Genomic DNA, 57671 nt, shown 5'->3' on the forward strand with positions numbered 1-57671 from the left:
AGCTATACGATAATGCCGGTTTCTCCATGCCCCAAATCCTTAAGTTATTATGCTAAGCGAAGAATAACACATACTATTTTATGCGTCAATATGGATTTTTTTAATTTAATATAAAAAGTTAGTATGCTTAATTTTTTACTGCGTAATCATCCGCTCGCGCCACATGGGCTGGGATGGAGGCTGGGAACAACCGGTTTGATGAAATGAAACACACCGGGAATATAGGATTGGCGGGCGATTGCTATCCTTAGTCTGTGTCAACTCAAGTGCTGAAACGCTTGTCTGGCCAGGAAGGCTTATTTGCCGATGGAAGTCGAGTGGTTTAGAATAAGTTAGTATACATTCTATTATAAAGTGCGTTATAATTGGACATATGTCCAATAAGAGGAGAGCTTACATGAGCAAGAAAGATACGATATTGCCAAAGTATCAGCTGGTAAAGGATTATGTGCTTTTACAAATAGAGAAAAATGAGCTCGGCAAGGATGATCGAATTCCGAGCGAATCAGAGTTTTCCAAACTGCTCGGTGTTAGCTCGATTACGGTGCGAAAAGCGTTGACGGAGCTGGTCAATGAAGGGGTCATTTATCGGGTGAGGGGAAAAGGAAGCTTTGTCGCGAATCAGGAGGCTTCTGTCAATAAAACGTCCAATTACGTTACCTTTATTATTTCCGGCAACGAAATGTATGACAGTTCCTATATGCAGATCATTAAAGGAGTTCAGTCCTTCTTGAACCAGCAGGGCTGCAAGCTCATTATTGAATTTGTGGAAAATGATGTTGAGCAGGAACGGGAACTCATTCTGAAACTGATTCAATCGGAGAACCGGGGGCTGCTTATTTATTCAGCCAACCCCGACGCGGCAAAAGAGTATCTCAACGAAATTCGCAAAAAATCAATACCTTTTGTCATGCTCGACCGCTTTCCGTCCGGATATCCGGTCAACTGTATTACATGCAACAACCATGACGGCGCATATGCAGCCGTTGAGTATCTGATTGCCCAAGGCCACCGGAATATCGGATTTGCCGCTTATGATTTTCATCTGAGTACGGAGAACGAACGGTACAACGGGTACCGCAATGCCATGGTAAACGCCTCACGTACTCCAGATGACGATATTTTATATCTTCAGCGGGATCTGGACTATTCCAAGCTGTTGAGTCAAATTCAAAAAGGAGAGCTTACCGCTCTCTTTTGCGTGAACGACAGACGGGCTCTCGAAGTGATTGAGCAGCTTACGCTGCAAGGCATCAAAATACCGGAGCAAATATCCATCATGGGCTTCGATGACATTGAAAGCTCCAAATTCGCCAAAGTTTCTTTGAGCACCGTCAAGCAGCATTTCGACGTGCTTGGTTATGAAGGGACAAAACTTCTGTTCGAGAGCATCAACAATACCTCGCAAGGTTACAAGAAAGTATTACTGTCTACCAATCTTGTCATTCGAAAATCGATCAGTACAATTTAACGCCACCGATAACCTCATTTCAGCTTTCGAATCCATTAAGCCGGCAGCCTTCGAGCGGTTTTATGGAGCTGGTTCACCGGTCCGCATCGACGGCAAACCGCTCCACAATACTGTCCTCAAACCGATGTGGCAATTCAACCTTGCCTCCGTATTCAGCAGTATGGTAGATGGCCATAATGACTTGATACGACAGCATCGCATGAGCCAAATCGCAGATGTGACCGGCTTGCGGATTCGCCACGTATCCGGGAATGGAATTGACATAATCGATCAAAGCATCCATGTAACTGTCTTCCCAACTCGACTTTTCGATCGTATGCTCGCCCGTTATGTAATTTCTCACTTCCAGCGATTGATTAAGCGCGATCTTCAGGTGCCCTTCTGTGCCGTATACATCCACTCCGATATGATAGAACGGGTTCGTTTCACCTTTGAGCGATCGCGCGAATGCGCCGCATTCAATCGTAGCCCGCACGCCGTTGGCAAACAAAATCGAGGCCATCGCCTCGTCCGGCGCGACGATTGAAGAGCTGTCCTTGCCCTCATACGGACCGGTTTGTCCCATCACCCAGCGGACGGGACTAAAATCATTAAAGTACATTACCATATCAATCAGATGCGAGCCTTGCTCCATTATGTTGACCTTGGTGGAAGCGCGAATAAACTCGATCTCTCCGATCGCGCCATCACGCAGCAATTGCTGCGCCTTGCGCCATGCCGGCAAATATTTATGCTGATGATTGACCAGCACCATCTTGCCGTATGTATTGCAAAGTTCCTCGATTTCATAGGCTTCCGACGGGGTTAGCGCCAGCGGCTTCTCGATATTGATCAGCTTAACGCCAGGAAATCGCACGGCCACCTTTATCAATTCCAGACGAGCGTCGGCGCTGCTGACAATGTCTACAATATCGGGGCTCGTCTCTTGCAGCAATTTGGCCAAATCCAACGAACGGGTTGCAATCTGATAGCGATCAGCCAGTTTATTCAATCTCTCTGTATTCGAGTGTCCGCAAATCCCGACAAGTTCGATACTGTCGCTTGCTTGATATGCCTTGGCATGCGCATCGGCCCAGCCTTTCGTTCCGACAAGTACGACTTTCAATTTCATTGTTGTTTCCCCTCGCGTCAGCCTGAATGGAGTTATTCCACTCAGGCTGGATTTGATTTGCGCAAGTCACGACGAATCAGTCAATCATTCCTAGCGCTCGCAACATTCTGATGAACACGACCGCTGCTGGTGCGCGAATCGCTTCCCCATTCGTCAGCTCCCGAACTTTCGCAATGCCTTCCTCTGACCTGAATTGCTTCAGGTCTTTCCGCGCCTTTGAATGCGACGGCCCCGCCTTCTTCCAACGCGCCTACCATTCGGCGAACGAGCCGTCGTCGTAAGCCAGTCTCGGCGTATCCCAATCGCCGCCGTAGCCGCGTTCGATCAACGCTTCCTCGTTGATCTCGATGCCGAGGCCCGAGCCTTGCGGCACGGCGATATTGCCGCCCTCGACCACAAACGGCCGTTTCAGATAGCCTTCGCCGAGGTCCCACTTCTCCGCCAAGGACGGATGCTCCTGGATGAGGAAATTCGGCGTACAGGCGTCGAGCTGGAGACATGAAGCGAGCGAGATCGGCCCGAGCGGGTTGTGCGGAGCCACGCTTGCATAATGCATCTCGGCCATCGCCGCGATTTTGCGGCCCTCGAAGATGCCGCCGGCATGGCACAGATCCGGCTGGACAATGGCGACGGCGCCTTTCTCCAGCACCTCGCGGAAGCCCCAGCGGGTGAACAGCCGCTCGCCGGTGGCGATCGGAATGCTCGTCGACTGCGCGACGCGCAGCAGCGCATCCACGTTCTCCGGCAGGCACGGTTCCTCGATGAACATCGGGTAATACGGCTCCAGGGCGGCCGCAAGCCGGATTGACATCGCCGGGCTGACGCGCCCATGGAAATCAATGGCGATGTCGAGCCTGCTGCCGGCTGCTTCACGGATGGCCGCGAACTTATTCGCCACGTTCTCCACGAACGCCAGCGTGTCGATCTGCCGCACCGGCGCGTCGACGCCGATCTTGATCGCGGTGAAGCCCGCTTCCATTCGCTTCTTCGCGTTCGCCGCGATCTCGTCCGGCGTCGCCCCGCCGCAGTGGCTGTACATGCGGATGGTCTCGCGTACTTTGCCGCCGAGCATTTCGTAGACGGGCATGTTGTAGAACTTGCCCTTAATATCCCACAGCGCCTGCTCGATGCCGCTTATTGCGCTTACCAGCACCGGGCCGCCGCGGTAAAAAGTGCCCCGGTACATGATCTGCCAATGGTGCTCGATGCGCAGCGGATCTTGGCCGATCAAGTAGCGCTTCAGCTCTTCCACCGCGGTCGCGACGGTAAGCGCACGGCCTTCGACGATCGGTTCTCCCCACCCGCTTATCCCTTCGTCGGTCTCGATCTTCAGAAACAACCAGCGCGGTTTCACATGGTATAGCTTCATATCGGTGATTTTCATAACGATTCGTCTCCTCCTGCGTTTCACTTGGATTCGTCCTGCGTCGCCTGCCGTCATCCGTTTACCAATCACATATGCCGCATTCCCGGACGCTTTCGCTTCCGCCTAGCCTTTATCCGCCCATACCGGCAGCAGAGCGCCGCCGTCCATGTATACCGTAGTGCCCGTCATATAGCCCGCCTTGTCGGAAGCGAGGTACACGGCCGCCTCGCCGACCTCGTCCGTCGTGGCGAAGCGGCCGAGCGGAATACGCGAGGCCACGCCGGCAATGCGCGCGCGCACCTGCTCATCCTTCGGTTCGCCGAGCAGGGTGTAGCCCGGCGCGATGCCGACGACGCGGATACCGTAGCCGGCCAGGTCGAGCGCCATGTTCTTCGTCAGCTTGTTGACCGCCGCCTTCGCCGCGGCGTACACCGTCGCGTTCGACCACGTGCCTTCCGCATGGTTGGAGCTGATATGGATGAGCGCGCCTTTCGTCCCCTGCTCCGCCATGATGCGCGCCGCCCGCTGCGAACAGAAGTAGAGCCCCTTCAAATCCGTGTTCATCACTTCGTCGTACAGCTCCGGCGTAGTCTCCAGAAACGGCTGCATCCGCGTAATGCCGGAATTCGCCACGCTCACGTCCAATCGGCCGAACGCCGCGCGCATACCGTCGTACAACGCGTCCACGCCTTCGATCGTCGAGATATCCGCCTGTACCGATTCGGCGCGCACGCCGATGGCCCGAATTTCCTGCACGACGGCCTCCGCCTTCTCCGCGCTGCGGTTGTAATTCACGCAGACGTCATACCCAGCTCTCGCAAATGCCAGCGCGATGCCTCTGCCGATGCCTCTGCCGGAGCCCGTAACCAATGCTACTTTGCGTTCCATATTCTATCCCTCGCTTCCTTGCGCTGTCGGCCGCCACCGCAGCCACAACCGCTGTTATCCTTTCAGACCCGTAAACGACACGCCTTTCTCGATCAGCTTCTGGCAGGAAATAATAATGATCATAAGCGGGATGGTGGCGATGACGAGACTGGACATAATGACGTTCGCTCCCATGCTCTGCCGGTTCTGAAAATCGTTCAGCGCGACTGTGAATGTCCACACCTGCGGCGATTTCGCCACGACTAGCGGCCACAGGAATTCGTTCCATACGGCGATGAACGTCATGACCGAAACGACCGTGAAGATCGGCGTGGACATCGGAATGATGATCCGCCAGAAAATATGAACCTCCGAGGCCCCGTCGATTCTCCCCGCCTGAATGAGCTCGCCCGGCAGCTGCTCGAAGAACCCCTTGAACAGGAAGATGACGATCCCCCACGCGGTATGCGGCAAAATAATGCCCCACAGCGTGTTAACTAAATGCAGCTTATCCATCGTCAAGTAAAGCGGAACGAGGATCGCCAGCTCCGGAATCATGATTGTCGCGACGAAGAAAAGCGTGAGCCAGCCGCCAATGCGCCTGCGCACGAGATGAGCCAGCGCATAGCCCGCCATGCCGCCGATCAGCAGCTGGGACACGATCGTCGCGCCCGTCACGATCACGCTGTTCAGCAGGAAGTGCTGGAAGCCGTAAGCGTTGTCATCGCCGCTTGCCATCTGCCAGAGCACGATGTAATTATCGAACAGCCGCTTCCAGTCCCCTGACTCTGAAATCGTTTGCAATTCTCCTTTGACGACCTTGGATTCCGAGATCAGCCGCTGGACCGTGCTCGCCGTCTCCGGCAGCTCGGCCGGGACCGCCGTTGCGCCGTGATACTCGGCTCCGCCGGATCCGAGCATGCGGAATTCAGTCAGGCCCCGCTCGCGGATTTGCGGCAGCTTGATCCGCATCGTCGCGTCCGTGGCCAGCTGGGTCGGCACGATTTGCGGCCGTCCGATCGTGAAGTTGTACGCAGGCATGTATGCTATATATACGACATGGCCATCCTTGATTCCTGTCACGCGCATGGAGCCGATCGCTTCGTTTTGCATTTTTTTCCACGTGAACCAGATCGCCTCCATGGCGTCCAATTCGAGCTCTTCCGGCTTCTGCAGCTTCGTGCCGTCGTAATTCAAGGTAATGTTGACGGACTTGGGCACCTTCGGGACCCAGGTCGGCGGAAACTTGTAAATGGAGATGTTGTCCTTCATCGACGAGCTGATCATCCACAATAACGGAATGACGGAGACGATGATGAAAAACGCGGCGACCGAATAGGAAACGATTTTGACGGATAAAGCGCCGCGCTCCCTTATGCGTTTGTTCCGTGCAGCCATGGCTGGCTCCTTCCCGGCAGGTTCAGAGTCATTCCCTGCCCGACATTTTGATTTGTGCGTACGTAATGAGCGCGATGATGAAGAACATCACGAAGGAGACGGCGCCCGCCACCCCGAAGCGGAACTCCTTGAAGGAGCTGTCGAAGACGAGCATGGACAGCGTTCGCGTGCTGTTCGCCGGCCCGCCGCCGGTCATGATGTACATCGGGTCGAACGTCAGGAACACGCCGGAGATGAACGCCACGAACTGGATGCCGATGACGAATTTCAAGCTCGGGAAGACGATGGCGGACATCCGCTTCCAAGGTCCGGCGCCGTCGATTTTAGCCGCTTCGATGTTCTCCGCCGGGATGCCCTTGAGCGCCGAGTAATAGATCAGCATGCCGAGCCCGGTGCCGAACACGCCGGGAAACACGATCGCCCATTTGGCCATGTGCGGGTCATTCAACCAGCCGTAAGGACCAAGCCCGACGAAGTGCAGCAGGTAATTCAGCAACCCGTAATCCGGGTTGTACAGCCACTTCCACAGCAGGTAGCCGGCGACCGCCGGAACCGCCGTCGGCAGCAGGTACAGGACGCGGATCGTCTTGTTCGCCGTCGTGACTTCGTTCAGCAGAATCGCCTGCATGATCGGAATCCAGAACGTCAGGATGAAATAAATGCCGAAGAAGGCGAACGTGTTCTTGAGCGCGTTCCAGAATTCGGTCGACTGGATCAGGTACGCATAGTTGTCGAGCAAGACGAAGCGCCCCGGGGGATCGATGACCTTGTAGTCGAAGAAGCTCATGTAGATCGCTTGAAACAATGGATAATATTTGAAAATCAAAAAGGCGAGCACCGCCGGGGTCAGGAAAAATATCGGCGTCCAGGCGATCTTGAGGCGGAAGCCGGGCTTCGCTCGCAACGGCGTCCCCGGCTGCTGCAGGGCTGTTTTCATTCTCGTCCGCATCCTTTCGCGTGAAATTGGTGAGCGGAGCCCTCTGCGGCTGCCTGCCCGCTTCAAGTCTCCGCTCCGGTATTTATTTCTTCACGGATGCGTTGTACGCATCGACGACTTCCTTCTGCGCGGCCGCCTGCGCTTCCGCGAGCAGCGCCATCGGATCCGATTTCTCGTCGGTCAGCGCCTTCTGGACTGCTTTCACCACGTACGGCGTCAAGCGTTCCTTCAGGAAGTACTCCAGGTGGGTGTTGGCCGCCGCCTTATTGACGTTGTCGATCAGCTCCTGCGAGACGTTCTCCGCGAAATCCGCCGGGTTCACGTCGCTGCGGACCGACAGCAGGTTCGGGAATATGCCGTTGTCGGACTGGAATTGCAGGTATTTCTCGAGCACTTCCTTGGAATTAATGTAGGTGATGTACTTCCAGGCCGCGTCCTGTTTCTCCTTGGACGTCTTCGGATTGATGATCCAGTACGCGCCGCCGATCTGGCTAGGGCCTTGGCCGGACGGACCGACCGGATACGGCGCAAAGCCGACGTCCGCGAGATCCATGCCGTTCGCAGCGTAATCCCCGAAGCCGCTGGACGCACCGTTCGACATCGCCGCGCGTCCCTGGAAGATATCGTTCATGTTGTCCTGGTAGCTCTGCAGCACGTTGTTCTGTACGATTTTGTGCTTCCACTTCAGATCCTTGTAGAATTGCAGCGCCGTAACGGACGGCTCTTCCGTGAAGGCGAGCGTCACCGTGCCGTCGTCGTTCAGATGCGTCAGGTCGCCGCCCGCCTGCCAGACGTAATACTCGAACCACCAGTCCGCCCATTCCATGCCCAGCAGCGTGATGCCGTACTGTTTCTTGGCGGTGTCCGTGAGCTTGATGCCGTCCGCGACCAGTTCGTCCCAATTTGCCGGCGGCTTATTGGGATCGAGCCCCGCGGCCGTGAACATCTTCTTGTTGTAGAACAGGCCCGTCGCGTACATGTCATGCGGAATGCCGTACACTTTGCCGTCGATCGTGCCGGCCGTCATCGAAGAAGGAATGAATTGATCCTTATCCGCATATCCGTCCCAATAAGGCGTCAGATCGAGCGCCAGGCCTTGGCCGACCCAGTCTCCGATGATCGGGAAATGCGCCGATTGATAGGCATCCGGGCCGTTGCCGCCGACCATCGACGTCACGAACACCTCGCGGTCGTTTGTGCCTTGCGGCATCGTCTCGTGCGTGACCTTGATGTTCGGATTCGCCGCTTCGAAGCCGGCCTGGATTTCTTCCCATACCGGTTTGTTCGGATCCTCGTTCTGCGGCTGGTCCCATACCTTGATCTCGACCGTGCCGCCGGCATTACCGGCGCCCGCGTTCGCCGTTCCTTCGTTCGCCGCCGCGTTCGTGCCTGCATCCGCATTGGCAGCCGCCGCGCCGTTGTTGCCGTCCACGCTGCCTGTGTCCGTGTTAGAGCCGCCGCTATTGCCTCCGCAGGCTGTAACCGTTAGCGATAATGACAGGATGATTGCCGCGAACACCCATCTTCCATACCGACTTTTGTTCTTCACAGTTAGCTGCCTCCCTTATGGTAATCATTCACAAATCAAGTGTATAATTTGATGAGAGCGCTTTCTATATAATTTTGTAACCTCTCTTTAGCAATATTCTAAGCTCTTCCGTCCGCTGCTTTGCCGCCGACAGGAATAGCCTCCCGCCTGTCGAATACCAACCCTTACCCGCAACCTGTCTATGAAGGAGGTTGATCGCCTGGATCATCGATGGCTGAGATTGGGAAGGCCGCGCACCGTTCAATTCCGCAGCAAGCTGATTCTCTCTTTCTTCGTCGTCATCGGCTTGACCGCGCTCATCATGGGCTACTCCTACTACCGGATCATGCAGAGCGAGCTGCAGGCCTCCACCCTGGACGGTCTGGAGAAGATGACGGAGCAGACCGCCGACACCTTGAAACTGCACTTCAAGACCATCAGCAATATCGGCTACAGTTATTTCAGCGACACCTCCCTGCAGAAATTCCTGAGCGGCGGGCTGCCGGACTTCGACGACCAGCAATATTACCGCAACAAGCTGGAAGGGCAGAAGCTGCAAAATCCGCTCATTGCCTTCATCAAGATCGCCAGTCCGCGCGGCGATGAATACTCCAGCTATTACTACTACAATTCCGGGGTCAGGGAGCTGTTCGAGCAAGACCAGGAGCGGCTCTTCGAGCAGGCAAAACAGCTGGACGGCTACCCGCTCTGGACGGCTTCCATCACGAAGATCAATACCTCGCGAACGCCCGTGCAAACGATCAGCTACGTCCAGCAGCTCAAGCGGATTACCTCCAACTCGCAAACACCGATCGGCTACATCAAAATCGACATGGATCCCGCCATTATCGAAAAGGCATTCATCGGACTAAGCAACGACGACGGCAGCGCCTACTATATCGTCGACCGCCAGGGACGGGTTATTTTCGCCAAAGATCACGAGCTGATCGACGCGTCCATCGCCGACTCTCCGCTCTTCGCCGGTTACCGCGCCCATCCGGTCCCGGACCGATACGTCGACTACCGGTTCAAAAGCGGCAGCCAAATGAACATCGGCTTCTACCGCGCGCTCGGCTACGGCGATTGGCTGGTCATCGGCAGCGTGCCGCTCGACCGCATTGTGAACAAGGTGAACGCGTTCCGCAATCTGCTCGTCCTGATTGCGCTCGCCAGCTTTCTTGCGGCGATGCTAATCGGTTCCGCGATCGCCGCGGGCTTCACGAAGCCGCTGAAGGAGCTCAACAAGCGGATGAAGCAGGTCGAGAAAGGCGATTTTCAAGCGTTCATCGACGTGCGGGGCACGGATGAGCTCTCCACCATTCAGCACAGCTTCAACAAGATGACGTACGAAATCCGCTCGCTTATCCATAAAGTGTACGAGACGGAGCTGCTGAAGAAGGAAGCGGAGATCAAGGCGCTGCAATCGCAGATCAACCCGCATTTTCTGTTCAATACGCTCAGCACGATCGACAGCATCTCTTCGATCGACGGCGACGAACGCATCTCGTATATTTGCCTCGCGCTCGGGGGCATGCTCCGCTATAACCTGAACGGCGGCGGGCTCGCCACGGTCCGGGAAGAGGTCGCGCATCTGAATCAATATTTGTCCATCTACCAAATCCGCTTCGGCGGGCTGTTCGTCTACGAGATCGACGTGGAGCCGGGCATTGAGGAGCTGATCGTGCCGAAGTTTCTCGTGCAGCCGCTCGTCGAGAACGCCGTCATTCACGGTCTGGAGCAGAAGGTCGGGCCCAAATTCGTGCGGGTGGCGCTGACCAGCCTGGACGAAGCGACGCTTCGGATCGACGTTTATGACAACGGCGTCGGCATGGATCCGGCCATAATCGAGCTGCTGCGCCGCAAGCTGACCGATTCCCCGGACATCGTATCGCGGCAGTCCTCCGCGCGGACGATGATTGGTCTGGCCAATGTGTTCAAGCGCGTTCAGATGTATTTCGAAAGCGATCCGCAGGTGATCATCGATAGCAAGCCGGGGGCGGGAACGCGAATCTCGTTCCGGCTGCCCAAGCGAACAGGAGGAGGACATCCCGATGAAGGTCATGATCGTTGAAGACGAACCCCTGCTGCGGCAGGGCCTTATCCGCAAAATCGATTGGGAGACGCTCGGCCTGCAGCTGGCGGGCGAAGCGGGCGACGGCTTCGAGGCGCTGTCCAAGCTGGCGGGCTGCCAGCCGGATATCGTGCTGACGGACGTGCGGATGCCTGGCATGGACGGTTTGCAGTTCATCGAGCAGGCGCGGACGCAGAGCCCACGCTTGAAATTTGTCATCATCAGCGGCTTCAATGAATTCGAATACGTGCGCACGGCGCTCCAATACAATGTCAAGGACTATCTGCTCAAACCGATCGACAAGGATAAGCTGCACGGTTTGTTGGGCGACTTGTGCAAGGAGCTCCGCGAAGAACAAAAGGACGCGGCGGATCTGACGCAGCTTCACGAGCTGGGAGCCTGGATCCGGCAGAGCCATCTGCAGCCGCTGGACTTCCAATTGACCCACCTCATCTCGGAGGCGGATGCAAGATGGGACGGTCTCCCGCCCGCGATGCCGGCCTGCCGGAGCTTCGCCGCGGCTGTCGTGCGGATCCGCGGCGGAGCGGACAGCCGATTCGGCCCCGACGAAGGAACGCTGGCCAGGTTCGCCGTTCAGAACGTGCTGGGGAATACGCTGCTCCCGCTCGCGAATATCTCCTCCGTCATCTTCAAGCACGCTTATCATAAAGAAGAGATCGTCGCCCTTCTCGGCTCCGAAGCCGCCTTCTCCCTTAAGCCGCTCGCGGAAGCGCTGACCGGGACCGCGGCATGGATCTCGCGCCATCTCGGCTTGACCGTGTCCATCGGCATCAGCGGGACGAAGGAAGAGCTGACACAGCTCCGGTTCGCGTATACCGAGGCACGCAAAGCGCTTCAGTACCAGCTGCTGCTGGGAAGCGGCAGCGTTTGCGCCGAAGCCGGAACGGAAGCGGGCCTGCAAGCCGCGGACGCCAGCCCGCGGCTGATGGACGAGGCCGAGCGCGTCATGCCGGCCATGCTGGATGAGGGCGCGTACCGTGACTTCCATGCGTATGCCGGCGGACTCTTCCGCCGTCTCGCGGAGTCGCCGGATGCCCGCTACGACCAGCTGGAATTCGTCTATGCGGAGGTCATGCGCATGCTGCGCAAGCACGCGGCGAAGCAAGGCACGGCCTTGCCGGGCGCATCGGCGGGCTCGCCTGCCGCCTCTCTGGAGCTGCTCTCCGGCTGGTGCGAGATTACTGCAGTGATCGACCGGCAGCTGAAGCATTTGGAGAGCATCGCCGGAAGCGGAACCGACCGTTCGTGCGACGATATCATCGCGCACGTGAAGCGGCATATCGAGGAGCATTACGCGGAGGAGCTTTCGCTTCAGTGGGTGGCGGAGACGTATTTCATCCACCCGAATTATTTCTCCAAGCGGTTCAAGCTCGTCGTCGGCATCTGCTTCAGCGATTACGTCACGCGAATCCGCATGAACCGCGCCCGGGAGCTGCTTCGCACGACGACCTTGAAGATCGCACGGATATCCCAACTGGTGGGCTATGAGGACCAGAATTACTTCTGCAACGTCTTCAAGAAAACCGCTGGCGTCAGTCCGTCCGCCTACCGCGGCTGACAAGCGCCGGAAGGAGAAAGAGCTCTGTCCCCTTCCGGGACGGAGCTCTCTTGGTATCCTCTTATTCAGCCAAATCAAGACTGGCATGTTATCGTAATGCCTCTTGATGATTTGCCATAACAAACAACATGCAGCATATCGGATCCGCGGAAAATCTGTTCTTTCATGGTAGTACAGTATGAACCGACCTTAAAGACAGGAGACTGCTTTCCATCAGAAGATAATTCGCACTCCTAAACGCATCAGGCTCTAGAGGGCTGCTTCCTTCAATTTTATTAAAGTGCACCTGCATCTCTTGCCGAATAGTACGAAGGGTAAATCGGTCGATAATGCAATTCGTCTCTTATACGCGTTGTATCGACGATCATGTCCCATGGATCAAACTCCTGCTGCAGCGCTTCCGACGAAACTTTTGTGTAATTAAAAACTTATCTTATCAACGAAATCAAAAACGATAGAGGACACAAAAAGCGGTAGTCAGAAGAAAAACTAAAATCAAATAAAAGACCGTGTTTCTTCTCAAAGTAGAAAGTGAAAACCGGATGCCTGGGCATAATGAGCAGCCGTTAAGCCCACCAAAATGCCCATTATGAAAAACCACGGCTCATAAACCAAAAAAACCCATAGAACCATTCTGTAGACATCGAGTTCAACAAAGCCAGGGAAGTAATCAAGGGTAATGATACTTGTCAAATTAAGGGCCCTTGTTATGATTCCAGCGGTTCCGTGAGCAATTAAAAAAGCAGTACAGAATAGGGTAGGGATTAAAATAATGAGCCGGTGGATCTTTCTACCTCCAACGAACGGGATCCAATTCGGAACGACCCTTCCCCAAGGCTTTATGAGTGCAATCAAGATGAATCCACAGACCATGATGATGAGGCCAGCGATGTAGCTTGCCATGTAAAGCGATTCAGGATCTTTGGGTGGACTTGAAATACCTATCGATCCACCTGCCGCTTGATAGAAGCGAACGAAAACGGCATACAGTACAGCCCAGACGCAACCAGCGTAACCTGGCCATACAGATGTTTTTGTAAATCGTTCAAAGGCATTCAATCTTTGCATAAATTTTTGATCCTCCATTTAGAGTTCTCCGCAGTGCAAGCACCGGTCGCGTCTTCGGTAGTAGTAAGCAATGGATGCTCCTGCTAAACCAACCCCCCAGAAAATAAAGAGAAATCCCGGCCCCGATGCCCCCCAGTTCGCGAGAAAATCCTGGTTATCGAAGGAACCGTTCACGATGGCTTGTATGGTATAAAACCACATTCCAACTCCGGCTATGGTGATTAAAATCGAAATAATCATGGCAGGAATAACCGCCGTCAGCGGGTGAACCCTCTTACCGGCTTTAAATGGAAACCAACGGGGATAAATTTCACCCCATCGAGAGATCAGCCCATGCATCAGGATTGCTCCGGTGAAATCCAAAGCGACCAATACCCAGGCTTGCCACGGTAAATGATAATAGCGAATCCCGTCATAGCTAAGTCCGAATCCTTCAAATAATCCTTCAATCGGATATCCGAGAGGAATGCCAAAGTTCCACGCAAAGCGGGTCAAACCATAAGGTAAAGCAGCAATGATAGCGATCCATGCTAATCGCTTGCACCATTTCATCGCAATCGCCATTCTCGTCGTATGGTCAATACCAGGTTTCCGACCGCAGTTCGAACAAGCATGATTTATTTTCCGTCTATATGAGAGCAGCGATGCTCCCCATAACAATCCGCCTATTACACAGATGACTTGGTTCCATACTTGCCAATCGACTAAACCATAGTAAAGCATGAAAGCATAGGCGAAATTTTGCAACAAACGAATGTCGGGGATCACAAAAAGTAGAATGATGCACATAAAGGCCCCGAATGTGACAGGGATGGAACGGGAAATCCGCTTCCCCCATGACTGCACCATTGCCAGTGCCACCACCGCGCCTGACAATCCAAGAAAAGCTATAATAGGCGCCGTTACCTCTGGCGTTATTCCGACTAGCATCGACATCGTTTCCCCGGCCATAGCCCTAGCATCATTAACTCCAAAGGGAAAACCAGCTCCTCCAAACGTCCAGAACAATCCGAGCGCCCCATACATTAAGGACCAGGCGGCGGCTGCATACGCAACCCAAGCGGGCCACCTCCTCCACCAACGCAGGCTTTTGTCTGCAGTGTCAGCGCTATAACCTTGTGGATTGTGCGAAAGTTGTCCTCCCATAGTATTCATCACTTTATCACTCACCTTGACCACAATGCTTACAGCGGCCGCGTCTACGGTAGTAGTAGGCGAGCGTCGCGGCACCCAATGCAAGCCCCCACAATGGCCAAAGAAGGGATGGCGCAAAAGTGCCGATGTTTCCTGGAGCAAAAGCACCCAAGAGAAATCCTCGCCACATCATCAAACCAGCCTCTAAAGTAAGTACAGACATAATGGAAGCAGGAATGATGGCAAGTGCGGGTGGAACTTTTTTGCCGGATAGGCCCAGCGTCCAGCATGGAAAGACTTCCCCCCAATGCCGAATAAGTCCGTATGTGAGAACTGAGCCTCCTATTTCAATAAGACCCAGAGCAGCTCCAAACCACCAAATACCGGGGAATTCCCCATTCATGCTGTGAAGAAATTCACTGCTGACCAGCAGTGGAATATCAAATGCCCAAGCAATTCTTGTTATTGAATACACCATAGGGATGAAGACAGCAATCAGCGTGACCCATCTGCCCCACCTGGCTGCGGCTGCCGGCTCTGTCCATCCGGCAACGCCTTTTTCCGTTCTTCCGCAATTTTCACAAGCGAAATGGACTCGCCTCTGGTATGCAATGGTGGTTAATACCCATAGAAATCCCCCGATGATGCAGAGAAACTGGTTGAGTATACTCCAGTTTATAATACTGAATTTAAGAAGGAAGACGTAGGCAACACTGGCGAGTGTACGATAATCAGGGACGACTAGAAGAAGCAATATCGCTAAGAGCCAAGCAAAGGCCGAAAGAGTCAGTCGAAGACTCCCTGCATGTCGCCGGCGCGCCAAAGTCATCATTAAGCTAACCACTGCACCCAATAAGCCCATAGCTGCAATAACTGGAGCCGCTGTTTCCGCGTGTACAAAACCGAGTGCCGAGTACTCAGGATTGGGGTCATGACCATGGCCAAACGGAAATCCTTCTCCTCCCAATGTCCAAAAAACACCTAGCAGACCATAAAGTAGTGACCAGACAGCCGCTGCATACCCGATCCACTGCGGCCAATGCGACAGCCTGAGTGATCTGGTCGAAATTTGGTGTTGAGCAGTAGAATGCATAATAAAAAACCTCCTGTTTTGCTTTGCGGTACCCTTGAAAGAATGAGCCGACAAAGATCGGTCTGATGTCTTTCATTATAGGGATCGCAAGTAAACACGAGGTAGACGGAAACACAACTCCAACTTAATTCCCCGCTAAGGGCAGCTTAATCGAAATCGAAGTTCCTTTATTGATCTGGCTCATCACGCTCATTTTTCCACCATGCGCTTCGATAAGCTGTTTGGCAATGGATAATCCCAATCCCGATCGTCCTTGAGACGATGTAGCGTTTTCCCCTTTTGACAGCGAATCGTTTATACCGATACCGTTATCCACTACATCAATTTCCGCAATCTGATCGCCACCACGCTTAATGTGAACCTCGATTTCGGTTCCTTCCGGATTATGGACAATCGCATTAACAAGCAGATTTCGCAGAGATCTCATTAGCAGCTTCGAGTCGCAAGATACGACAAGCCCTAACGTCTCCGACGAATCCAGCATAAGAGAATAGCCGGACGCCCAAGGTGCACTGCTGACATCAGCCAATGTTCTGCGTACAAGCTCAATGAGATCTACTTCGTTCAATTTAATCGGAATTTGCGTATGGATATTTTCATTCAGATCTTGGACAAGCTCCTGGAGGTGTGCGGCCTTCTGCCCGATAACAGACTGAAACTCCTTCTGTTCCGCTTCACTCCACTGGTACCCCGGATTAAGCAGCATTGCGGAATACCCGGAAATGTAAGTTAGCGGCGTTTTCAAGTCATGGGATATGCCCTGAATCCATTCTTGTTTAACTTGCTCCGACTTAAGTTTGTCCTGATGATTTTCTTTAAGTGTATTTGTAAGTAACAGCAGGTGATCATACAGTTCTTTATAGAGCGCATAAGGCCGTTTAAGGGTGTCCTTTTTCCGGGAGTGGATGGCAATCCAGCTTTCGGGCACCTCATAATTCCCGTTAGCCAGTTGCCTGATCCATACGATCATCCCGTAAATCGGTTTTCCTAAGTACCACCCGATAAGCAGTAACGTGAACAGGAAGAAAAAGCCGGCCACCCCTAATCCATACAATTCCAAACCAACAGAATTTTTAGCATTTGGCCAAAGAAGCTCTAAAGTCACGAACAAGACTAACTGTACGCTTAGGGAAAAAATAACAACTACCAATAATAGCAGCAGTGCAATTCGAATCATGAAACTCATAGCTTTTTCCTATCGACAGGGGCAACGAGCTTGTAACCGATCCCTCTTAGCGTCACGAGAATTTGAGGATCCGATGGGTCTTTTTCAATCTTCTTCCGTAGTCTGGAGATGTGGATAACGACCGTCTTCTCATCCCCTTGCACCATCGAGCCCCATACTTGCTCGTAAAGCTGTTGCACAGTAAATACGCGGTTAGGATGCTTGCAGAAATACTGCAACAGTTCAAATTCCTTGGCTGGACACGGCACGTCTATCCCATCCACGATAAGCTCTCCGGTCGTTGGATTTACAGTAAAAATATCGTGTTCGTATACCTCTTCAGCGTGATTTGGTTCCGCTGAAGAATAAACTGATATTCTTCGAAGTTGAGCATGTATACGGGCTGCAAGCTCCATCGGGTTGAAAGGCTTTGTTAAATAATCATCGCCGCCAAGGATCAAGCCCTGCAGCTTATCCAGGTCACTTGAACGTGCAGTAAGAAATAGGATTGGAGCATGCGTAATTTTACGCAACTCCGTGCATAGGGCAAAACCATCCATATCCGGGAGCATGACATCCAGCACGATTAGTTTATATTGAGCGCGGCAAACAGCCTGTAGAGCTTCAGCCGCCGTGAGTGCTTTGGTGATAAACGCAAAACCCTCTTTGCGAAGCAGACTCTCCAGCATATCCAGAAGGCCTTCCTCGTCATCGATTAGCAATATCCTCTCTTCTCTCAAAATGCAAATCTCCTTTGCATAGAAATATTACTATACGAAACGTGTGCCGCATTACGACGTGCCTAGCCGTCAGTAGTTGTACCATCGCCTCATTCACGAGATCGTGTGTGCTCAGACTGTTAGCTGCCTTCCAAACTTTGATGCAATAGGAGAGCAATTGTTGCGCTAACCTGCCAGTCTCAAGCAGTTTAATTTCCGTACTATCGTGAGCGGTTAGCGCCAACATAAGCCTATTTCTACTAGCCTAATATGTGACCTTCAAAGTTTAAATTTACGAAGGAATATCTCTTGATTTGACGAATATTGTCTTTAGGAGGCGATTCGTATGTTTGCTGTGGGCCAGGAATTATACCTAGAAATTGATCTAAAGAAGGCAATGTTTGCGCAGCTACCGGTCCAGGTTAAATACGACGATTCTGGCGAGATCGCCGATTACGGTGGCCCGATCGAGGAGCTGACCGCCGATGCCGTCAATATCAATGGTATGTACAACACAAAAGCTGCATGCCGGTTCTATGTTCGGTAAGTGGCACTCTATATTTGCTAACTGCATTAGGCTGACGGATTCATTGCCGGCAGCCTTTTAATTGAGCTCTAGTGCCCTTTAGCAAAGTAATAAAAACGGCTGCCTAAGCAGCCATACTTGTCACTTGCCTTTATGTGTTCTTGATTAAATCCGCAATCAAAAGCTGACATTATCAATATCGAGCTCCTCAGCTCTGACTTTCCTGCCACTTAGACCCTGAGACCCTGATATATCTGCTTTTAGCAGAGACAATGGTTCCACCTTTAAGCTCATTCTCATATCCCCCTTCGAATAATAAATTGATCTGTATTTGTCACTTCAACATACACCCATCATTTTCCTTTATTATCCACGCGCAGCGAAGACCGCTTTTAATGCTATGGCAGTCTCCACCTTGCGATTTCATTCACATTGATTGCCGCAGAGATGCCGGTATCTTTCCTGAACAAATCCGCTCATTACTGCAAGGAAATTTTGGAATGGTCGACAATAAGCGCCATCCCTCGCGGCTCGTTTGCGTTAAACTTGATCTGGCTTATAGACGCGGAGGGGGAATCGATGTTGAACAAGTACGACGTAATCATGATTGGCTGCGGCCACAACGCGCTGATCGCGGCCGCTTATTTGACGCAAGCGGGGAGAAGCGTCTTAATGCTGGAGAAGAATGACCGCCCAGGTGGATTTTTGCGTACGGAAGAACTGACGTTGCCCGGCTTCAAGCATGACGTCTACGCCGCAGCCCACCCACTGTTCCTGAGCGGCCCCGCTTATGCAGACTTCAGGGAAGCGCTCCAGGCGCGAGGACTGCGTTACGTGAACACGGAACTTCCAACCGGCGTCTCGATGGAGAACGGCGAGACGGCCGTCTTCTCACGCTCGAGCAAAGACTTGGCCGTTGAGGCTGAGCGTCTGGCCCCCGGTGACGGCGCTGTGCTAGGACGTATGTTCGAGGCATTTGCACCGTATGCGGGGAACGTTTTTGAGTTGTTTAACCTAGACTTATCTGGTCAGCAAGCTTCAGAGATTATCCGGAAGTTGCTATATGACCAACGAAATGGGGGCAAAGGCTATTCGGCGTTCGCCGCTTCCCTATTTTCCACCGCCCGCAATGCGGTGAGCGATTTCCGGTCTCCAGTCATGCGCGCCATGCTGGCGTCTTGGGTCACGCATCTGGGCCGCACACCGGACGAAGTCGGTAGCGGTATCTGGGTGCCGCTCACAGCGATGGCGCTTATGGGCGGCGGGATGCCTATTCCCGAAGGAGGCAGCGAGATGCTTGCACAGGCATTGACTCGATTAGTGCAGGATCAGGGTGGCACGATCGTAACCGGTACACGAGTTGAGCGGATCATTGTCAAAAACGGCAAAGCCGTCGCCGTGCGCACAGCGGAAGGAGACGAATACCACGCGAAGCATACTGTCGTCGCCTCCACCGGCCCGGACCAGTTGTACCTGTCGCTCTTGGCGGATGAGCAAATTAGCCCCGACATACGCGGCCAAGCAAAGCGATACCGCTATGGAAGAGGTTGCGTTCAGATCCATCTGGCGCTGAGCGAAGCGCCGAAGTGGCCCGATCCGCGGTTTGCCAGAGTCGGCCAGCCCCATCTGACCGATGGGCTCGACGGCTTCACCCAAGCCATCGCGCAAGGGTTTGCCGATCTTCTGCCGGCCAAGCCGACCTTTACGGTCGATTGCTCTACCAATCTCGATCCCAGCCGAGCGCCGGTCGGCAAAGCGATCATGCGGCTCCAAGTCCTTGAGGTGCCTTGCCGCCCCCGCGGCGATGCTGCCGGTCAGATTGACGTCGGCGATGGCACGTGGACGCAAGAATTGACCGAACGATTCGCTGAGCGCGTGATCGCCATAGTAGGCAAACATATTCCGAACATTCCGGGCGCTATCATCGGCAAGTCCGTCGTCACGCCTGACACCCTTGCCCGTTTCAACCCGAATTCCGGCCCCGGTGATCCCTATGGCGGATCGCGCGACTTCGCGCAAAGCTACTTGTTCAGCCCGCTGCCTTCCCAGCCGGGCCACCGGACGGAGATCACGAATCTTTACATGCTGGGCGCTGCCACTTGGCCAGGACACGGCATCAACGGCGGATCGGGCTACATCGTGGCGCAGCAACTTCTATCTCTCGATCAATAGTGAATATACTACTCGTTATTGAGCTCCCTCGATACGATTAAGTTTTCTCACGAATGCTCGCTTATTCGCAGGATTTCACCCTTGATAGATATGTATGAAGGACGCTCGGGTGACCACTTCATAGACCTGGACAACATGGAGGCGTGAGGAAATAGAGGGGGAGACTATTCCCCCCATGTTCTTCCATATCCTGCACGTATTCTCCACGCCGTCCCTGGAGGTTCTCACTCCCATGCCTCAACGGGTCGATGCCCTTTCATTCCTTCGTTACGCCTATCCAAGGGGTGGAGGCCGGTCTTGCTATCGTTACGGGTCGGTGCCCTTTGGTTCAATGTATCCGGTACGCCGTGCTTTCTTTGAAATCCCGCGAATAAGCCAAAATTCGTGCAACGAAACGGTAGGTATCGATTAAGCTGCTAGCTGGATTGGCATGGTTTTAGGAGGGTTGTAGGCTTCGCCGCTGCGAGCCATTCCAACTAATATTCTCGCTAACTTGCCACACAACTTCATAATGGACCTCATTTTCTTCATCTTCTTCACCTGCACATTGTAGGCATGCATCGCTTTAAACTCCGGATTGTTCGCAACTAAACTCATCGTCATCATGAAGATGAAACGTCGGAGTCGGGATCGTCCTCGTTTACTAATCTTCATTTGTCCGGTCCATTTGCCTGAACTTGCTTCTGCGAGGTTGAGACCGGCATGTCGCAGTAAGGCATTCCCGTGAACAAAGCCACTTAAATCCCCCGCCTCGCCTAGAATACCAGCCAGTGAAATGGCGCTGATCCCTTTGACAGCAAGCATAAATTTCGCAAATGGAATCCGTTCTAAAACGGCAACAATCTCCGTCTCTACCGTTTCTAGCTGCAGGCAAGCAAGATCGTACTCATCGAGAAGCTGCTTCAAGTGAAGCTTGTAGGCATGCAAGGCCTGCTTAGAACCCACAGAACGGCTAGCAAGAGCGATAAGGGTTCGGGCTTTTCGCTCACCAGCATGCCGTTTCATGAGTGATTTCCAACCTTGTATGACATCTCGGGGCTGTAAGGTACACATGTCATCGGGCGTTGGAAAAAGACGAAGTGTGGCCAATGAACCGGTGCACATGATGTTCGTGAAGACTTGCCGCAGCTCCGGGAAAACCACGTCGACCCAGCGATGAATTTGGTTCTTCGCACTCACGAGTCTCTTCACGACAAAGTCGCGATTGGAGAGAAAGACACGTCGTTCTTCAAAGGCTGCTGGTGTTGTACGAGTGAAGGAGTAGTATCCGTTTTTGACCATGTCGGCGATGACCAGAGCATCCTTTTTATCGCTCTTTGAGGGCGTGTTGTCGCGGTTTTCTTTGTTCTTCTTTACAAGATGCGGATTGACGAGAACAACCTCAAACTGACGTTCGGCAAGCCACTTGGATACGTTAAGCCAGTAGTGTCCGGTAGGCTCCATGCCAACAATGGCCGCCGTTAAAGCATGGGCAGATTGTAGCGTCTGGATCCACCGAAGAAGATTGTGAAAACCTTCCTCATCATTCGAGAAGGATAGGGGATTACCAAGCACAATACCTCGAAAGTTCACAGCTCGTGCGACATGCGTTTGCTGGGCGATGTCAATCCCAACGACTAGATGTTGGGCCGTCATTTTTTCAAGGAGTTGATTTTGTTTGTCCTGCGATTTAAACTTCATAGTAGAGCGTCCTCCTGGATGATGGGATTTAAAGGGCTATGACCCGTTGCGTACTCCCATCGTACCGAGGCGCTCGTTTTTTTGCAAAGCAGTAATTTAATGCTCTACAGGAATGCTATCGTGCCCAGTTAGCTCAAGCTTAGTGGACGGGTAAAGGAGCAGTGCCAATGATCGGTCCCGCGGCAACGTTGTTTATGAAGTTTCGCTTCTTATTATAACTGTATTGATAATTGGTTTGGCGGGTTAAATGAAGGTGGGGGGAATTGGAGAATTTCTTCGTTAGATAAAGGATAAAAAATAGCTTCAACTCAAAGAACACGATAGTTTAGGTAGTGTATCACGGCACCTGCTCCTCCACTATCGTGCCAGTTAGCTCAGTGTTTATTAATTAACCCATAAGCAAATATTAAAATTCCAATGATTAAGAAAAACAAAACAAAAAAGTTATCATTGAAACTCGGGTATTCTGGTTTGAAATTAGTATTTGTACCATGTGACGCGTAACCAGCCACAATAAACGAATTAGAAATATTAGCCATACATCTTTCAATAGTATAGATTAATCCACTTGAAATCATAAATATTGCCCCCAATACCTTGTATGGATGATTGATCACATATTCCAGCTCCTTATTCCATATTTATAATATTCTCCCTATTCAAAATAAGCCCATTAACATCGAGGAACCTCTGGGGTCGTAAGGGTTCCAAGAAAATATAAATTGAAGCCAATAGGACAAAAATCACGAAAATGATATAATTGGGTACTTCTTTATAAGCCAAGAAACCTATATATTTCCAAATTTACAATGAACTACTTGCAATTGTAACATATACAGAACCAAACGGCTGCATAAAAAGCACTGTCGCGAGAGGTACTGCCGATGCCGGAGGAGACAAAGATGAAATCATACAGGGGCGAGAAGCCACCGCTTAAATGAGCATCATGAACTTCACGATGGTTCCCCAGAAGCGCTGACCGCCATTCAGACGCGACGCGCTAACCAAAATACGGATAATCGTCCCTACCACCGCATCCCCCTGGTATAAAAACAACAAGTCATGCATGAAAAAAAAGCAGCGGCAGACATGGACGAAAAAAGGTCCTAGATTGCCGTTTCCCAGTTAGCTCAATAAATAATGACTTGTCAGGATGTGTTTATTCCGCTTTACCAAACACTTAATCTTATTCGAAAATCTTTATCTGATGTAATGTAAGTTAAGTAAACTAAATATAATTCCTTAGCATTCAAATATAAACTTTCTAAGATATCTGGAACTTTACAGTAAACAGTCCATCTATAGTACAATCTGCTGGAAATAACGAAATCAACGTAAATTGCGGACCCCCGTTGACATCATCGCCCAAATATGCGGCACACTCGTCGGGAGTGTGTTATCCACCGAGATGAATCCTTTTTCCGTAACGGCTACGCCAGCTTTCTCCAGCGCGAGCGACTCCATATTCGGCTTCCTGCCGGCCGCGACCAGCGTGGCGTCAACCTCGATACGACCGTTTCCGCCATTCTCCTCTGTCACGGTAATAACGGTTGCGTCTTCCCGATCTTGGGATTGTAACCTCCCCTCTATTTCCTCACGCCCTCATGTTGTCCGGGTCTACCCGAGGGTTCTCTTACTATCTTTCTGTATTTCTGGCAAGGGTGAAATCCTGCGAATAAGCAAGCATTCGTGAGAAAAGTAAATCGCACCGAGGGAGTTTAACGTTCATAATGTTTTTATCCCAATATTCCGGTCCTTCGTACTACTTCGGAAGAGCCACATCCCGCCGCGTGTATGCGCCATTAAGCAAAGGCGAGTAAGCCAGGATCGAAAAATCCTCATGGTTCTTACAATAGCTTAACAGCTCTTCATTCGCACTGACCTGTATACCAAAGTCCGCTTCCGGATCAGGATGAAGATACGTATGACGTTGTTGGATGCAGGAATATGCTGCCCAGTTATGGGAACGGCTGATCCTTATGACCTCTTGTACCCGGGAAATCCGATAATTGCTGCAATCGAACGCCCTGACCTTCCTGGCCAGCACCCGTTGCAATCGATCCAAGTTTCTCGCCTTTCTCCGTCGTCGCCGTGTTCTTCTCTTTAGTAGTGGTAGCCATCCCAACTTCCTCCCTGTATTTGCATGCTAAAAAGCCACGGAAAATTGAAAAAAACATACTTGTCGTAAGTTTAATCCATTCTCCGTGGCAGTTATGTGCCCAAATTTGATTGTTGTCCGTTTCCGGATGCTCCTTCACGTACCGAAAATAAGACGGCTGTGAAAATTTGCGTTCTTCGTAATGTACTTATTTTAGCATTATTATCCAGTCCGCTTCAAGCGAAATGGACGAAAAGAAAGGGCCGGTGGGATTCCATCGGCCCTCTTCTTACACGCCGGAAAACGCGTCTGTGCCTTAATGCATTGCATTTGGCTTTGCCCAGGGTGCTAGGTCCCTGCCTCCAGCCTATTCCGACATTCTGGCTCAATCCGAACAAATCGCCGCTCGGCATGTCTCGTCAGCGGAAGCGAGCCCTCCGGACCCGCCGCTTGGGTTTGCAGGTTGCAGCTTGCCGGAACTTCTTGCCCCATGATATACGTTAATGCGTCTCTCAGCGCTTATCCCACCTCACGCGTCACGTTATTTCCAGCAAACGATGGTCTCGCCGGATAACGCATCCGACTGCGGACCACACAAGAACATGACGATATTGGACATATCCTCCGGCTGGGCGATCTGCTGTAAACGCGAGCGATCCTCTTGGCCAGAGACGGTACGGGTAGCGAGGAATCGGGCCGTATATGTCGGCGCCGGGGAAATACAATTGACGTTGACGTCGAACGGGCGAAGCTGCTCTGCTAAGCTGCGGGTGTATTGGGAAATGCCCATCTTCGCCGCGGCGTAAATAATGCCTTCCCTCACCGGGATGTGCCCGGCGACCGAACCCACATTGACGATTTTACCGGAACGGCGCTCACGCATATGCAGGCCAGCGAACTTACATGCATACATCGTTGACAGCAGATTGCGTTCTACGACCGAGCGGATGTCTTCCACAGAGATATCGAGCGCGTCGTTCGGGTCCGGGCGAGGCGTATGCCGGCCGATATCGCCGCCGGCGTTATTGATTAAAATATCGAGCGATCCGAGCGCCTCAATCGATTGCTTGATCAACGCCTTCACCTGCTCCGAATCGGACAGCTCCGCCGCGAGGAAACGGCTCTTAACGCCATATTCCGCAGCAATCTCCGCCGCCACGGCGCTGCCCGATACCGCCTCGTTAAAGCGAGCGGCGGCCTCCTCATTTACATCATGAATAATGACGTTAGCGCCTGCACGAGCTAAGTCCATCGCGTATTGCTTACCAAGGCCTCTGCTGGAACCGGTTACAAGAGCGTTTTTACCACGTAAGTCCATTGTCGCCATCGGAATCACCTCATGGATAATTTGAATTGCAGCCTATTCAGAATAGCGCTTTCGCAAGTTCGATAAGTACGCTAGGCCCGCATCAAGCTCTTCAAGCTCGTAAGCGGCGATCTCCTCCGCCGATGCGCCCTTCTCGAACGGCGTGCGCCAATCGCCTTTCATTCTCGCATGATCCTCGACGAACCTGAGCAGGCGAGTTAATTGCAGCGCCGTCCGTTGCGGGTATTCCGTCCAGAAGTCTTCCATCAGCACGCGGACATGCCGTGCTTCCAGGGCGCCGTGTTCGATCGACATCGTAACCTGCGGATTCGCTGCTTGAAAAATCCGAAGCAGTTCGGGGAAATCAATCACCCCTTGTCCGAGCGGCTTCCGTACGAGCCGGTACCCTTCCTCGGACGTGTATATAGCATATTCTTTGAGATGCACATTTTTCACGCACGGAGCTACTCGTCGGAAAAAATCAGTCGGCTCTTCAGCTGTAGCCAGTGGATTGCCTGTGTCCAGCGTGATCCCAAACTTCTCCGAACCGATCGTTTCGCACAGCCAGAGCAGCTCCTCGGACGCGAGGTCCTGGTGGTTCTCAACAGCCAAATTCGCGCCGGCCGGGTTAGCCGATTCCATGACTTCCTGGAACGAATGTAAAATCGATTGGAGGAACCGCTTCCAGTCACCAGCCATATGCCTGCGGTCGCCGCCGAACCTGGCTCCGCCGACGACCGTTCGTACCGTCAGTGCCCCGATCCGGTCGGCCACCTGCAGCGCTTCCTTCAGTGCCGCGGGTTCGAAGCCACCTGCACCTACATTGATAAATAGCCCCCGCTCGCGCGCATAGTCGGCTGCCTCGTCGGCATCGCTATGCTTCAACACATCAAGGGGGATTTCTCCGCCCTGCAGCCCGTATGCTTCCGCCGATTGCAGCAGCTCCTTGGCCGTAATGCGCGGCCGGCCAGCCGCTGGGGCAATGCCCATCGCATAGACTGTTCCATTTGCCGTTAGCCCGAACCTCATTCAATACACCTCCCCTAATGATTCCTTATTCTGAAGTCCAACCCCCGTCAATGACGAGTGACGACCCGGTCATAAAGTTGGATAGCTCTGACGCCAAATAAACGATGAGTCCGTTTAGCTCCCCCGGCTTCCCCCAGCGCTTGAGCGGCAAGTGATTCAGGAAAAATTGGTTCGCTTCCGGATTGTTGATGACGACCTGGTTCATCTCCGTAGCAAACGGTCCCGGACAGATGGCGTTTGCAGTAATGTTATGCTCGGCCCACTCAAGCGCCATTACCTTCGTCAGCTGGATCAATCCGCCCTTGCTGGAGCAGTAAGCAGACCGTTCCGCGAGTGCAACTTGGCCGAGCATTGAGGCGATGTTAATAATGCGGCCGAACTTTTGTTTGATCATGTGCGGTACGACTGCCTTGGTACACAGGAATGGCGCCTTTAGATTAGTCGTTTGCACCAAATCCCAGCTAGCTTCGTCGAAATCGAGAATCGGCTTGCGAACGTTGACGCCGGCATTGTTGATCAAGATATCCAATCGTCCGAAGGTGCCGATCACTTGGTCCACCATCGCCTGAATTTGCTCATAATCGGTCACATCGACAGCAACCCCCAGCGTGTCTCGTCCCGTTTCCTTACGGATCAGTTCCGCACTTTCCTGCGCCTTCCGCTTGTCACGGCTAGTGACGGCGACACTCGCTCCGGCATTCGCCAACGCCCGGGCGAATTCCAGCCCCAATCCCTGGCTTCCGCCTGTAATAAGTGCAACCTTGCCGTCCAGCTTGAAATTAGTCATCGTTGGTATATCCTCCATTATTCATGATTGAATTTCATCGCGGGGTAACCTATAATTCTGCGTTCGGATATTGTGATTACACCGGTCCAGGCTCTTTCTCGTTCAGATAACTGACCAATACCATCTCGAAAGCAATCTGCTGTCGGCTTTAACACCAAGAGCGTGCAAATGGGCACATTTGCCGCAGCCGATAAAGGCCACACGATACGGTTGGTTCATTCTCAACCCCTCTTTTTATCAACACAATGCTGTGGCGGAAACGTACACAAATCGCTCGAACCGTGCTAAAACATGGCTCTTCTGCGTCGGGTGCCGATCGTATAGATAGTCGATAAAATAACCCGGGTGTTCCGAATTTCCTGCGAACATATCATAATGAAGCGGAATGACGGTATCGAAGCCGACTGCGACCGAGAGCTCTGCCGCTTCCCGATAATTCATGTTGCCTACGATATTCTTTGCATTGCGGAACGGGTCGCGCCCGTTGATCGGTACCATACCGAGGTCTATCGATTCAGCCTGCAACGCTTCGATCAATCCGGGATATACAGTAGTGTCTCCAGCGTGGTACATCGTAACGCCGTTGAGTTCCACAACATAGCCTACGAATCGGTGATCCAGCTCATCGTCGTATTCCAACTCTTCATGGGCTGAGGGCAGCGGTTTGACCCGGAATCCCGGCCCATTCCACCACTCATTCGTTCGCGCCGAGATCAGCTTCTCCGGTCGAACCCCGAATTGCAGCATCGATTCCCGGCAATATCCCGGCGCCATATAAACCGGGTCTTCGTGGGCCTCCGCTAAAGCGGTAATGGTGTCCGGATCCATATGATCCATATGGTCATGGGTAACTAAAACATAATTCGCGTTCGTCATTTGCCCCGGCTCAAGCGGCGGCTCAAATGCCCGATACACCGATGGAGTCAAATACGGATCGATGTAAATGACCGTATCTCCCCCCTTGACCGCGACGCTGCACTGGCCGAGAAACCAAATAGCGAGCATACCGAACGGTACACGGGTATCGTCGATCTCTCGGATTAGCGCTTCCCCTATACGTTTGTGTGGTTTGTCCGTCATAAGCCGATCCCCCCGTTGATGTGCAGCTCTGTGCCGGTTACTTGGCTTGATTCATCAGACAATAAGAAGACGGTTCCATACCCCATATCTTCAGGTGTTTGCATGCGGCCAGAAGGAATATGCGACGACGCCTTCTTCTGCAAATCGTCCGGGCTTATGCCCATGTTCTGATGAAGTTCAATTTCCCCCTCTGAGGCAACCCAGCCGACGGTAACCCAGTTCGAACGTATATGCTTGCTTCCATAATGGGCTGCGATGTGGCGGTTTAACGTGAGCACTGCTCCTTTGGAACAAGAGTAAGCAGCCAATTCTTTTCCGCCTTTATAGCCGTTCGTCGAGCCCATATGGACGATGGAACCACCGCCGGTTTTCAGCATCGACTGAATCGCGTACATTGAACAGAAGAAAGCGCCTTTCATATTAACGGCAAAAATCGAATCAAACATTTCCTCGGATGTATCCACCATCGAGCCTCGCGGGAAAATGCCGGCGTTGTTTACAAGACCGTCGATTCTGCCAAACCTGTTAATCGTTTCATCGATCAGCTGCTTGCACGCCGCTTCTTTGCTGATGTCCCCTTTGACAAACAACGCCTCTGCGTTATCGACATCCTTTATTTCCTGTACAACTTTGGCACCGTCTTTTTCATTCCTTCCCCCCACCACAACCGACGCACCCTCTTTGGCGCACATCAAAGCGATTCCCTTCCCGATACCCTTCGTTCCACCTGTTATGACGACCACCTTGCCGTTAAGCCTGCTTCCCATGCCGATCCCGCCTTCCAGCGCATTCGCTCCATTTATTCGCTGTTTTATCCGCTTGTCATGCCTCGATGAGATACGTTTTCACAATCGAATCCAATTCGAACTTCGCCAACTCCAAAGCGCTCTTGGCCTCGAAGTCTTCAATAAACAGTTCCAGCGACAAATATCCTCTATACCCGCTTTCGTACAGTCTCATATTGTTTTCATTCATCTAACATCCGATATGGATACCCACCGCCCTGTCTGAGCCGATTTCTCCACGGCTTCCAGCACCATTTGGTTGTTAAGGCCGTCCTCGAAATTAGGCGTCGGATTTTTACCGTTGGCAATGCCGTTCATCAGTTCCGAGATCAGATTTATAAACGTATGCTCATAGCCGATAATATGGGCTGGCGGCCAATACGCTCCTGCAAAAGGATGGACTTCCTCCTGGCAATTAATGGAGCGGAACCCCTGCGTTCCGGTCTCATCATCTGCGGAATAAAATTGCAGGGTGTTCATCTGCTCCATATCCCAACGGATCGAACCCTTCGTGCCGTTGATTTCGAAGCGGTTTCCGTTGCGGTTGCCGCCGGCAAAGCGCGTAGCTTCAAAAACCCCGACAGCTCCGTTTTCGAAGCGGGCCATAAATATAGACGCATCGTCTACATCGACTTTCCCGAGAGCTCCGCCCTTCACACTGGCGCTTAAGCCGCCGCTCATTTCTCCGATCGGACGTTCCTTGATAAAGGTTTCCATCATTCCGTTCACTTCCTTAAACTCGCCTACCAGAAAACGGGCAAGATCAAGCGAATGAGCGGCAAGATCCCCGAGCGCGCCGGTACCGCAAACTTCTTTTTTCAAACGCCATACCAACGGGAAGTTCGGGTCTATAATCCAGTCCTGCAAGTAATTCGCTCTAATATGATAGATGCTGCCGAGTTTTCCTTCGTCGATCAGCTTCTTCGCATATTGAACGGCGGGTACAAAGCGATAGTTATGGCAAATCATGTGAATAACCCCGGCTTTGTTGACCGCCTCCAGCATTTTTTGGGCTTGCTCCACGCTCATCGCAAGCGGCTTCTCGCAGAGGATATGTTTGCCTGCTTGAGCAGCGGCAATGGCAATTTCCGCATGAGCGTTATTCGGGGCACCGATATCGATCAAATCAATATCGTCTCGTTCGATCAGCTTGCGCCAATCGGTTTCGTACGATGCCCAACCCAGCTTCTGAGCAGCCGCCTTCACAGCTCCCTCGTTGCGTCCGCAAATCGCCTGCATCACCGGAATGCCGTCGCTGTCAAAAAAGAATGGCACGTCCCTGTATGCGTGGGAATGGGCCTTGCCCATGAATTTATAGCCAATCATGCCAATCCGGATTTGTTTTTTGCTCATCGTCATATGTCCTCCTTGAGTTTCTTCTTCACAGAAGCCCACTGAGCTTGGGGAACCACATCAACAACCGCTTTTATTGTCATCTTGCCAAAATCGATAGCCGGTACATCCTCGAAGGACAACCGGTTCGTCTGGAGCATGCCCAGCATGCCTGGATAATGGCTCTCGATGTCGCGAAGACGATGGATGGCAGCCGTAAAATCGCGATACGACGCATTGACGGAGCCAATGATACACTTATTTTTGATGACCATTTCCTGATACGTCAAATCGCTCGGCAAATCCAGTCGGCCGCTGCCGGGAGTAATGCCGAGAAGCGCGAGGATTCCGTTATTGTTCACCAGTGGGATCGCCTCGTAACCGAGAGGCGCATGCCCGGTGCATTCCCAAACCATATCAAAGCTTATGCCCAATTGTTTCGAGTATGCGGTTAAACCGGACAAGAATGCGTCTTCGGCGGAGGATTCAGCTTCCCGGTAATGTGCTCCGATGCGGCGAATGATGTCCGCGTTCATGCTTGCAGAGTCAGATTTGGACCAAACGTACGTGTCAAGGCCGAGCACTCTGCATGTCAACGCCGCCAAAATGCCCAAAGGCCCGGAACCTAAAATAAGCACCGTCCGGGGCTGCCATATCATGCGCTGCTGAATCTTTAAGGTTTGCGTATATACTTTTTCCACGATGCTTTGCGGTTCGACAAAAACCCCGTACGGCAGGCACTCATCAGGAACTTTAACAACATATTTTGAATGCTCCGCTACATACTCGCACAGATAGCCGTCCGCACCTGTTATCCCCCGTTCCGTGTAACTGCCGGTTTGGCAAAAGTCTTGCTGAGCGTTGCGGCAATTGACGCACGCTTCTTCACCGCAAGGTCTCCTTACAAGAGCCGTAACCAGATCGCCGCGGGATAGTCCGGACTCGGATCCGGCTTCCTCGATAACGCCCAACAGCTCGTGACCGATTACCATTTCCGATCTGCCTTCGGGGTATCTGGCAAAGTTGTCTACGATGATCTCCCGGTCCGTTCCGTCGAGTCCGACGCAAAGCACCCGAATCAAAACGTCCTGCGGACCAGTCAAATCCGGCTTCGGGATATCCGCCAACGACACTGTCGCCTGACTCTCTCCGCCGCTGATCGTAATCGCTTTCAAAATCATCACTCCCTTAATCCGAATGCCATCCCTTTATCCGTCTGCAAATCTCTGTAATGTTGCCAAAAAGACTGCCGTCTGGCAGCCTGAATGACATGGAGCGTTTGTTTTATTTGGGCCTTAAAAAGGAAGCGCTCACAAAACCGCTTAAAGACATTATCCTCCTCCCGTTGCTTTAGGTTCTATTTAAATTGTAACAGCACCTTCATCATATTATTGGGATAGCTCATTGTAAAGAAATGTATTTCATGTTTCATTGCTGTTATTCAAAACGAGTCTGAAGATGAACAACGCGATCCAAATTCAGCTGTCATTGTATATCGTTCGTTGGACAATCTCATCCTTTGACGGAACCGATCAAGGCGCCTTTCACAAAATGCTTTTGCAAAAACGGATAGACGATCAAAATTGGAATTGTGGATACCATAATTGCAGCCATGCGAATCGTAAATACATTTACCTGGTTTTGAAAGCCGATGGAAAGTCCCGACTGCCCGGCCGCAGCGCTCGTGTTGCTGATTAAATCATTGAGCACCAGCTGCAGCTGCCACATATTCTTTTCCGTCATATAAAGGAGGGAGCTGAAGAAATCATTCCAGTACCCGACGGCGATAAACAAGGAGATGGTCGCAATAACGGCATTGGACAGCGGGAGCACGATACGGAAAAATACAGTCAAATCGCCCGCCCCATCGATCTTGGCCGCCTCCTCCAGCTCATCCGGTATGCCGCGGAAGAAGCTCAGCATGACAAAAATGTTCCATGCCCCCATTGCATTTGGCAGAATCAGCGCCCAGTAGGAATCGATCATGCCCAGCCCTTTGACCAGAAGATATGTGGGGATCAGCCCGCCACTGAACAGCATCGTGAACAGAATGAGCAGCGCAAAGGTCTTCTGCCCGCGCAGCCGCTTTCTGGAGAGGGCATAAGCCGTCGTCGCGGTGAATAACGTCCCGATCAGCACGCCGCCCAAGGTCGAGATAACCGTCACCTGAAAGCCGGTCAGCAGCGATATATTTTGCAATACCGCCTTGTAAGCGTATAACGAGAAGCCTTCAGGCTTCAGAAAAAGTCCGCCGCCCATTGTCTTTTCCGGTTCGCTTAACGAGCCCATGACGATATACCAAAACGGGTAGATCATCGCAACCATCAGCAAAATAAAAAACATATAATTCAGCACATGGAACAACCGTTCACCCTTCGATAATCCAATCAAGTCCCCACCTCCTACCAGAGCCCGTCTTGTCCGAATTTCTTCACGATTTTATTGGCCGATACGATTAAGATCATCGCAATCAAAGACTTAAATACGCCAGCCGCGGTTGCATAGCTGTAATTGGCGTCGGCAATCCCCACCCTGTAGACGTAAGTATCGATAATGTCGCCGACATCGTATACGAGCGGGCTGTACAGCAGGAAGATTTGCTGAAATCCAGCTTCCAGAATGTTGGCCAAACTGAGGATAACGAGAATGATAATAACAGGCCGAATCGCCGGAAGCGTCACATGCCACATCTGCTTCGCTTTATTCGCCCCGTCCATTCGTGAGGCCTCGTACAGCTCCGGGTTTACTCCCGACATGGCCGCCAGATAAATGATCGTTCCCCATCCTACTTCCTTGTACAGATCGCTCACCACGAGAATGGAACGGAAGTAATCCACATTGATGAGAAAATCGATCGGCTTTCCGCCGGCGCCTTTGATTATATAATTGACCAGGCCATCGACCGGGTTCAGGAAGGTAATGAGGATGCCGGAGAAAATGACCCACGACACAAAATGGGGCAAATAAATAATCGATTGCGTTATCCGTTTAAAGACCATATTCTTTAATTCATTGAGCAGCAGGGAAAGGATGATGGGAACGGAAAAGCCCGCCGCCAGCTTATACACACTGATCACCAGCGTATTGCGCAATATCTCGTAGAAATCTGGCGAGTGGAATAACTTGTTGAATTGCCCGAAACCGACCCATTCACTGCCCTTTATTCCGTTATAAATATTGTAATCCTGAAAGGCGATGACGATGCCGTACATCGGGGCGTAGCGAAAGACAAAAATCAGAAGCATGCCGGGCAATAACAGCAGATACAAGTACCTGTCGCGCAAAATGTCCTTCCACAATTTCCGTTGACTGGAAGAACCCGTATTTGTCCGGGCCAAGGTTTTTGCAGAGGTTTTCATTCGGACACCTCATCTCTTCTTGAAATGGAAGAGAAGCTCCGGCCCGGAGCTTACTCTTCACCTTTTTGCCATTAAACTTTATGCAGCGACTTACTTATAAGGTGTGATGTTTTCCTCGTACCATTTGTCATACTTGGCGTATTCTTCTTCCTGGGCACTATAAAGCGAGTTCGCTTCTTCATCCACTGCTTTACCGCCAAGCTGCTGATATTGGCTTACAAATTTGTCGAATGCATCGATGCCGAGCTTGCCTGTAATGATGCCCCAGAACGTCTCGTCGCGGGCTTTTTCGATATCCGTGGAGTATTTGTCCCATTGCGGACGGTTCGTCGCTTTGAATACAGCGATCTTGTCGCGCATCGGCTGGGACGTTTTAAATTTGTATTCGAACATTTCGGTTACTTCGGGCAGATTGGAAAGGTTGGACGCGTCCTTGCGCGTGATTACCCAGGAGAAATTGTCGAGTCCAAGCTTGTTGGCTTCGTCTGGCGTAACTGTTCTGTTATACATGCCGTTGTCCATTGTATAATGCTCGCCTTCCTTGCCGAACCGTAGCAAGGAGTTGACCTCCGGCGAAGCAATGACATTGAGCACCTGCACCGCGTCGTCGGCGGAGCCCGTGTCGGTCACGACCAGGTAGCACCAGCCTCTTGGGGCAGACGGAATGTCGGATTTGAATCCGTCCGGTCCCGCCACCGGATCGATTGCCATATATTCGCCGCCCGGGTTGCTTTGTTTAAAATTGATGGTTGCATTGCTTGACGGATTGAAGTTGGCGACCCAACGGTAGAACGCCCCGACCTTGCCAGAAGCATAAATTTCATCGACTTTTTCGTTTGTAATGTTCGCGGCACTGGCCATTCGGGGGTCAATAACGCCTTCTCCATACAGTTGGGCAATCTGCTGCAGAGCCGTTTTGACCTGCGGCATAGTGGCGCCGTATTTGATCGATCCGTCATCCTGTTTGATGAACGCATCGGGATCCACCCCGTATGCGTAGAAGAACGGAGCGAGACTGCGGAAAAAGTAATCACCCGACAAGCCGTACGTATCCTTTTTGCCGTTGCCGTCCGGGTCATCGTTCGTAAAGGCTCGGAGGGTGTTAACGAATTCATCAAGCGTTTTCGGCACCTCAAGCCCTAATTTATCCAACCAATCCTTGCGAATGATAGTGGTCATGGTGCCGGCTTCTGCGACATCTCCGGGAATTTGATACAATTTACCGCTGGAATCCCAATGATAAAACAACGTATCCTTGGTATAGTAATCAATAATTTCCTTGCCGTATTTCTGCAGCGATGGAGTAAGGTCCTGAACGATGCCCGCCTGGACCCACTTCGTATATTCCTTCGTATCGCCGGTCCATAGTATATTCGGTCGGGTGTTCTTGGCGCTCATCAGTAAGTTGATCTTCGTATCTACCTCTGAAGCCGGCAGGAAGATCGGATCGATCGTCACCTGTCTGCCGAGTTTATCCGTCAGCTGCTCCTCTAAAGTCTTCTCAGCCCACGAATCCGGCGTCTTCGGGCCGCCATTCAGCGTAATGCTGAGCTCAAGCGCCTTCTTTGGCGCGGCGGTATTGGCTGTCTCGTTGTTCGCTGGCGCATTGTTTCCGCTGTTTGCGCCGTTCGAGCAAGCGGCGCCAAGCAGCATCATGCCGGCCAGCGTCAGCCCCAGCCATTTCGTTTTGATTTGTTTCTTCATCTTCAATCCCTCCTCAATGTTCAATGGTTGACCAAATTGTAATCGCCTCCAAAATGTCCGATAAGTGAACCCGATTAGTCCGGAAATATATGGTCAAAGCCTGCTTTGGTCCGCTTCAGAAGCTCCTCAGGATCACCTGCGGGCAGCTCTGGAGTCAGCACCTCTTGTGCTACCGACCCGTCATAACCGGTCTTCTTCAGTGCGGTGAGGAAGCCTTTCAAGTCTATTACGCCTTCACCTGTGTATAGGCGGTCGTTGTCTCTCAGCTCCTCAACCGGCAAATCTTTGGCATCGTTGATGTGAACATGTACAATTTGTTCTGCCTTCAACTGCTCCAGTTGGGACGGTTTAAATCCGGTCGTATGGCAGTGATAAGAATCAACCAGCAGTCCGACATTGGGGAGGCCAATTGCGGCGGCCATATCGAGCGTTTCCTCCACTGTCCAAATAAATGGATTCTTCCTGGACGTGCGTGCATGGTGAGCCCCAACGAATTCCAGACCAAACCGCAGCCCATATGCATCCAGAATTTCTGCACAGACACGAAGCCGATAGATGGCCTGCGCCATAAAGCGGGCGGACGGATTATCTGTGGAAGGCAGAATGTATGTGACACAGCGAGTACAGTTGAGCGCAGCCGCTGCCGCTGCTGACTCGGCGAGAGCAGGCAGCGTTTGCCTGAATTCTGCGTCTGTGCTGCGCCAATCAACCGGGAGACCGATCGCGCCGATCACAATGCCGGTTTCGGCAAGCAAGCTTGCCGCGCCCTCCGAGCCCAAAGTACCTATCAAACTTTTCGCATCAATGTCCACCGATTCGAAGCCGTATTCTGCCGCTTTACGGATAAATTCCTCATTGCTCCAAGATGATCCCAATCCGGCTCGGGTCAATCCTCTAATCATGTACTTGCCTCCTTATCGCTTCCTGTATCCATCCATTTACTCAGCTAGGGGAATCAGACCGCCAGTTAAGCCTCAACCGCAATTATTCTGATAATGAGATAACCTTGCTGCCATTAGCGGCGCTCTTCCATGCCGCTTCCGTTAGCCGGGCGATTCTTAAACCGCAGCTGGACGGTGCAGCTGCTTCACTCACCCTTCCAAGTACGAGGTCAACGAAGTCGATGTCCGGATCGCTCGAAGCTGGAAGCTCCTCTACCGACACCTCAGTAAGGGACTTTTCTCCTTCCCTCGCGACCAATATCTTATTGTTGCGGTATAAGACCGATCCTTTATCACCGTGGATCGAAACATCCTCATGCCAACTGATGCTGGCACTGCCAACCACATTAAAGGTCGCGATTGCGCCCCCCTTGAAACGGACGGTCACGGCGGAATCGATATCGACTTCCCTGCCGTGGTTCTCAATGACTGCAGATACGCTTTCCGGCTCGAGACCAGTTACCCAAAGCACGACATCCAGCAGATGGCTGCCCGAATCGTTCAACTGCCCGCCGCACGATAAAGCAAGGTTTTGCCTCCATGACCCGGTTGCACCGATCAGCCATCTTTGTGCTTGATAAGCGCAGATGTAGTTGATCTTCCCCAATTCCCCCTTCTCTATCAAGTCGTGGATATAGATATAAGGGCTCATCAGGTGACGCTGGTAGGCGACAGCCAAATGCCGGTTCAGCTTCCCGGCATGTGCAATAATGCGCTCCGCATGATCGGAGCCGCTTACGAACGGCTTCTCCATGAGCACGTGGAGGCCGCCGTCAAGGCAGGCCATTCCCTGTTCAAAATGCATGCTGTGAGGCGAAACAATTACAGCGGCGTCCGCGCCGGACTGGGAGATCGCCTCCCGGTAGTCCGCATAGACGGCTATGTTTGCGAGCTCAGGATAAGTTTCCTTCACTAGCCCGATTGCCGTCTCGGACGGATCCGCCAAAGCGACGATTTCAGCCTCAGGCACGTTCAAAAGTCTGCGGATGTGCTGCCTTCCCATACCCCCTACACCAATCATAAGAAAACGAACTTTTGCCATCGTAACGCCTCCCATAAAGAAATTTTATTCATTGCGAAAATCCAGGCCGATCCCGTTTGAAACAGAAAACGGTTAAAATAAAGCGCTTACATATCATCTTCAAAAAAAGATTGTTGTACCAAAGTAGATAAACACGCATTGTTACAAACGTTACATTATCATCATTCTGCACACCAATCTGTTTGCGTAGATTATAACACCATAGCATTTTGGTGTAAATATCATTTTTATGCAGGTGTTAACAGTCTTATTTGTTGTTTTCGACAATATTTTTAAACTGAAAACAATGTTACAATCTAAACGATTCATCAATTCGTAAAGTAAACAATATTGCAAAATTTGCACAATAGTTGACAAATATTCTTCAACTATTAAAATTAAACTATGAATCGTACAAAAGAGGGATTGGAAACTTGTGAACAAAAAAGTGACAACTTACGACATCTCCAATGAATTGGGTATCTCTAGAAACACGGTATCAAAGGCACTAAATAATCACGCGAGCATTTCGGAAGAGACCAGGAAAAAAGTCATAGAACAGGCTATTGCTATGGGTTACAACAAGATAATCCCCGGCTCCAGCGAACGACCCGCTATTTCCCGAAGTACGAAGTGCATTGCCTTCTTAACCAGAATCGACGTGAGTGCAAGCGGATATTGGATGAACCTGATGAGCGGCGTCGAAGATGTGCTCAGAGGAAGCGGTTACGACATGAAGATGTCCTTTATCAAAGATGAAGATATTATATCCCTCATGGTGCCTCCCATGCTGAACAGTACAATTGACGGATTTATCGTAGTGGGAATGGTGAACAAAGCCTACACCGAGAAATTACTGGAGCACTCCCTGCCGAAGGTTTTTATCGATTTGAATGCCGAACTGCCGCTGACCGACCTCAAAACCGATCTGGTTTTAATGGAGAGCGAAGAAAGCGTATACCAGATTACCCGCCATCTGATTGAGTCGGGGCACCGGGAGATCGGCTTTATAGGAGATATTAATTCCCGCAGCTTGTTTGAGCGTTGGATGGGATATAGCAGAGCCCTTCATGAATCGAGTATTCCACAAAATCCAAATTACTGCATAACGAGCACGCATTCTACCAGTTATCAATCCTTTGAAGGGATGGCCGATACACTTGGAGCACTCGATCAGCTTCCTACCGCATTGATATGCGGTAACGACCTTATGGCGCTTCACGCCATCCGGTTCGTAAAGGAAAATGGAATGCGGGTTCCGGAGGATATCGCCATATCGGGTTTTGACCAGATGAAAGAAACGAAGCTTCTGGATATTTCGCTTACAACGGTTACGAATGATGAGTTTCAACTGGGGATGCGGGCAGCAGAGGAGCTGCTGTACCGGATGCAGCGCCCAAACAGACCTTTCGAGGTCATTCGCTTATCTACAAAGGTATGCTTCGGGGAAAGCACGCGTACGACCCGCGCCTGACGTGAATCAAACACTCAAAATCCAACCAGCGGCAATAATGAAAGTATAAAAGGACACCTATCTATCGGAAATAGTAAGCTCGTGCTGATACTCATTGAGTGTCGGCATTTTAATTTCTTGAAAAGGAAAATATGTTGATAATCCCAGCATTCCTTTCGCGACATTCTAGAGCAAATCCTTCACCTATCTCTTCTTCGGAAGTTACTCTTCTAGTTAAACCACCTGACTTAGATCGATTGCTGCGTTGACCTGATTGTGTCCGTAACCCAACTATCCATCGGTTATTTGATGCAGCCTTCGTCCCGGATGCCATTGTGTCCGGCTTAGCGGAGCTTGTTCAATTGAGCGAATCACATCACGTTGTTCATGCTGCATGTCGGCATGCCGAAGGCAGTGAACGCATTTCTGGTATCGCCATACAGCTGGGCTTCCAGGATACGAACTATTTTGCCAGACTGTTCAAGCAGCATACTGCCAATCCCCCATACAATTCAGAGACAAACACTTGCCGTCGATGACGACATGGGCAATCGCATTCGGCTGCATGGCATAGACAATATTCGGCGCAGCTCGCGGCTCCCATCTGGAACACGTCATTTGCGGTAATGCAGGTCCCATTCAACCGGGAAACCTTTTGCAGCAAAGCGCACATCCGCATTTCTCTAAAACGCTGATCCGGTTGTTGCTGTACCCTCCATCCGTTCCCAAGGAAACTTTTACGCCGGAGAGGTCAGGGATTCGGGTGACACCTCTGCGAGAAACATATTGCTCGAGGGACAATAAGCCAGCGAGCCGCCGCGGCTGCCAATCCACCCGACCTCCGAATCATCCAAAACACCTAACGAGTCTAAATAATGAATCGGCCTAAGGCCGTAATCCCTTTCCGGCGAAGCCCCGTGCGGACTGTGTGGCGCCGGATAGACCGTAACCATCGGGTCCTCCCCCTGGAATTTGACGGCAAGAGAACCGGTCCGTTCCACGGCTTTCTCCACCGTCTCCCTGTACGCCGCTGGAGCGCCGCTCCAATCGTACATCGTCCGGGCCATGAACCAGAGGATTTTTAAGGAAGTAGGGCATGAGCGCCTTCAAATCGGCATATCCCATTAAGAGGTGCAATCTGCCTCTGCTGTTAACCATGCGGTTGAGAGTAATCTCAGCCATCTTTCGATGCAGGAAATTTGTTGGAAACTGGCATTTATAAATAAAGGAGATGAACACTATCGAAAAAATATCGATCAGCCTAACTCAGTTTCTTGACTTCTCGTTGAAGCCGAGTGGACCTGGGAAGGTGTCCTCGATCCGTAAAATAAAGTACAACGAATACTCTGTGGAGGCGGATTACTGGAAGGGACTTCGTGATGCTATTCCAAAATTCCATGAGCAGGGATTAACATTTGATTATTTAGAGAGCATAGCTACCAGTGCAAACGAGAAGAGAAAAAGTCGTTATACCGATGCAGTAAACGCATATAAAAAGTTTCTTGGCAAAAAAGAGATTCAATGGTTCGATCCAGGTAAATCGTTTTGGACGTTCGAAAATCTGTCGGTTAAATCCCACGCTGAATTAGGTCTGGTCATAAACGAACAACCTCATCTGGTTAAGCTTTATTTCAAGCAGGATCCGATTGATAAAAGGAGATCCAAAACAGCCTTGGCGCTTATGGTAGCATCCACCAAATCGGATACAAATACCGATGCAATGCACTCCATTCTCGATGTCAATAAAAATAAATTATATCTTGCTTCAGAAGATCAGGATGATCTGGACATCCTGCTCGCCCTGGATGGAGAAGCTGCACAGTTCATTCAGATATGGAATAGCATTTAAGGAGCAAATTCATTTTGAGCTTGCGCGCAGTCATCACATATCAAACGGCTATCATCAAGCTCGAATGTTGCGGTTTTCTCGCAATACTCCATCACTCGCTTGTTTTTGGAGGACCGGGTTAGGCGGCAGTGGCCCATGCCCTTCACCTCATCAACCACCGGCCAAGAAATGCATGGGTTGGATATCTTCTCACCAATCGTTCGTGGGTGAGGTGTCGCACTTAGCTTGACAATCCGTCAAAAATAGAAAAAGTCCAGAATTTTTCCCATAGGGCAGCCGGAGCAAGAGCGCAGCGTCCTCGTGGATAGCATGCGACGTCCGTTACGGATGCGCGGTCAGTTATATGCACACAGGCACAGGGGAAAACAGCATTTTACTCCAGCTCAAGATTAAGTTTACCAAGTTTGCCTATTCTCTTTGAACTAGGTCGGATCTGGTTATTAAGGCTTATTCCAAACTGCTCTTGGAGTGCAGCTGCAATGGGTTTTAAAAGAAAGCTAAAGAAGGATGCACAAGCCAAACCCTTGTGCATCCTTCTTCTGAGTGGGCCTATTGCCATCGATCGTAAGACAAGCAGTCTGCTCTCTGCGGTCAAGCGTTTGAAATGGTTCTTGACTTACCGGCACATCCCGAGAGGGTAAGCGCGTCCGGCAGGCAAAAATGCTCCGCGCACCTCATGTGCAAGAACAGTAAAAGCTCATTAATCCATATATTGCTCATCTGGCTCGTGTAAAGCTGAAGCCAGGATTTTCTCTGCGACGAATTCAGGGGTATCAGCAGGAGTGGAAGAACCTTGTCGCTGCTGCTGCCGAACACCCAGGGCGTTTTTGCCAAAATCCGTTGCGGTTGAGCGCGGATAGACAGTAATCACCCGGATATTCTCTGAGGCTAATTCACCTCGTGCCGTATCGGAAAGCATATTCAAAGCGGCTTTGGTAGCTGCATAGGCTGCCATTCCGGCAATACGCATCTTGGAGACCACCGAGCTTATATTGATGATCAGCCCTCCCCCCTGCTCTCGCATGATAGGGATCACAGCTTGCATAGCTGCCAATGGTCCAAACACATTGAGGTCCAGGGTCTTGCGGAAGTCATCAGGATTGAGGTCAGCGATCGTGCCAACGGCAGCTTGTCCTACGTTATTGATGACCACGTCCAAGCGGCCAAAGTGGCTCACCGTCTCCTCAATGACTCTTTGAACTTGCTTCGGATCGCTCACGTCAGCAGGCAGAGCGACGGCTTCACTTCCCTGGCTCTGCAATTCCTCGGCGAGATGATTAAGTGCATCGGCAGATCGGGCTACCAGTGCTAATTTAGCACCAGCAGTGGCAAAACGGCGTGCTGTGGCTAAGCCGATACCAGCGGAAGCTCCAGTAATAAGAACGACCTTGTCACGAATTTCCATAATAAATGTTCCTTTCCTTGAGAAGATTGGCCAAACCGTTTATGGGAGGAATCGGTCAAGCAGGTTCCTGAAAGAATAAACGGATCATGAAATGAGCAAAATAGATCGGCATTTCCATTCTTTTAGCGCCTCTCAAATTTAACTGTTTTGCACTTGAAACGGAAGTTCAAATAAGTTAGCATGGCATTAACTAAAAGTTTATACGATGAAGGGGTTCTATGAATGAATGAACAATTGAATACTTTTATTCAGGTGGCAGAGACGGGTAGCTTCTCCAAGGCAGCTGAAAAACTATTTGTGTCTCCAACCGCTGTGATGAAGCAAATTAATGTGTTGGAAAAGCATATAGGAATGCCTCTTTTGATTCGTACTAACCAAGGTGTTGAGCTCACCGAGGCAGGGAAATCATTTAACAAGGATGCGGCATTATTTTTGCAGAGTTTTCAAGAAGCCGTACTGCGTATACGCCAAGGTGCACAGGGAAGTCAGCATGTTATTCGTGTGGGCACCTCCATACTTAATCCCTGCAAGGTTTTGCTGGATTTGTGGAATGAAATCAGCGACCAATATCCGCAGTTTAAAATAAAAATCGTCCATTTTGAGGATGATGCTTATACTCTCCCAGCCACTTATCGTACCATTGGCAAACACTTCGATGTCATCGTAGGGCCATACCTTACAGAAGACTGGGAGAATTATCTCCGTTTGCTTGAGCTGGGAAGGTATCGCTTTTGCTTTGCCGTATCTCGCAACCATCGGCTGGCTTCTAAAAATACACTGTCTGTCAAAGATTTGTATGGTGAGAAGTTGGCTGTGGTGAAAGGGGGAAAAAGTGCAGTAATTGATGGAATTCGTGATTTTTTGATAATGAACCATCCTAAAATCAAAATTAAAGATGTTCCGCGCCTTTATGATATTGATGTATTCAATCGTTGCGAGCAAAGTGATACTGTCCTGCTAACATTGGATGCATGGGTAGATGTTCATCCGTCGTTAGTGACCATCCCCAGCGATTTGGATTTCACAATGCCTTATGGTTTGCTTTATCCCTTACATCCATCCGAGGATTTCAATCAGTTTTTAGAAATCATAAAAGAAATGTAATCTAAGCACAGTTAACCGGCACATAATTGTGCCGGTTTTTTCATTAAGGCAACCTCCCTCTACTTTCTCGAACCAAGGAACGAATAACACAAGGCCCTCCCGATTATTCTCAAACGTAATTGGCTTCCCGAACTCGACTCCGCGGTAGTCCCGAGCTCGAGCCACATGTTTGAATTTCGCGATGTCTACACCAACAATTAAGGTAGATTATAAAGGAATGCTGCCCGTTACTTCAACGAAAAAGGAACAGTTGCCTGCCGCGGCGATCTGTTCCTGGTCTTTGCACTATAGCACCCGTTAACATTCCTGTAGGTGTTAGTAGATACGGTTTGCAGAAAAACGAACGCCCCGCTAGGACGAGTATGTACTGGGTTGCAGCCCTCAGAACTCACCTTAGGAGGCGTTATCATGAAGTCTAGACTAATAAAAGCTCAAAATCAACGTGTAGAACGTATTACCCCTTCCACTCTTGTCATTGGAATCGACATTGCCAAGGAGAAACATGCTGCTCAAGCGATTAACTTTCGAGGTATTGTCCTCACCAATCGCCCAATTATGTTTTCGAATGATCATGCGGGCTTTGAGCATTTTATTAGCAGTATTCGTAAATTTCAGAACATGCACAACTTGAATGACGTCGTTGTGGGAATGGAGAGTACCGGTCACTACTGGTTCAATATCGCCAATTGGTTGGTTAAACAAGGTATTTCTGTTGTCCTTGTCAATCCAATGACGACCAAACGCAATAAGGAAAACAGAGACAACTCCCCCTCTAAGAATGACCCAAAGGACGCTTTGGTCATTGCTGATGCGGTGAGTCGCGGGTTCTACACGCCCTTCTCTCCCAAAGAAGAAGCCTTCCACCGCATGCGGGTTATGGTTACAAACAGAGAGCATTGGGTTGTTAAATCCGGACGCATTAAGAACAGAATCCACCGCTGGCTGGATATCCGTTTTCCAGAATACAGGCAAGCGTTCGAAGATATTTTTAGTCCTCGTTCATTAGCCACTTTGCGTCGTTTTCCAGCCCCATCTGACATCGTGCAGTTAACTCCGGAACAAATGGTACAACTCTGGGGAGTGTACATGGCTAGACCTGGCGGCATGCGTGGCAGGAACAAGGCGCTTGAGCTCCAAGCACTCGCTAGACATAGCGTCGGAGACACTACTGCCCTTGAAGAAGACAAATGGGAACTGCGGCACCTCATGGATGAATATGAACGAATCTGCCACATCATTGATGAAGCGGACGAGATGATTGAAAAGCTATTGCCCGAAATCCCCTGTTCTGATCTCGTTCGATCTGTCGGCGTTTCCGTTCCTGCAGCGGCTGCCATACTCGCATTTGGCGGGGACTTACGTAAGTTGTCTCACGGGAATCAGTTATTGCGAAAGGCTGGATTAAACTTAGCAGAACGTAGCTCTGGCAAGTATAAAGGGCACATTAAACTAACCAAACGAGGAAACTCATTGCTGCGTAAGCATTTGTACTTCTCGGTCTTTCACCTCTTATCTCATAATCGTGCATTCCAAGCCCTACATGCACACAATATTGAAGTAAAGCGAATGACGAAAATGCAGTCCATGATGAAGTTGATTGGGAAATTGGCTCGAATGCTTGTAGCTATGGCGCGAGAAGGACAAACTTTCTCCGCGAATAAAGCTCAACCGCCAGTAGCAGCTTAAACAACTAAACTCGCAGCCCAGACAAGCGGATTAGCTCATTTGCAGAATTTCACAAAGAAAGCACGGAGTACCGAGATTTTTACGCTTTAGGGCTTAGACCCGTTCCGTTAACGTTGATCGGACTCCACACCCTTGGATAGATAGGACGAAGGAATGTGAGGGCGTTGACCCGTTGAGATTTGGGAGAGTGAATCCCAAGGACCTTGTGGAGAGAGGCGTGCAGCAAATCTTTACATGGGAGATGTTGTAAATAGACCAACACCTTCTATTCCCGCATGCCCTCAAACGAAACTGCTTAGCCCCTCTCATGTAATTCTTTAATCTCCTATTTAAACATGTATGTGAAATTCTGCGAATGAGCGAGCATTCGCGAGAAAATCCTTATTCTCTGAGGGAGCGTAACAAAAATAATCTTCACTTAACATCATTATCTTGAATTACCCCGAACATTCCTGTCATTCCTTCATGCTTTTTAAAACCATATTTATTATAAAAAGATTCTTTGCCTTGTGCTGCAAACAAACCAATAAATGATTTTTCAGGGGCATTTTCCTTTAAGTATTCTTTGATTGTTTCCATTATTAATTTGCCAATTCCTTTGTTTTGAAACTCAGGTAACACTGCTATATCCTGAATGTAAAAATAGATCCTCCCGTCCCCAATTATCCTACCCATTCCAACTACTTCGCCTTGGTATTGGACAACAACACCAAATTGAAGTTAGACTGAGTAGTAGACACAGATTATACTAGATTCAAATAGATGAGCGGAGGACACTGTGTCTATGAAACAGATCAAGTATGATGAAGCGTACAAGAAGCAAACAGTTAAATATATAAAGGAGAGTGGGAAGTCGGTAGCAGAGATCGGTCGCGAGTTGAAGATTAATGCAAATACATTATATGGCTGGGAGAAAAGGTATGGCAGTGAGCCGGAAATCGTTGCTGTACAAGCCCTAGTCCCAGAAGATCAGAGAATAAAAGAGATGCAAAAATACATTCGTGATCTTCAAGAGGAGAACGAAATCTTAAAAAAGGCGATGCACTTCTTTGCGAAAGACCGTCGGTAAGATATACGTTCATCCACGAACACCGCTCCGAGTACCGATTGGAGAAGATGTGCTGCATAATGAAAGTCTCTCGTAGCGGCTATTACAAATGGCTAGGGCGCCCTGAGAGTGAACGTAAGCGTCAGCACAAGGAATGGACGGAACAAATCAAGGAAGTATACGATGAGAATAGGCAACTTTATGGAAGCCCGAAAATCACCGAACGGTTGCATCAACAGGGTGTCAAAATCTCTCGTCGTACCGTTACTCGTATCATGAAGGAGAATGGAATACGGTCCAAGACCGTAAAGAAATACAAAGCGACAACCAATTCTAAGCACTCCCTACCGGTTCAAGAAAATGTAATGAACCAAGAGTTTACTGCAAGTAAACCGAATGAGAAGTGGGTTACAGATATTACATATATCCCCACTGATGAGGGTTGGCTTTATTTGGCGAGCGTACTCGATCTATACTCACGTAAGATTGTCGGCTGGCACATGAGTGAACGGATGACGAAAGAGCTTGTACTACAGGCATTGAGACAGGCCCACGGTCGTCAACAGCCAAGTACAGGATTGTTGCACCACTCGGATCGCGGAAGTCAGTACGCATCCCATGATTACCAGAAGCAACTCAACACATATGAAATGACCGGTAGCATGAGTCGCAAGGGAAACTGTTACGATAACGCCTGCATCGAGTCATTTCACAGCGTTCTAAAGAAAGAACTGATTTATCTCAATAAATACCAAACGCGCGAAGAAGCGAAAAAGAGTATCTTTGAATACATCGAAGTTTTTTACAACAACCAACGTATCCATTCTACGATAGGGTATAACACGCCTTCTGACTACGAACGTATGTACCCCGGTCAGGCAGCGTAAGAAAAAAATCTGTGTCTACTATCTTGACAGAGGTCCAAATTGTGATTGGTTTAAAGATTCTTCTGCAACTTCAAAATTCATATAATCTTTCCAGCCAACTGCACAACACAGTTTTGTATATTCCGATATCGTTGGTACTCTTTTTAGAATTGTAAAATTATTTTTCATATAACCCTCCTAAAATATGTGTCCTATCATTTTTTATGAACTTCGGAAAGGACCACTCCTGAGTATTCACGAAATCATTGAAACTATCCTGCAACGTTAGCTTAACAGAGGAAGAGAGCAACTGCCTCAGCTTGGTTCAACTATCGTACCCAGTCGTATTATAAGGTCAGCCAGTTATTACTTGTTGACCATTTTATTTAGAAGGTATATTTATCAGTAGCCGGGGCGTATTGATCGTTCCCCTGGCGTATTGGCTTTTTAATATTAGTATCACATTACGATTTTTTTCAACTGCCCATTTAATAAACCGGATGGTATCAGTCAGTATAAGCTACCTCCCATTCTTAAATACCATAAATTCCACTTTTATGTTTTGGTTGCGCTATCGTTTCCGTTAGCGGAATCCCCCGGAGGCTTGCCACCGTCGTCGTCCTTCGGCTGTTGCTGCCGGAGCTTGACCAGCTGCTCGTAGCGCTCGCGGATCTTCGGTATAGCCTCCTCGCGCAACTTTTCGAACCTCTCAGCTGACAGACGTTCGAGTTCCTCTTTCTGCTCCGGGCTGACCTTGTACACTTTCGTCGTTATGATCTCGCCTGTTTCATACACCATTTTCACTTTCTCCAGAGCCTGTTTCTCCTTGTCCATGTTCGACACATTCTCCTGCCTCCCTTTGTTTTGGGAAATTTTGTTGCCCTCTCTTCTATTATTACGTCTGTCTGACCTCAACACAATTCTAAACTATTTCAACTACCCTTACAGAACGGCTGCTAAGTTACAATAGCCTCCTGTTGTGCGTTAAACTGTCAGTTAGCGTAGCTAAGCACCGCCGCGTGGCAGCCCTTCAGCATTGTGCTATTGTTTGAAACCTGCCTCTATGGAGAAACGATTTGCTCATAAATGCTCACCTATTCTTAGAATCTGACCGTAAAGCGTGTGTACCAGATAAAATTCATGTGGAACCAAATTGAAAATGAATTCATGTCCCTTTTTCAATATGCCGAACAGCACCCGAATGAGCTTGTTGCATAAGGCGAAGAGGGACTGCATCTTTTTTCAAAGGATTATCCGGTCGTTTCATGTAATACTCATGCAACGCTTTAAAGGCTGCGTCCTTGGCTGCCAACGGCATCATTACACGGAAGAGTATAGCTCGTAGCCTCTTTCTGCCTCTCTTTGTAATTTTAGTCTGCCCCTTGTGCTTACCCGAGGTGTTTTCTTTCAGGTTCAGCCCCGCGAGCTTTATGATCTGCTTTGGATGCCGGTATTGCTCAATGTCCCCTACTTCAGCGAGAAATCCAGCTATGGTGTCTCTGCCAATCCCTTTAATCGCTAATAATTGCGGGACAAACGGAATTTGCATCAGCAGTTCATCCAAGTGCGCTTCCAATTCTTCAAACTTCTTTTGGAGCAGTTCATATTGGGTTAAGAGAAGACGCAGCTCCATCTTGTCGTGACCAGTTAGCTTAATCATAGTGAGCAAATAGCTTTAGAATATCGGGCTATCTTATGCCTGCCACCGTCAGTTTCTCATCCAGTTTCGCCTGCTGGCGCAAATGGTGCCTGCTGTGCATACCTACCATCTCAAACCAATCACGCGCGTTGAGCCAGCCAAACCAGCCATGGCGCACCTTGCAAGCCGGATTCGCCTCATCTACGCACCCCCCCCCAGTAGGCCAACTTCTCTAGCACCTGCTCCAGGCCAGCTATGATTTCATCCTTGCTCTCGGGGTTGCTTGTCGCGTTGGGCGGTTCCTCAAGTTTCACACGGATATTGGGCCACTCTTTTTCGGCAAGCGCCTTCGTTCCGTCTTCCGTCTTGCCTTCAGGCTCTTCGTGTGTTGCCTTGGTGCATGTTTCAATATGCCCGATGTACTCTTTCGCCACTTCGATCACGTGGATATACATTTGCCCGACCGACCATACGTTTTCTTTGCATTTAAATCGCAACTGCTCTATCGAATATCTGTCCAGATTCCGCATGTATTGCTCGATAATAGCCGAAGAATCGTTTAACATCCAGATCCTCTCCCCGTAATTGCAATTCTTTACAGCACCTGCGCAATCTCCCACACATGCCCGTCCGGATCGGCAAAACAAGCCGTCCGTCGCCCCCAGGGGCGCGTTATCGGTCCATTCAATAACCTAACGCCCCGCACTTCCAGCTCATTGCATACCCGGACAACGTCTGGCACTTGGATCGTGAACTGAAACCGCACACCATCCCGCCTCGACCAACCGATTCGTTTCGTGATCGCGAATAATGGGTTTTGTTCGTTCCCCATTCGATTTGTCTCCTGTTTTTCGTAGCCGGGACGATGTCTCTCAAAACAGGTCCCCCTCTCTCATTAGGAGCTACCTGCAGTCGCCACATCCGGCTAACCAAACGATATCGATTTCATCCTTCTTTGTTACATCGCATAGTGAAAAAAAATTGTTAAATTGCGATTAATAGACAGATGCCAATCTGCGGTATTCCCTGGGCGACAGCCCTTCTCTTTGGCGCAACAGTCGGCTGAAGTAATGAAGATCGGCATAGCCCGTCAAACCGGCAATCTCCTCGACGGAAAGAGCGGACTCCCGCAGCAGCCGTTTTGCCTCCCTTAGACGGATCGACTGCACGTATTTATTCGGCGTAAGCCCAAATGCTGCTTTGAACAGCTTCGCCAGATAATCTTCGTTCCAATTGGCACGCGCCGCCAGTGCGGCGTTTGAGCAGTCACTGCCGTAATGCTGCTCGATCCATTGGCGTAGTTCTTCCAGCATCCCCAAATGCGGCGCTTCCGTCGCCCCGGCTGATGGAACCCGCAGCAGTTCGACAACGATTTGGAGCATGTAGCCCCGAACGATCGCCTCATATCCCGATTGTCGAAGCGTAAACTCCTCGATAACCCTTTCCATGGAAGCGACAATGGAAGCCGGCGGAATCCTCACCGGCGTCTCGGAAGGCACGGCCAGTTCCTCGATCCTTGGCTCCGCACAGAACTGATCCGGTCCGGGATGCGGCTCGACGACGATAATGTCTTCGTCTCGCGCCACCTCATGCTCGTCGAAGTAATCGAAATGAATACCGAGAAAGTTTGCCTCTCTTCCCTTAAGCACCTTTATCCGATGAGGAACACCGGCACCGAAGTACACCAGTGCTCCGGTTGTGGCATGATATTCCTTGTCGTTGACATACACCTCGATATCGCCGGTCTGCACATACAGAAGTTCATGATCGTAAATCAGCCGTTCCGGATATTCCTTGCTGCGTTCGGTTATGTGACGCTGAGCCCAATGAACGCTTGGCGACAGATCCGCCGCCGTGCACTGTCTTCTTCTCGGATAAATGATTTCGGAAAAATCCAACTTTTCCCCTCCTTATTCTAAATTATACTATCATTTTCTACGTTATAGTTGGATTGATAATAAGGGAGGAGTGATTCCAAATGATCGACAATATTCAATTTGATGAAGATTTGAATCAGGCATACGTGCTGACCGAGGAACAAATCGCCTCGTATCGGCAGGATGGACATCTGCTTCTGAAAGCCGTGGCTAATCCGTCCGTGATAGATTGGTGCCGCCCCATCATCCAGTCCGAAGTGACTCGGCTAAACAAGGAAACCCGTCCGCTGTACGAACGGGATACCTATGGCAAGGCGTTCATCCAGATTAGCAACCTATGGGAATTCAGCGAGTCCGTTAGCCCGTTCGTATTTGCGCGCCGCTTCGCCCAAATTGCCGCGCAATTAATGGGCGCCTCCGGTGTTCGCATGTATCACGATCAGGCACTGTTCAAGGAACCGGGCGGCGGCCATACCCCATGGCATCAAGATCAGATTTACTGGCCGGTCGATACCGAAAATACGATCACTCTGTGGATGCCGCTGGTCGACATCCCGCAGGAGGTCGGCTCCATGCTGTTCGCATCCGGCTCCCATAAGCGCGGGTACATCAGTAAGCTGGTCATTTCCGATGAATCGCACAAGACGCTCGCCCAGTATATCGAGGCTGAGAATTTCCCGCTTGTCTCATACGGTGAGATGGCGGCCGGTGACGCGACGTTTCACGCAGGCTGGACTTTGCACAGCGCGCCCGGCAATCCGACGCCTAACACACGCGAGGTCATGACCATCATCTACGTGGCAGATCGGACGAAGGTGCTGGAGCCGGACACGAACGCGCGCAAAAGCGACCTTGCCCGTTGGTTGCCGGGCCTGAAACCGGGTGACTTGATCGACAGTCCGCTCAATCCCTTGATGTACCCGGGTAGGTGAGTAACCCAGAACGAATGGCCCGGTGCAACTGCACCGGGCCATTGTTGCAGCGAATAAATACGCCTGGGACAGCACAGCAGTTGAAATGCGCCGAACCGTATACTCGCCTTGATCGTCCAGTTTGCCTTGAACGGGCATCCTCTTTTTCATAATCTAGAAGAACCGGTTCCTACTGCCCGAATACATCCCGTATCGCTTCCAGATAAGCCATACCGTACTTGGTATCCGGCTCCAGATAACTGCCCTCCGTCCATTCGTTCCACGAATTGATTGTGAGGATCTTCGGGTTTGTAATGCCTTCATCAAGGAATGCCTTAGCCTGCTTGAGCGCCAGTCTGAATTCCTCGGGTGTATTCCCGGTCAAAATCGGTGTGAACGGATACCCAAGATGGTCGAATCGGTCGGTCTGGATCGTCCGCGGACTCGAATCCCACCCCATCGTTACATTGGGGAAATACGGAAGATCGAATTTATTCGTAAAGGTATCGAAGTCGCGGACGGACATTTCACAATATTTCGCATAGGAATAGGCTGGGAATTCCGGAATCTGATTATGGTGGATCCATACGTAAGAGGTGGCGCTGTCAAAGCCGAGCCGGTTGATCAAATCGTTCAGGTTCTCCACCTTTTGCTCGGAGGGAAGATTCGGCACTGCCCATACGATGGCATTCAAATGAAGCTCGCCCAGCCCCGCCTCCCGCACTCGCGTCCGGAACATGTCGAGCTGCCGGCGCGTTTCTTCGACACTGCTGCCGAACCCGGCAAGCAGGCTCGGCAAATCATAAATGGAGAAGTATAGCCCCCCATTCACTCGCCAGTAATAATCGCTGCGGAAATATTTTTCGATCATGTAGTTGGTTGCATCCAGGAATTCATGCCCGGATACCGAACCGGTCGTGCGTTGGTGATAGGGCCTGCAGCGGGTGGCCGGATGAATTTCCAGCCAATCGTGATTTGCCCACATCAGAGAGAATTTCAAACCGTGCGGGTTTGCCGCCTGCAAAAATCCGTCTTCAAGCGCCCTGTGCAAGTAGTGGAGGTTATCGTACCAATACCAGTCGAAGATGAAACAATCGATCCCATGCGTCGCTGCCGCTGCCATTTTGCGAGCCATTACATGCGGATCTGCTTCGTCCTCATAACCCCAGAGCGGTACTTTGGGCTGCTCGTGCCCAGGGAATCGCGGGGTTGCCGCTTTGACTAGCTCCCACTCGGTCCATCCCTTTCCATGCCACTCCTCGTTTCGTGTATCTACGTGATAATTTGGAAAATAGTACACCGCCACTTCTGCCGATTCAGCCATCTTGATTCATCCTTTCGATTCCACGATATTGATTCGCGTCCCGCACTAAAATATCAGCGGCGCCGTATTCGATATGTTTGCCTTTCTGTCGTCCAGACTCATGACGATTTTACCAGCGTCGACGCCCGACCCGGTATCCGCAACCTGAATTTGCGGCGTCAAAACATCGGCGTTCTGGTAGGATTTCGGTTCGGGTGCCGCGATCGCAATCGTCGGCGGAGTGAGATCCTGACTCAAAACCGACTGAATTTCATCGAGCCTGCTCGTATCCGGCTGACCATCGGCTCCGAGCGTGGGAATGATCCATCCGCCTTCGTCGTTTTCATTCCAGGCATACATCAGAACCGCATTCGGAAGGCTCGACGAATGATGGCTTTCATTCCAGTCCAACGCGTTTTGAAGATTATCCGCGATTTCACTCGGCGTTGCGGTTTGAGCCCAGTCGTCCAAACTGTAACTAGCCCAAGAAACGGGATTATCGATGCGCGGCCGCGGATCCCAGCCCGTCGTTACCGTAGGAATGACCTGCGCGCCGTAACCGGCCAGAATGTCCCAATTCCCATGGTCGCTTGCGATAATATCGGAATACGGCGCGCCGCCCGTAACCGGATTGACGTAGTTGCTTAGTGCGTCCCCTTGCATCTGTTTCATTACTTTTCCGTTCGCGCCCATAATGACGATATAAGGATCGGGGACACCCTGACTCTCGCATTCCGTACGCAATGTATCGACGATCACTTTATTCGAGCTCCAAACATAAACGAGCGGCCTTCCGTTTAGCACCTTCTGATAATTCGACGTTTTAAATTGCGACACCAGCCAAGGGTAATTGTTCAAGCTATAGCCGGACGCGCCCAGCATCGCGCTCCATTTCACATCATCCTTGTGCTCGCTGGAGAGATACAAGTCCCTGGCGGTTGGAGATTCGTACATGACGAATGCCCAGTAGTCGATACCCGCATTATTGGCGTATTCGATCTCTTCATCCACGATCTCCTGCGTATATTGGGGGATACTGACGGAGTCGGCTCCGGTTACGGTCGCATACCAGGGAAGTCTGAAATGGTATTCGCCTGGCGAAAGCGTCATTTGCGTCTCGGTACCCGGATTGTTGGGATCGGATGTCGCTCCCCACCAGTCCCATCTGATCGCTCCTACTATCGTCTTTTCTTGTCGGTCCGCGATATCCTGAGGAATCGGGTCGGGAAAATATTCGGAATACAAGCCCGTCGTATTAAATACTTCCACTTGGTTGATCCGCGCAACGTTCGGCTGCTGCACGTTGCCCGCCGTCATGTAAACTCTCAACTTGGAGCTGCTGACCGGGGAGAACGTATGCGAATGATGATCCGACGTATTATTGGTCACCTTGGGAAAACAATTGATCCAATTCGCTCCGTCCCAATACTGGATCTCATATTCTTTTTGTTCGTATTGGTTTTTGGTAAAAAACTCCACTCTTTGGAAGGTTACCGTTTCGCCGAAATCGATGACCACCCATTGCGGTCCTTGGGATACGTCCGCCGCCCAACCATGCCAAGAAATCGTATCTTCGGTTCCGTCCGTGACATAGGAAGGACTGTAAGCCGCGTTTTGGGTACTCGAAGCCGTTACCGTACGATTCAAAGCCAGGTTGGGGTCGTAATACGCCTCTGCTTCGACGATACGCGCCACGTCTTGTTGAACGCTGCCTTCCGTCATATAGATACGCAGCTTGGCCCCCGTAACGGTTTTAAACACATATGAATGATGGTCCGATGTATGATCACTAATCTTATTCATCAGGTTGGTCCAGCCGGTGCCGTTCCAATATTGAATTTCGTATTCTTTCAGCTCGTACCCTGTACGGGTATAAAATTCCACTCTGTTGAACGCAGTATTCGTCCCGAAGTCAATGACAACCCACTGCGGCTCCTGCGAAACGTCCGCCGCCCATTCAAGCCCGTTTGTCGTATCCGCGTTTCCATCCGTTACATAAGAAGGGCTATAGGCGCTGCCTAAAGTACTGGAAGCGGTTACCGGTTTATTCAGCGCGAGATTAACGTCGGAATCGCCCGTTTGCGGCGGCAATGGGGTCGAGCGGTCCGTATTTACCAGGCTGAAATCGTCAACGTAGATATTGGCAAGACATTCGGTGCCGCCGGTCCCGGTCTGTACATACAGCTGGGCATAATTCAGATTTCCGTTCCAGGTAAGATCTACGTTCGCCTCCAGCTTGGCATAGCTGTTGTCGTTAATAGCCACGCGGCTCGTGGTGGCATAATGATCCGACCCGTCATTGTATTTGAGGACAAGCAGCGGGCTGCACGAACCGCTTCCGAGCGGTGCCGACAGCTTCACATATGCGCTCCATTGATAGTGTCCGGCTCCGTAGCTCTCAAGGGCCTCCGTCACGTTTTGCACGGCTGTGCTCCAGTCTTTGCTTCGGTTCGAAATCATCAATGCGGAGCCGCCGGAATGAACTTGCGCCGTATCAAGAGATAACGACGCGAGCTGCGCATCCCAGCCTGTCAGGCCGTTCTCGAATCCCGGGTTGACCAGCAATTCGGGGGATTGCGTGTTTGCGGAGGCCGTCGGTCCTCCCGTCATGGAAAACATATTGAACAAGGCAAAGATTAGAATGAACATTCTTTTGAACATAATCCTCATCTCCCTTTTGCATAAATTTGTAATTGTTTTCATATCTAAATTCGCTAGCATCCCCATCATAAGATAAAAAGAAGTCAATTCCACTAGGTGCAATTGACTTCGTATTTGCTGAATTTTACTTCTTCAGTTCCAGCCAATCCGGACGAGGCATCCCTATGCTTCGGATTTTGCCGCCCGGCTGGGATCATTCCTCTCTTGTGCGCTCCTTTTCGCTAACCTTTTACGGACCCCAATACGAGACCCTTCAACATAAACCGCTGCGTGAAAATAAACAGGACGAGCAGCGGGATCATGGCCAGCACGCAGAGCGCGAACACGGGGCCATAGTTGGTCGACTGCTTGTTGTACATGAACTGGACGATCATGGGCATAAGCGTCATTTTCTCCGGAGAGTTGAGGAAAATGAGCGGCGTCACAAAATCGTTCCAGATGCCGTAAACGTTGGTGAGAATGAAAGTGCCCGTCGCCGGCAGCAGCAGCGGAAACATGAGCGTCCAGAACATGCGGAACGGGCCGCAGCCGTCGATACCCGCCGATTCCTCCAGCTCGCGCGGAATCGATTTCGTGAACGCGGAATACAGGAACGTAGCGAACGGAATGAATCCGGCTGTGTACAAGATGACAAGCACGGTCCGCGTATTCCCGAGCTGCAGCGCGTTTACCAGCTTGAACAGCGGAATGAGCGATCCGACGGTCGGGATGATCATGCCGGTCATGAACAATAGAAACACGTAGTGGAACAGCCTGTCGCTGCGCCGGGCAAGCGTATAGCCGGCCATGGACGCGATCACGATGGTCAATCCGAGCGCCCCGACCGTAACGATGGCCGAATTGGCCAAACTGCGGAAAAAGTCGCCGTGCAGCGCCTTGCTATAATAGTCGAGATACAGCCGGTCCGGCAGCGTAAGCGGCTTGTAGAAAATGCCCGGATGCTTGACGGACATCTGAAGCAAATACAGAATCGGAAATAAAAACAGCAGCCCGACGACGATAAGGACAATCTCCGTCGGCAGGGAAGCCCGTTTGCGTTCCATCAGAGCTCCACCTCCCGTTTGCGCGTAATGGACAGCTGGACGACAGAGACCGCAATGATCGCCACCGCGAGGAAAATACCGCCCGCCGTCGCGTACCCGTAATTGTTTTCCCTGAAGGCGGCGTTATAGACGGCCAGGAACATCGTGTAGGAAGACGTGCCGGGACCGCCGTTGGTCATAATATACGGCAGGTCGAACAGCTTCAGCGCGCCGACCACCGTCAGGAACAACACGATGGTCACGGTAGGCATCAGCATCGGCAAAGTAATATTCCGGAACAGGGTGAGGCCTCTTGCTCCTTCCAGCTCGGCCGCCTCGTACATATCCGGCGGGATCGACTGGAGGCCAGCCAGATAGATGACGGCACAGAATCCGATCGCCTGCCATTGCGAGAGCAGGATGATCGTCGGGAAGGACGTCTTGAGCGTGCCGAGCCAGTCCTCGGTCCACGATTCGAGTCCGAGCCGATTCAAAATTTCGTTGAAGAAGCCGTCAAACTGCAGCAGCTGCCCCCACACAACGGAAGCGACGACGAGGCTGATGATGACAGGGAAATAGATCGCCGTGCGGATAAAAGCGCCCGTCCGAAACCGTTTGTTGATCAGCACCGCAACGAGCAGCGCCAGCGGGTTTTGGACGACAATTCCGAAGACAGCCATCTTGAGTGAATTTTTCAGGCCGTCGGTCATGTGCGGATCGGTGAACAGATTGACATAATTGTCCCATCCGATGAATTCCGGCTTGCCGCTGCCGTTCCAGCGGGTGAACGAGTAATAGACGCTTTCGAGGAACGGATAATAGAAGAAAAGTAGAAATACGACAAGCGCCGGGAGCAAAAACAGGACGCCCGTCCAATACTGCCTGCGGTTGAGATTCATGGTAGCGGCTCCTTTCCGAAGATGAAACGCGTCCAGCCGCTGTGCGGCTGGACGCGGGTACGTGCCGTAAGGTCGATCACTACGGAAGCACTACGGTCGCCTTGTCTTTCTCGAAAGCGTCTTGGACAGCCTTCAAATCGGAAGGATTGAACGGTGCGCCGGATATAACCTTCGTGACAAGATCCGTCATCGCAGTGGCAGCGCTTGCCGGAATAAAGTCTTCAAATCTGTTGGCAAATGAGGATTTATCCACATACTGTTTCACGGCATCCATGACCGGATCGTCAAACTGGACCTGCACGTCCGTGAAGTAAGGCAGTGAGCCCTCGCCTGCGAGCCATGGCGCCAGAACTTCCTGCGTCGTCATAAGATTGACAAGCGCCTTGGACTCGGGGACCAGCTTCGTCTTGGCGTTGATCGCCAGGCTTGCGTTGGTGCCGACCGGAATTTGGGTATTGCCTTTGTCGTCCATGAACGGGAAGAACCCGATCTGGAACGGCTTGTAGCTGCCTTTCTCAATATTGTCCTTGTTTGCGCCGGGCATCCAGGGCCCCTGTACGATCATCCCAGCGTCGCCGGAAGCGAACAGTTGAGCGGAAGCCGGCCAATCGATGCTGAGCG

Annotated in this window: 51 protein-coding genes and 4 pseudogenes (1 of these 55 running past the window's edge); 11 read left to right on the forward strand and 44 right to left on the reverse strand. The window is 51.0% G+C overall.

Features of this window, described 5'->3' with window-relative positions; genetic code table 11:
* Positions 1-397: 397 nt before the first annotated feature.
* Positions 398-1471 carry a GntR family transcriptional regulator gene (locus ACFOLF_RS00005; protein WP_210045922.1) on the forward strand — a complete coding sequence of 358 codons (1074 nt, stop codon included), beginning with the start codon at positions 398-400 and terminating at the stop codon, positions 1469-1471.
* 73 nt (positions 1472-1544) lie between these two features.
* Here ACFOLF_RS00005 and ACFOLF_RS00010 read toward each other — a convergent pair whose 3' ends face one another.
* The 6 genes from ACFOLF_RS00010 to ACFOLF_RS00035 all read right to left on the reverse strand — a co-directional run bounded on the left by ACFOLF_RS00010 (position 1545) and on the right by ACFOLF_RS00035 (position 8582).
* On the reverse strand, positions 1545-2582 hold the full coding sequence (locus tag ACFOLF_RS00010) for a Gfo/Idh/MocA family protein (protein WP_210045923.1): 1038 nt from the start codon (positions 2580-2582) through the stop codon (positions 1545-1547).
* A 250-nt stretch (positions 2583-2832) separates the two neighbouring features.
* Complete coding sequence (gene dgoD / locus ACFOLF_RS00015; protein ID WP_210045924.1) at positions 2833-3966, reverse strand: galactonate dehydratase; 1134 nt, start codon at positions 3964-3966, stop codon at positions 2833-2835.
* 105 nt (positions 3967-4071) lie between these two features.
* Positions 4072-4836 (reverse strand): SDR family NAD(P)-dependent oxidoreductase, encoded by a 765-nt coding sequence (locus tag ACFOLF_RS00020; RefSeq protein WP_210045925.1) that lies wholly within the window; start codon positions 4834-4836, stop codon positions 4072-4074.
* 54 nt (positions 4837-4890) lie between these two features.
* Positions 4891-6213 (reverse strand): carbohydrate ABC transporter permease, encoded by a 1323-nt coding sequence (locus ACFOLF_RS00025; protein WP_210045926.1) that lies wholly within the window; start codon positions 6211-6213, stop codon positions 4891-4893.
* 28 nt (positions 6214-6241) lie between these two features.
* Positions 6242-7150 carry a carbohydrate ABC transporter permease gene (locus ACFOLF_RS00030; RefSeq protein ID WP_210045927.1) on the reverse strand — a complete coding sequence of 303 codons (909 nt, stop codon included), beginning with the start codon at positions 7148-7150 and terminating at the stop codon, positions 6242-6244.
* An 82-nt stretch (positions 7151-7232) separates the two neighbouring features.
* Positions 7233-8582, reverse strand: a complete 1350-nt coding sequence (locus ACFOLF_RS00035) for an extracellular solute-binding protein (RefSeq protein ID WP_379113661.1) — start codon at positions 8580-8582, stop codon at positions 7233-7235.
* Between the two features lie 298 nt (positions 8583-8880).
* Between ACFOLF_RS00035 and ACFOLF_RS00040 the strand changes: the two genes are divergently transcribed.
* Together ACFOLF_RS00040 and ACFOLF_RS00045 are read left to right on the forward strand one after the other, a co-directional pair.
* Entirely contained in the window at positions 8881-10749 is a 1869-nt protein-coding gene (locus ACFOLF_RS00040; protein WP_210045929.1) for a cache domain-containing sensor histidine kinase, read from the forward strand.
* On the forward strand, positions 10730-12328 hold the full coding sequence (locus ACFOLF_RS00045) for a response regulator (protein WP_210045930.1): 1599 nt from the start codon (positions 10730-10732) through the stop codon (positions 12326-12328). The genes ACFOLF_RS00040 and ACFOLF_RS00045 overlap by 20 nt, the downstream gene beginning before the upstream one ends.
* Before the next feature lie 519 nt (positions 12329-12847).
* Here ACFOLF_RS00045 and ACFOLF_RS00050 read toward each other — a convergent pair.
* The 5 genes from ACFOLF_RS00050 to ACFOLF_RS00070 form a co-directional block, all read right to left on the reverse strand.
* On the reverse strand, positions 12848-13414 hold the full coding sequence (locus ACFOLF_RS00050) for a DUF3995 domain-containing protein (protein ID WP_379113663.1): 567 nt from the start codon (positions 13412-13414) through the stop codon (positions 12848-12850).
* A complete protein-coding gene (locus tag ACFOLF_RS00055; protein ID WP_210045931.1) occupies positions 13415-14554 on the reverse strand; it encodes a hypothetical protein in 1140 nt (379 codons plus the stop codon).
* Positions 14555-14558: 4 nt separating this feature from the next.
* Entirely contained in the window at positions 14559-15623 is a 1065-nt protein-coding gene (locus ACFOLF_RS00060; RefSeq protein WP_210045932.1) for a hypothetical protein, read from the reverse strand.
* Positions 15624-15747: 124 nt separating this feature from the next.
* Positions 15748-16809 carry a sensor histidine kinase gene (locus ACFOLF_RS00065; protein ID WP_210045933.1) on the reverse strand — a complete coding sequence of 354 codons (1062 nt, stop codon included), beginning with the start codon at positions 16807-16809 and terminating at the stop codon, positions 15748-15750.
* A complete protein-coding gene (locus ACFOLF_RS00070) occupies positions 16806-17528 on the reverse strand; it encodes a response regulator transcription factor (protein ID WP_210045934.1) in 723 nt (240 codons plus the stop codon). Before ACFOLF_RS00070 ends, ACFOLF_RS00065 begins: the two co-directional genes overlap by 4 nt.
* Before the next feature lie 325 nt (positions 17529-17853).
* Between ACFOLF_RS00070 and ACFOLF_RS00075 the strand changes: the two genes are divergently transcribed.
* Positions 17854-18054, forward strand: coding sequence for a hypothetical protein (locus ACFOLF_RS00075; RefSeq protein WP_210045947.1), 201 nt, complete (start codon positions 17854-17856; stop codon positions 18052-18054).
* 558 nt (positions 18055-18612) lie between these two features.
* Positions 18613-20205, forward strand: coding sequence for a phytoene desaturase family protein (locus ACFOLF_RS00080; RefSeq protein WP_210045935.1), 1593 nt, complete (start codon positions 18613-18615; stop codon positions 20203-20205).
* A 408-nt stretch (positions 20206-20613) separates the two neighbouring features.
* Here the strand turns inward: ACFOLF_RS00080 and ACFOLF_RS00085 are convergent, their stop codons facing one another.
* The 18 genes from ACFOLF_RS00085 to ACFOLF_RS00170 all read right to left on the reverse strand — a co-directional run bounded on the left by ACFOLF_RS00085 (position 20614) and on the right by ACFOLF_RS00170 (position 37348).
* Positions 20614-21885 carry an IS110 family transposase gene (locus ACFOLF_RS00085; protein WP_379219371.1) on the reverse strand — a complete coding sequence of 424 codons (1272 nt, stop codon included), beginning with the start codon at positions 21883-21885 and terminating at the stop codon, positions 20614-20616.
* Between the two features lie 374 nt (positions 21886-22259).
* Entirely contained in the window at positions 22260-22502 is a 243-nt protein-coding gene (locus tag ACFOLF_RS00090) for a hypothetical protein (protein WP_210047096.1), read from the reverse strand.
* A 712-nt stretch (positions 22503-23214) separates the two neighbouring features.
* Positions 23215-23424: an FAD-dependent oxidoreductase gene (locus tag ACFOLF_RS00095; protein WP_449290041.1), complete on the reverse strand. Its 210-nt coding sequence runs from the start codon at positions 23422-23424 to the stop codon at positions 23215-23217.
* 223 nt (positions 23425-23647) lie between these two features.
* On the reverse strand, positions 23648-23887 hold the full coding sequence (locus tag ACFOLF_RS00100) for a hypothetical protein (RefSeq protein ID WP_379219603.1): 240 nt from the start codon (positions 23885-23887) through the stop codon (positions 23648-23650).
* Positions 23844-24005 (reverse strand): hypothetical protein, encoded by a 162-nt coding sequence (locus tag ACFOLF_RS00105; RefSeq protein ID WP_379114366.1) that lies wholly within the window; start codon positions 24003-24005, stop codon positions 23844-23846. Before ACFOLF_RS00105 ends, ACFOLF_RS00100 begins: the two co-directional genes overlap by 44 nt.
* A gap of 519 nt (positions 24006-24524) precedes the next feature.
* Complete coding sequence (locus tag ACFOLF_RS00110) at positions 24525-25310, reverse strand: SDR family NAD(P)-dependent oxidoreductase (protein ID WP_210047098.1); 786 nt, start codon at positions 25308-25310, stop codon at positions 24525-24527.
* Positions 25311-25343: 33 nt separating this feature from the next.
* Positions 25344-26318, reverse strand: coding sequence for a sugar phosphate isomerase/epimerase family protein (locus ACFOLF_RS00115; RefSeq protein WP_210047099.1), 975 nt, complete (start codon positions 26316-26318; stop codon positions 25344-25346).
* 25 nt (positions 26319-26343) lie between these two features.
* Positions 26344-27105, reverse strand: a complete 762-nt coding sequence (locus ACFOLF_RS00120) for an SDR family NAD(P)-dependent oxidoreductase (RefSeq protein WP_210047100.1) — start codon at positions 27103-27105, stop codon at positions 26344-26346.
* 237 nt (positions 27106-27342) lie between these two features.
* The gene (locus tag ACFOLF_RS00125) at positions 27343-28185 is read right to left on the reverse strand and encodes an MBL fold metallo-hydrolase (RefSeq protein WP_210047101.1); all 843 of its coding nucleotides are present in this window, start codon (positions 28183-28185) and stop codon (positions 27343-27345) included.
* Complete coding sequence (locus ACFOLF_RS00130; RefSeq protein WP_210047102.1) at positions 28182-28952, reverse strand: SDR family NAD(P)-dependent oxidoreductase; 771 nt, start codon at positions 28950-28952, stop codon at positions 28182-28184. The genes ACFOLF_RS00125 and ACFOLF_RS00130 overlap by 4 nt, the downstream gene beginning before the upstream one ends.
* 55 nt (positions 28953-29007) lie before the next feature.
* Positions 29008-29160, reverse strand: coding sequence for a hypothetical protein (locus ACFOLF_RS00135; RefSeq protein WP_210047103.1), 153 nt, complete (start codon positions 29158-29160; stop codon positions 29008-29010).
* Positions 29157-30323 (reverse strand): Gfo/Idh/MocA family protein, encoded by a 1167-nt coding sequence (locus tag ACFOLF_RS00140; RefSeq protein ID WP_210047104.1) that lies wholly within the window; start codon positions 30321-30323, stop codon positions 29157-29159. The genes ACFOLF_RS00135 and ACFOLF_RS00140 overlap by 4 nt, the downstream gene beginning before the upstream one ends.
* Before the next feature lie 2 nt (positions 30324-30325).
* Positions 30326-31483, reverse strand: coding sequence for a glucose 1-dehydrogenase (locus tag ACFOLF_RS00145; protein ID WP_379219605.1), 1158 nt, complete (start codon positions 31481-31483; stop codon positions 30326-30328).
* Positions 31484-31814: 331 nt separating this feature from the next.
* Entirely contained in the window at positions 31815-32693 is an 879-nt protein-coding gene (locus ACFOLF_RS00150) for a carbohydrate ABC transporter permease (protein ID WP_379114360.1), read from the reverse strand.
* Between the two features lie 11 nt (positions 32694-32704).
* Positions 32705-33661, reverse strand: a complete 957-nt coding sequence (locus tag ACFOLF_RS00155) for an ABC transporter permease (protein ID WP_210047106.1) — start codon at positions 33659-33661, stop codon at positions 32705-32707.
* A 90-nt stretch (positions 33662-33751) separates the two neighbouring features.
* Entirely contained in the window at positions 33752-35365 is a 1614-nt protein-coding gene (locus ACFOLF_RS00160) for an ABC transporter substrate-binding protein (protein WP_379114358.1), read from the reverse strand.
* A gap of 74 nt (positions 35366-35439) precedes the next feature.
* Positions 35440-36267, reverse strand: coding sequence for a sugar phosphate isomerase/epimerase family protein (locus ACFOLF_RS00165; RefSeq protein WP_210047107.1), 828 nt, complete (start codon positions 36265-36267; stop codon positions 35440-35442).
* Positions 36268-36349: 82 nt separating this feature from the next.
* On the reverse strand, positions 36350-37348 hold the full coding sequence (locus ACFOLF_RS00170; protein WP_210047108.1) for a Gfo/Idh/MocA family protein: 999 nt from the start codon (positions 37346-37348) through the stop codon (positions 36350-36352).
* 427 nt (positions 37349-37775) lie between these two features.
* Here ACFOLF_RS00170 and ACFOLF_RS00175 point away from each other — a divergent pair, with 427 nt between their 5' ends.
* Positions 37776-38801 (forward strand): LacI family DNA-binding transcriptional regulator, encoded by a 1026-nt coding sequence (locus ACFOLF_RS00175; RefSeq protein WP_379219607.1) that lies wholly within the window; start codon positions 37776-37778, stop codon positions 38799-38801.
* 716 nt (positions 38802-39517) lie between these two features.
* Here ACFOLF_RS00175 and ACFOLF_RS00180 read toward each other — a convergent pair.
* The gene (locus ACFOLF_RS00180) at positions 39518-39847 is read right to left on the reverse strand and encodes an amidohydrolase family protein (protein ID WP_379114356.1); all 330 of its coding nucleotides are present in this window, start codon (positions 39845-39847) and stop codon (positions 39518-39520) included.
* A 242-nt stretch (positions 39848-40089) separates the two neighbouring features.
* On the opposite strand from ACFOLF_RS00180, the gene ACFOLF_RS00185 reads away from it, so the two are divergent.
* Positions 40090-40629: a hypothetical protein gene (locus ACFOLF_RS00185; RefSeq protein WP_210047110.1), complete on the forward strand. Its 540-nt coding sequence runs from the start codon at positions 40090-40092 to the stop codon at positions 40627-40629.
* Positions 40630-41329: 700 nt separating this feature from the next.
* Here ACFOLF_RS00185 and ACFOLF_RS00190 read toward each other — a convergent pair.
* On the reverse strand, positions 41330-42034 hold the full coding sequence (locus ACFOLF_RS00190; protein ID WP_210047111.1) for an SDR family NAD(P)-dependent oxidoreductase: 705 nt from the start codon (positions 42032-42034) through the stop codon (positions 41330-41332).
* A gap of 222 nt (positions 42035-42256) precedes the next feature.
* Here ACFOLF_RS00190 and ACFOLF_RS00195 point away from each other — a divergent pair, with 222 nt between their 5' ends.
* Positions 42257-43138, forward strand: coding sequence for a LysR family transcriptional regulator (locus tag ACFOLF_RS00195; protein ID WP_210047112.1), 882 nt, complete (start codon positions 42257-42259; stop codon positions 43136-43138).
* Positions 43139-43198: 60 nt separating this feature from the next.
* Here the strand turns inward: ACFOLF_RS00195 and ACFOLF_RS00200 are convergent.
* A pseudogene (locus ACFOLF_RS00200) lies at positions 43199-43336 on the reverse strand (IS110 family transposase); the annotation flags it as partial.
* Positions 43337-43546: 210 nt separating this feature from the next.
* Between ACFOLF_RS00200 and ACFOLF_RS00205 the strand changes: the two are divergent.
* Complete coding sequence (locus ACFOLF_RS00205; RefSeq protein ID WP_210047113.1) at positions 43547-44824, forward strand: IS110 family transposase; 1278 nt, start codon at positions 43547-43549, stop codon at positions 44822-44824.
* Positions 44825-45238: 414 nt separating this feature from the next.
* Here the strand turns inward: ACFOLF_RS00205 and ACFOLF_RS00210 are convergent.
* Positions 45239-45538 (reverse strand): annotated as a pseudogene (locus tag ACFOLF_RS00210) (GNAT family N-acetyltransferase); the annotation flags it as partial.
* 70 nt (positions 45539-45608) lie between these two features.
* Between ACFOLF_RS00210 and ACFOLF_RS00215 the strand changes: the two are divergent.
* A protein-coding gene (locus ACFOLF_RS00215) for an IS3 family transposase (protein ID WP_379114518.1) occupies positions 45609-46759 on the forward strand; the annotation gives its coding sequence in 2 pieces (ribosomal slippage) (positions 45609-45861 and positions 45861-46759; 1152 coding nt in all).
* 18 nt (positions 46760-46777) lie between these two features.
* Here the strand turns inward: ACFOLF_RS00215 and ACFOLF_RS00220 are convergent.
* The 6 genes and pseudogenes from ACFOLF_RS00220 to ACFOLF_RS00245 all read right to left on the reverse strand — a co-directional run bounded on the left by ACFOLF_RS00220 (position 46778) and on the right by ACFOLF_RS00245 (position 50275).
* A complete protein-coding gene (locus ACFOLF_RS00220) occupies positions 46778-46927 on the reverse strand; it encodes a hypothetical protein (protein WP_210047153.1) in 150 nt (49 codons plus the stop codon).
* 366 nt (positions 46928-47293) lie between these two features.
* Positions 47294-47581 (reverse strand): hypothetical protein, encoded by a 288-nt coding sequence (locus ACFOLF_RS00225; protein WP_379114503.1) that lies wholly within the window; start codon positions 47579-47581, stop codon positions 47294-47296.
* Positions 47582-47818: 237 nt separating this feature from the next.
* Positions 47819-48374 (reverse strand): annotated as a pseudogene (locus ACFOLF_RS00230) (transposase); the annotation flags it as partial.
* 200 nt (positions 48375-48574) lie between these two features.
* Positions 48575-48943 (reverse strand): DinB family protein, encoded by a 369-nt coding sequence (locus ACFOLF_RS00235; RefSeq protein ID WP_210047151.1) that lies wholly within the window; start codon positions 48941-48943, stop codon positions 48575-48577.
* Positions 48944-48972: 29 nt separating this feature from the next.
* A pseudogene (locus ACFOLF_RS00240) lies at positions 48973-49155 on the reverse strand (VOC family protein); the annotation flags it as partial.
* A 217-nt stretch (positions 49156-49372) separates the two neighbouring features.
* Complete coding sequence (locus ACFOLF_RS00245; protein ID WP_210047150.1) at positions 49373-50275, reverse strand: helix-turn-helix domain-containing protein; 903 nt, start codon at positions 50273-50275, stop codon at positions 49373-49375.
* Positions 50276-50355: 80 nt separating this feature from the next.
* Between ACFOLF_RS00245 and ACFOLF_RS00250 the strand changes: the two genes are divergently transcribed.
* Complete coding sequence (locus ACFOLF_RS00250) at positions 50356-51186, forward strand: phytanoyl-CoA dioxygenase family protein (RefSeq protein ID WP_210047149.1); 831 nt, start codon at positions 50356-50358, stop codon at positions 51184-51186.
* A 169-nt stretch (positions 51187-51355) separates the two neighbouring features.
* Here ACFOLF_RS00250 and ACFOLF_RS00255 read toward each other — a convergent pair whose 3' ends face one another.
* The 5 genes from ACFOLF_RS00255 to ACFOLF_RS00275 all read right to left on the reverse strand — a co-directional run.
* Positions 51356-52489, reverse strand: coding sequence for a glycosyltransferase WbsX family protein (locus tag ACFOLF_RS00255; RefSeq protein WP_210047148.1), 1134 nt, complete (start codon positions 52487-52489; stop codon positions 51356-51358).
* A gap of 45 nt (positions 52490-52534) precedes the next feature.
* Positions 52535-55129 (reverse strand): discoidin domain-containing protein, encoded by a 2595-nt coding sequence (locus tag ACFOLF_RS00260; protein ID WP_210047147.1) that lies wholly within the window; start codon positions 55127-55129, stop codon positions 52535-52537.
* A gap of 221 nt (positions 55130-55350) precedes the next feature.
* Positions 55351-56172 (reverse strand): carbohydrate ABC transporter permease, encoded by an 822-nt coding sequence (locus ACFOLF_RS00265; RefSeq protein WP_210047146.1) that lies wholly within the window; start codon positions 56170-56172, stop codon positions 55351-55353.
* A complete protein-coding gene (locus tag ACFOLF_RS00270) occupies positions 56172-57050 on the reverse strand; it encodes a carbohydrate ABC transporter permease (protein ID WP_210047145.1) in 879 nt (292 codons plus the stop codon). The genes ACFOLF_RS00265 and ACFOLF_RS00270 overlap by 1 nt, the downstream gene beginning before the upstream one ends.
* 79 nt (positions 57051-57129) lie before the next feature.
* Positions 57130-57671 carry the final stretch of an ABC transporter substrate-binding protein gene (locus ACFOLF_RS00275; RefSeq protein ID WP_210047144.1) on the reverse strand. It continues 856 nt past the right edge of the window, so 542 of the gene's 1398 nt are visible here — the last part of the coding sequence; the start codon falls outside the window, past its right edge; the stop codon is at positions 57130-57132.

Origin of the sequence: Paenibacillus sepulcri, assembly GCF_042647105.1 — a bacterium.
GTDB classification, from domain to species: Bacteria; Bacillota; Bacilli; order Paenibacillales; family Paenibacillaceae; genus Paenibacillus_Z; species Paenibacillus_Z sepulcri.

Excerpts from the sequence above, each read along its gene's own strand:
- ACFOLF_RS00115 (WP_210047099.1), bottom strand. The coding sequence starts at position 26,318 with ATGAGGTTCGGGCTAACGGCAAATGGAACAGTCTATGCGATGGGCATT.
- ACFOLF_RS00160 (WP_379114358.1), bottom strand. The coding sequence starts at position 35,365 with ATGAAGAAACAAATCAAAACGAAATGGCTGGGGCTGACGCTGGCCGGC.
- ACFOLF_RS00085 (WP_379219371.1), bottom strand. The coding sequence starts at position 21,885 with ATGAAGTTTAAATCGCAGGACAAACAAAATCAACTCCTTGAAAAAATG.
- ACFOLF_RS00005 (WP_210045922.1), top strand. The coding sequence starts at position 398 with ATGAGCAAGAAAGATACGATATTGCCAAAGTATCAGCTGGTAAAGGAT.
- ACFOLF_RS00045 (WP_210045930.1), top strand. The coding sequence starts at position 10,730 with ATGAAGGTCATGATCGTTGAAGACGAACCCCTGCTGCGGCAGGGCCTT.
- ACFOLF_RS00065 (WP_210045933.1), bottom strand. The coding sequence starts at position 16,809 with ATGAGTTTCATGATTCGAATTGCACTGCTGCTATTATTGGTAGTTGTT.
- ACFOLF_RS00060 (WP_210045932.1), bottom strand. The coding sequence starts at position 15,623 with ATGCATTCTACTGCTCAACACCAAATTTCGACCAGATCACTCAGGCTG.
- ACFOLF_RS00165 (WP_210047107.1), bottom strand. The coding sequence starts at position 36,267 with ATGATTAGAGGATTGACCCGAGCCGGATTGGGATCATCTTGGAGCAAT.
- ACFOLF_RS00130 (WP_210047102.1), bottom strand. The coding sequence starts at position 28,952 with ATGGGAAGCAGGCTTAACGGCAAGGTGGTCGTCATAACAGGTGGAACG.
- ACFOLF_RS00020 (WP_210045925.1), bottom strand. The coding sequence starts at position 4,836 with ATGGAACGCAAAGTAGCATTGGTTACGGGCTCCGGCAGAGGCATCGGC.
- ACFOLF_RS00140 (WP_210047104.1), bottom strand. The coding sequence starts at position 30,323 with ATGAGCAAAAAACAAATCCGGATTGGCATGATTGGCTATAAATTCATG.
- ACFOLF_RS00180 (WP_379114356.1), bottom strand. The coding sequence starts at position 39,847 with ATGGCCCGGACGATGTACGATTGGAGCGGCGCTCCAGCGGCGTACAGG.
- ACFOLF_RS00190 (WP_210047111.1), bottom strand. The coding sequence starts at position 42,034 with ATGGAAATTCGTGACAAGGTCGTTCTTATTACTGGAGCTTCCGCTGGT.
- ACFOLF_RS00040 (WP_210045929.1), top strand. The coding sequence starts at position 8,881 with ATGAAGGAGGTTGATCGCCTGGATCATCGATGGCTGAGATTGGGAAGG.
- ACFOLF_RS00170 (WP_210047108.1), bottom strand. The coding sequence starts at position 37,348 with ATGGCAAAAGTTCGTTTTCTTATGATTGGTGTAGGGGGTATGGGAAGG.
- ACFOLF_RS00050 (WP_379113663.1), bottom strand. The coding sequence starts at position 13,414 with ATGGAGGATCAAAAATTTATGCAAAGATTGAATGCCTTTGAACGATTT.
- ACFOLF_RS00235 (WP_210047151.1), bottom strand. The coding sequence starts at position 48,943 with ATGTTAAACGATTCTTCGGCTATTATCGAGCAATACATGCGGAATCTG.
- ACFOLF_RS00080 (WP_210045935.1), top strand. The coding sequence starts at position 18,613 with ATGTTGAACAAGTACGACGTAATCATGATTGGCTGCGGCCACAACGCG.
- ACFOLF_RS00075 (WP_210045947.1), top strand. The coding sequence starts at position 17,854 with ATGTTTGCTGTGGGCCAGGAATTATACCTAGAAATTGATCTAAAGAAG.
- ACFOLF_RS00220 (WP_210047153.1), bottom strand. The coding sequence starts at position 46,927 with ATGAAAAATAATTTTACAATTCTAAAAAGAGTACCAACGATATCGGAA.
- ACFOLF_RS00195 (WP_210047112.1), top strand. The coding sequence starts at position 42,257 with ATGAATGAACAATTGAATACTTTTATTCAGGTGGCAGAGACGGGTAGC.
- ACFOLF_RS00110 (WP_210047098.1), bottom strand. The coding sequence starts at position 25,310 with ATGGCGACAATGGACTTACGTGGTAAAAACGCTCTTGTAACCGGTTCC.
- ACFOLF_RS00255 (WP_210047148.1), bottom strand. The coding sequence starts at position 52,489 with ATGGCTGAATCGGCAGAAGTGGCGGTGTACTATTTTCCAAATTATCAC.
- ACFOLF_RS00260 (WP_210047147.1), bottom strand. The coding sequence starts at position 55,129 with ATGTTCAAAAGAATGTTCATTCTAATCTTTGCCTTGTTCAATATGTTT.
- ACFOLF_RS00105 (WP_379114366.1), bottom strand. The coding sequence starts at position 24,005 with ATGGCTACCACTACTAAAGAGAAGAACACGGCGACGACGGAGAAAGGC.
- ACFOLF_RS00265 (WP_210047146.1), bottom strand. The coding sequence starts at position 56,172 with ATGGAACGCAAACGGGCTTCCCTGCCGACGGAGATTGTCCTTATCGTC.
- dgoD (WP_210045924.1), bottom strand. The coding sequence starts at position 3,966 with ATGAAAATCACCGATATGAAGCTATACCATGTGAAACCGCGCTGGTTG.
- ACFOLF_RS00010 (WP_210045923.1), bottom strand. The coding sequence starts at position 2,582 with ATGAAATTGAAAGTCGTACTTGTCGGAACGAAAGGCTGGGCCGATGCG.
- ACFOLF_RS00205 (WP_210047113.1), top strand. The coding sequence starts at position 43,547 with ATGAAGTCTAGACTAATAAAAGCTCAAAATCAACGTGTAGAACGTATT.
- ACFOLF_RS00125 (WP_210047101.1), bottom strand. The coding sequence starts at position 28,185 with ATGACGGACAAACCACACAAACGTATAGGGGAAGCGCTAATCCGAGAG.
- ACFOLF_RS00250 (WP_210047149.1), top strand. The coding sequence starts at position 50,356 with ATGATCGACAATATTCAATTTGATGAAGATTTGAATCAGGCATACGTG.
- ACFOLF_RS00120 (WP_210047100.1), bottom strand. The coding sequence starts at position 27,105 with ATGACTAATTTCAAGCTGGACGGCAAGGTTGCACTTATTACAGGCGGA.
- ACFOLF_RS00030 (WP_210045927.1), bottom strand. The coding sequence starts at position 7,150 with ATGAAAACAGCCCTGCAGCAGCCGGGGACGCCGTTGCGAGCGAAGCCC.
- ACFOLF_RS00155 (WP_210047106.1), bottom strand. The coding sequence starts at position 33,661 with ATGAAAACCTCTGCAAAAACCTTGGCCCGGACAAATACGGGTTCTTCC.
- ACFOLF_RS00025 (WP_210045926.1), bottom strand. The coding sequence starts at position 6,213 with ATGGCTGCACGGAACAAACGCATAAGGGAGCGCGGCGCTTTATCCGTC.
- ACFOLF_RS00270 (WP_210047145.1), bottom strand. The coding sequence starts at position 57,050 with ATGAATCTCAACCGCAGGCAGTATTGGACGGGCGTCCTGTTTTTGCTC.
- ACFOLF_RS00145 (WP_379219605.1), bottom strand. The coding sequence starts at position 31,483 with ATGATTTTGAAAGCGATTACGATCAGCGGCGGAGAGAGTCAGGCGACA.
- ACFOLF_RS00135 (WP_210047103.1), bottom strand. The coding sequence starts at position 29,160 with ATGAATGAAAACAATATGAGACTGTACGAAAGCGGGTATAGAGGATAT.